This is a genomic window from Marinobacter sp. bablab_jr008 (assembly GCF_016464145.1).
GTDB classification, from domain to species: domain Bacteria; phylum Pseudomonadota; class Gammaproteobacteria; order Pseudomonadales; family Oleiphilaceae; genus Marinobacter; species Marinobacter nauticus.
Window position 1 is genome coordinate 1 of sequence record NZ_JACDWW010000051.1, and the last position, 57,671, is coordinate 57,671.

Consider the following 57,671-nt stretch of genomic DNA (forward strand, 5'->3'; position numbering starts at 1 on the left):
CACCCTTGAGGGCGGCCAGAGCAACTTTGGACTTGAATGATGCGCTGTATTGCTTGCGTTTCTTGCTCATGATTCTCCTCCTCGTGGAGATGATGAATCAGAGCTTAGGCACCTGTCCAAAATTTGGGGTCCACTTCACTCAGACAGTCAGAGCCCTGATACCAGCCTTCCTCCGCTTCAGTGATGAATCCATGTCTCTCTACAGCCCCTTTTCGACCGAACACAATGTCCTTCTGCATCAGTCTATGTGTGGGTAACTTCTCCGCAATCCGGTCATTAATAAACTCCAAATTCTCTTTGCGGAGATCTCCAAAACCGACATTTCGAACATTGATCACCGGATAACCATGATCAGAGTAATCACTCGCTTTAAGCTGAGTACCGAAAGGGCCGGTCTGAATTTCAGCTTCACCAGCGTTGATCAATTCACCTATTTTGACTATCGGGAAATCAATCATTTGCTCTCAACCAATGCCGCTATGTTCTTTCTGATCAAAGAGGCGAGAACCTCTGCGCTGGAATCCAATGACGTCAGCTCATCATTCATGTCTTCAATTCCAGTCAAAAACTCCTCTTCTGTTTTCCCATCCTCTTCAATCACCACCCCCACATACCGCCCCGGATTCAGGGAGTAATCCTGCTCTTTCACTTCCTCGGGTGTCGCCAATTTGCACAGCCCCGTCACATCCTCGTACTCGGCATTCGGAAAGCGCTCCTGCAGCCAGTGAATATGTTGGTAGTAGGCCTCGGCACTGCGAACTTCCTTGTGCAGCTCTTCCAGCGCCTCTTTCAGACGGCGAGCGTTGCGGTCGGAGGTGGCGCGCTTGCCGGCTTGTCTGGCTTCTTCGACTCTGGCCTTTTCGTGCTGGCGCACCACTTTGTCCAGTTGTTTCAGACCGGTGTGCAGTTGCTGGAAGAAGGGATCGAATGTCGCTCTCAATTGCTGCTGTTTGCGGTTGGCCGTTTCGATGGCCTCCGGCGTGGTCAGTTGCAGGTCAGCGGCTTGGATGTAGGCATCGCTGGCCTGCTGCAGGGCTTTCAGGCCCTGCCATTGGCTGACCAGTTCGCCCACGGCCTGTTTGCCCTGGGTGTCGTCCAGTACGTCCAGCAACTGCTGGCTGACCGGCTCCACTTTTTCACGGTTGGCCAGCAACTGCTCCATGCCTTTTCGGAAATAGCTGTCCACCAGCCGGATAAAGTCCGCCCGCTTGCCCTTGTGCAGCTTGCTGATGATGGCGATGTTCTGGACCTGTTCTTCGCTGAATTCCCGATGGGCCCGGTCGATCTGGGTGAAGATGTTGCGGGCATCGATGAACAGGATGCGGTCGTCCTGCTTGTTCTTGTCGAAGAACCAGAGGGTGGCGGGCAGGGTGACGGTGTAGAACATGTTGGACGACAGGGTGAGCATGCCGTAGATCAGGTTGTTCTCGATCAGGGTCTGGCGAATGTCCGCCTCGCTGTGCCGGGCATCGGAGGCGGAATTGGCCATCACCAATGCCGCCCGGCCGCTGTCCGGGGTGTTGTTCTTCAGGGAGGTGGCGAACAGATTGATCCACAGGTAATTGGCGTTGGGGACGGTTTCCTTGCCCTTCTCGCTGGCTTTGGCCTTGGTTTTCTCTCGGGGCAGGCCGTAGGTATTGAAACGTGGATCGTCTTCCACCGAGGCCAGGGGCACGTCGTCCACGTTGAACGGCGGATTGGCCATCACGAAATCGAACTTTCCAAATCCGTCAAAGGGATTTTCGGTGTAGCTGTTGGCCTGGCGAATCTCGCCCCGCAGGCCGTTCACCGCCAGGTTCATCTTCGCCAGCTTGACGGTATCCAGGGTCTTTTCCTGGCCGTAGACGTAGAGCTGGTCTTCGTCGTGGGCTTCGCCCAGTTCGTCCAGTTTCCTGCGGTGGCGCTCCACAAATTGCTGGGACTGGACGAACATCCCGGCCGATCCGCAGGCTGGGTCGTATACCGTGCCATGGTGGGGTTCGATGATTTCCACCATCAGTTTGACCACCGAGGTAGGCGTGAAAAACTCGCCGCCTTTCTGGCCTTCGCTCAGGGCGAATTTGCCCAAGAAGAACTCGTAGATTTTGCCGAAAATGTCGCCATTGGCATCCGCCGGGATGTTGGAGAAGTTCTTAAGCAGTTCCGCCAGCAGGGTATTGCTGGTGCGGGTAAGAGCGAAGTATTCGTCCTTGGGCAGGATGCCATCCAGCTCGGGTTTGTATTTCTCGATGGCTTCCATGGCCTGTTTGATTTTTCTGGCCAGGTCTTCCTGCTGCGGCAGGCCCAGAAGGTAGTGGTAACGGGCATGGTCCGGAAGATAGAAACCGCATTTCTGAATGGCGATGTCGGAGATGGGTTTTTCCCGCCGGGTGCCCCTGAGTTCTGCGAACTCTTTGGTGATGTCCGGCTCGGCACGCTTGTACTTGTTGTCGGCGAATTTCAGGAAGATCAGGCCGAGTACCGGCGTGGCGTATTCGCTGGACTTGAGATCGGAGTTGGCCCGAAGGTTATCGGCGGCAGACCAGAGGTCGTCTTCAAGCTGTTTGAGCTGTTCGGCATTCATGGTGGAAAAACGTCTCCTGAAACTGCCACTACACAAAATGTGGAGAGACTCTAAACAACTCTGCCATCACGGGCCATAGCAATTTGTAAATTCGCTGGTTAGTCTATCCGTTCGAGCACGCTACTATTTTTTGACCCAGCCAGAATTCATGCCTCAACTATCTCCAAACTCACATGCCATCGGCACCCTCATGTGCCAGACCACCCGGGACATTCTCTGGACGCCGGCTGAAGGCTGGGTTCAGCAGGCAAATCCGGGCGCCGGGCTGGCATTGCGGGTCGGCTCGGGCCAGGCCACCTACCACCGTTTTGATCCTCGAAAGAAACAGCACCTGATTACCTACGGAGCCCGGATGATCGCCGCCAAGTATCAACCGGCCACCGCCCAGGGCTGGCTATCAACCCGTGAGATCCGTGGCCGGGGTTATTTCGGGGGCGAGGTAACTGTGCTGAACCTGCTGGCGCATACCTGCTGCCATGAGTTTGCCCATTTGCTGCAGCACAGTGCCGGGCAACGACATTACGGCTCCGTTCACAACCGGCATTTCTATGAAGCCCTGGACGAGCTGCATCATAGCGGTGCAGCAGACGCTACCCGACGGTACCTGTCCGGGCTGGCCAGCGACTGCGGGATAGCGCTAGCCAGTGCACCCTTTGAATTTCCGAGTCCCGCTGCGGAGAACCGGCACTGGCAGGTGGGGGATTCGGTGGTGTTCGGGGATGGCCGGCGCGAGAAGCGGGGCCAGGTGGTGCGCGTTAACCGCAAGACCTGCACGGTGACCGTCAGCCAGCATGCCCGGATCCTTCGCTACCGGGTGCCGCTGTCGCTGCTTAGGCGGGCGGCCGCGGCCTGACTCAGGCGGGTTCCCGAGCCCCGGTACGGGCCAGCAGGTCCTGGATCTCCGGCAGGCAGGAGCCACAGTTGGTGCCACACTTCAGGTGCTTACCCAGTGCTTCGGGGCTGGCCATGCCCTGTTCAATGGCCTGGGAAATCTGGTGCTCCCCCACGCCAAAACAACTGCAGATAATCGGTCCTGACGCTTCGCCTTCCACTGTGCCGGCCGCCAGTAACGACCGGCGTTTTTCCGGCGCCAGTTCACCGCTACCAAAACAACTGTCCAGCCAGTCCAGATCCGGCATGGTCTGGACACAGGGCTCAACCAGCAACACGGCATCCAGTCGATCGCCACTAAGCCAGGCAGCCCGATAACGCTGTCTCGCTCGGTCTTCCATGACCAGTTCCGGTTCGCGCGAAAAACACCGTTGCCCCCAGTCCCGCCAGTTCATCTCGTGGCCACCGGCGAACCACCAGCCGTGACTGTGCGGCAGGCGCTGGCAGCTCCAGTAGGCAAGAGCGGTGTGGTCCAACGAGGCAAGGCGGGGATCACGCAGCAATAGCCTCGCCTGCCAGCGGGTCACCAGAGGCCGGATGGTCGCCACACCATGCTTGCCTTCTGGCTGACCGGAAATGGGGTCCACAACCGGACGGATCAGGCTGGACGCCAAAGCAGAGGAGGCAAACCGGCCATTCCAGTGGATGGGCACAAACACTTCACCTGTGCGCTGGCCGGTGCTGCCCCGGACCCGGCCAACATAGCCTGCATTACCCGGCCCACGCAGCACTGCCAGGGCACCTTCAATCAAACCAAAGCCGGCAATGTCCGCCGGGTGCAACTCGATGAACGGCTCGCTGCGATGGGCAAACAGCCTGGGTGCCAGGGCCGTTCGGGTCATGGTATGCCATTGGTCACGGATTCGGCCGGTATTCACCACCAGCGGGTACCGGTGTCCAGGCAGCTGCCCAGGCGGCAAACTGGACACGGGCACCAATCGTGCCCGGCCATCCGGCGTGGGAAATTGCCCGTTCCCAAACAGCCGACGGGTTTGCAACCAGGCCCCGGGGTTACCCTCCGTGACCGGCCACTGCACCGGCGCCAGCTCGTCGTACTCCTGATTGCTGAGTTGAGACAAGGCGGAGATATTGAACACACGCTCGCCTCCGTTACCATAACCGGACAACACCGCATGTTCGCGAAAGATATCGGCAGGGCATGTGTAATCGAAAGCATGAGCATGGCCCAGCGAACAGGCAACGTCCCGAATAATCTGCCAGTCCGGCCGGACCTGCTCTGGCAGGGGCAGAAACCGGCGTTGGCGTGAAATGCGCCGTTCGGAATTGGTTACCGTTCCATCTTTCTCGCCCCAACCGGCAGCCGGCAAGAGAATATCGGCAAACTGCGTGGTATCGGTCTGGGCCACACAATCCGAGACAATCAGAGTCTGGCAACGGGACAATGCCTGGTGAATACGTTCACTGCCCGGCAGGCTGACTGCGGGGTTGGTGCCCATCACCCAGAGTACCCGGATCTCTCCCCGATGGACTGCCTCGAACAGGTCCACCGCTTTATGGCCGGGACCACCGGCCATCTGCTCGCTGTGCCAGAAATCCGAAACCCTGAGCAAAGCGCCCGGGGTGTCATAATCCATATGGGCTGCCAGAGTATTGGCCAGCCCGCCAACTTCACGGCCACCCATGGCATTGGGTTGTCCCGTCAGCGAAAACGGGCTCGCTCCCGGTCGGCCCACCCGGCCAGTAGCCAGATGGCAGTTAATGATGGCGTTGGCCTTATCCGTACCAGCAACCGACTGATTAATGCCTTGGGAAAACGCGGTCACTGTCCGTCCGGTGTCTGCAAACCATCGATAGAAACACTCCACCTCTTCTACTGCCAGATCGCAGCCCCTGGCTACCGCTTGCACGGAAGGCGCACAGGATCGGGCGATCGCCAGGGTTTCCTCGAAGCCGTTACAATGCTCTGCAAGGTAGTCCTCCGCCAGGGCCCCGTGATCGTGCAGCCAGACCAACAGGCCATTGAACAACAGGGTGTCGGTTCCGGGGCGAAGCTGAAGGTGCAGATCAGCGAGATCCGCTGTCGCTGTCTTTCTGGGATCGATGACCACCACTCTCCGTCCCTGACGGCGCGCTGCACTCATTCGCTGGTACAGTACCGGGTGGGCCCAGGCGGCGTTGCTGCCCGCGAGCACCAGCAGGTCCGCCAGCTCAAGATCCTCGTAGCAACCGGGAACACAGTCCTCGCCAAAAGCACGCTTATGTGCCGCAACAGCCGAGGACATGCACAGTCTGGAATTGGTATCCACATGCGGTGTGCCGATAAACCCCTTTGCCAGCTTGTTGGCAATGTAATAATCCTCCGTGAGTAGCTGCCCGGAGAGATAGAAGGCCACGGACTCCGCGCCATGCTCCCGCACAGAGTCGGAAATGGCCCCCGCTACCCGGTCAATGGCTTCCTCCCATGTCACCTCATAGCCTGCAACCTTTGGCACCAGCAACCGGTTGGCATCCTCCAGCGTTTCGTGTAAGGCAGAACCTTTGACGCAAAGCCGTCCGCCATTGGCCGGGTGCTGATGATCGCCTTCGACATGGCCAGGGGCTGCCAGAACACCGCAGCCAACACCACAGTATGGGCAGGTGGTGGCAATAGAGTCCGCTGGCGTGTCGTGGTGTTTCATGGTGTTCCTCGCTCTTGAACCAAAAAAGCCCACCACCCGGTTTCCGTTTCCAGAGCCGGGGGGAGGGCTTCGTTGCCTGTGTTGTCTGCCATAAAAGAAAGCAATTAGGGGGCCAGCGCACGATTTGATGTCTCCAAGGGCCTTGAATGGCGCATGGTGCGCGTTTTGAAGCGACGTGCACCGTTAAACGACCTCCTTGAAAAGCCTATCGATGGGCGTTCACCTTGGTGCAAAGGGCTTTTTTTTGCACCAAAACCACCCCGCCACACAACGTGATCCCCCAACCGGAACAACACGAGCGCCCGCAACTTACTGAAATATATAAACAGTCCTAAATGGCACGGCTTGTGCTGAGTGGTTAGTGAACCATCACGACATCACAGCTCCCATTTACAGGCATCGGCGCCTGCTCTCCGGCAACGGAGGCAGGCGCTTTTTTTTGCGCGTCTGAAATGAGAGAACCGAGAGGCATCACGATGAAGACAGTGAACCATTATGTTCGACCTTTACTGACCGCCACCCTGATCGGCCTGAGTTCCCTGGCCCAGGCCGATATTGGCCCGGCGGAGAAACCCGATCTCAAGCTTGGCTTTATCAAACTCACGGATATGGCGCCCCTGGCGGTTGCCTGGGAACAGGGCTACTTCATGGACGAAGGGTTATTCGTAGAACTCGAAGCCCAGGCGAACTGGAAGGTGCTGCTGGACCGGGTCATCACCGGTGAACTGGATGGTGCCCACATGCTGGCCGGCCAACCCCTGGGCGCATCCATAGGCTATGGCACCCAGGCCGATATCATCACCGCCTTCAGTATGGATCTCAACGGCAACGGTATTACCGTGTCCAACGACGTCTGGGAAGCGATGAAACCAAACCTGGAAATGGAAGGTGATCATCCGGAACACCCGATTTCAGCCAGCGCGCTGAAGCCAGTGGTTGAGCAGACCCGCGCCAACGGCAAGCGCTTCCGCATGGGCATGGTGTTTCCGGTGTCCACCCACAATTACGAACTGCGTTACTGGCTGGCCGCCGGTGGCCTGAATCCCGGCTTCTACGCGCCCCAGCGCGGCGATACCAGCGGCACCATCCAGGCCGACGTGCACCTCTCCGTGACACCGCCGCCCCAGATGCCCGCCACCATGGAAGCAGGCACCATACAGGGCTACTGCGTGGGCGAGCCCTGGAATCAGCAGGCGGTTTTCAAGGGCATCGGTGTGCCTGTGATTACCGACTACGAAATCTGGCCCAACAACCCGGAAAAAGTGTTCGGGGTGACCGAATCCTGGGCCGAGCAGAACCCCAATACCCATCTCCGGTTACTGCGGGCTCTGATCCGCGCAGCTTACTGGCTGGACGAAAACCAGAACGCCAACCGGGAGGCCGCCGTGGACATCCTTGCCCGCCCCAGCTACGTGGGGGCCGACAGGGAAGTCATTGCCAACTCCATGACCGGTACCTTCGAGTATGAAAAAGGCGATGTCCGGGAAGTGCCGGATTTCAACGTCTTCTTCCGCTATCACGCCACCTATCCGTATCCGTCTGATGCGATCTGGTACCTGAGCCAGATGCGTCGCTGGGGCCAGATTCCCGAAGCACAATCCGACGACTGGTATATGAAGACCGCAGCCCGGGTGTATCGGGGCGATCTTTACGCCGAAGCGGCCCAGTCACTGATCGAGGACGGCCTGATGACCGCCAGTGATTTCCCGGACTTTGCCCAGGAGAATTTTGAACGCCCCATGCAGGGTGAGCTGATTGACGGCGTCCCTTTCACTCCGCGCGAACCCAATGCCTACATCAACCGTTTCAGTATCGGCCTGAAAGGGTCGGAGACACCGTAAGGGAGGGCCTGACATGACGACGTTAAGCGCAAGAATCAGTCAGTCCATGGCCAGTGGCAGCCGCCAGCTACTTTCCGGTCTGCAACCGGGGGAATGGCTCAGCCAGGGCAAGCAGCTGCTGTTACCACTGGTTGGTATTCTGGTCTTCCTGGGCTTCTGGCATCTGGCCGCGCCACAGGTGGAAACCTCCCTGGGGGCCTTTCCCGGCCCGGTGCAGGTGTGGGAACAATCCGGGCAACTGTGGCAGGAGCATATCAGCCAGCGGGAGCGGGCCGATAAGTTCATCGCCATGCAGGAGGAGCGTAATGCCCGCATTCTGGCTGACAACCCGGAGGCAGACGTCCGTATCCGGGCTTACCCCGGCGCACCCACCTTTCTCGACCAGGTGGTCACCAGCCTGCTGACGGTGCTGGCCGGTTTCGCCCTGGCGTCGCTGATTGCAGTACCTCTGGGCATTGTGTTTGGCCTCAACCGGTATTTCCAGGCGGCGGTGAACCCATTGATACAGATCTTCAAACCGGTCTCTCCGCTGGCCTGGCTGCCGCTGGTGACCATGGTGGTATCGGCCACCTATGTCAGTGACGATCCAATGTTCGAGAAGTCGTTCCTGACCTCGATGATTACGGTCACTCTGTGCAGTCTCTGGCCAACACTGATCAACACCAGCGTTGGAGTGGCAGCGGTAAACCCCGACCTGCTGAACGTCTCCCGGGTACTTCGGCTGTCGTTCTGGACCCACGTTCGCAAGGTGGTGTTGCCTTCGTCGGTGCCGATGATCTTTACCGGCTTGAGGGTGTCGTTGGGCATTGCCTGGATGGTGCTGATCGCCGCTGAGATGCTGGCGCAGAGCCCGGGGCTGGGTAAGTTCGTCTGGGATGAGTTCCAGAATGGCAGTAGCCAGTCTTTGAGTCGGATTATGGTGGCGGTGCTGGCCATCGGGTTTATCGGGTTCTTGCTGGATCGGGTCATGCTGTTGATTCAGCGGAAGGTGGCCTGGAATGAGTGATCCCGTTCTGGAGCATGCCGCACCGGGTGGGTTACGCCTCCCGAAACACGCGGCGAGTACATCCATGTACGCTCCGCAAAAACATCCATGTTTTTGAGGGTTTCGGGAGGCGTAACCCACCCGGCGCTCCGCTTGCTTTTGAGGTGAATTCCATGAGTAAACCACATTTAGAACTAACCGGTGTTGAAATGGCGTTTGATACGCCGAAAGGGCCTTTCATTGCCCTGGACAATGTGAACCTGAAGATCCAGAAAGGGGAGTTTGTTTCGCTGATCGGCCATTCCGGCTGCGGAAAATCGACGGTGCTGAACATTGTTGCCGGGTTACTGCAGGCCTCCAGGGGTGGCTGTGTGCTGGATGGGCATGAGGTAAATTCCCCCGGTCCCGAGCGGGCAGTGGTGTTTCAGAATCATGCCCTGATGCCCTGGTTAACGGTGTATGAAAACGTGGAGCTGGCGGTCCGGCAGGTGTTTCGCAAGTCGATGACCCGGCAGGAGCGCAAGGACTGGATCACCCATAACCTGGAACTGGTGAATATGGCCCACGCCGCCAACAAGCGGCCTGGCGAGATTTCCGGGGGGATGGCGCAACGGGTGGGCATCGCCCGGGCATTGGCCATGAAACCCAGTGTGTTGCTGATGGATGAGCCGTTCGGGGCGCTGGATGCCCTGACACGGGCCCATTTGCAGGATTCGCTGATGGAAATACAGCAGGAGCTGAACAATACCGTGATCATGATTACCCACGATGTGGACGAGGCGGTGCTGTTGTCCGACCGCATTATCATGATGACCAACGGCCCTGCCGCCACGGTGGGGGAGGATCTGCACATTGATCTGCCAAGGCCTCGCAATCGTGTGGCCCTGGCGGATGATGTCAAATATGTGCATTACCGGCAGGAGGTGTTGTCGTTCCTGTACGAGAAGCAGCGCAAGCTGGAGTCACTGAACAGTCGCCGCGGCAGCAATGCAAAACCCGAGGCGCCGGCAGCAAAACATTCAGCTTCGGCCTGACTTTATGCCGGGGCGGGGCGCCCCGTCCCGGCCTGGTTCAAGTATCAGCTTAAGACCCCTGCCATGGATACCAGTGCCCGGGCGACTTCGGGCAGTCGCTTGCCCTGATCCATGGCCAGTTTTCGCAGCAGGCGGTGGGCTTCGTCATTGCTGATGTTGCGGTGTTCCATCAACAGCAGGACGGCCTTTTCCTGGGTACGACGATCTTCCAGAGCTTCTTTGGCGCTCTGCAATTCTTCGGACATCTGACGCAGGCGGCGAGTCTGTTCCTGGACCAGGTCAAAGATGGATCGGCCTGATTGCTGCCCGACACCTTCCCCGACCCACGCGTCGGCAGCTCCGGCCTCTACACCGTTATCGCAAACCACCAGCACGGGCGTTGTGGAGGCATGGCGTTGTTCCAGCGAGGCCAGCAGGGTCTCCTGATGAGCCAGGGAGTGGCGCGCTTCGGTATAGCGCTCCACGCAGCGATGGTGGAAAGCGCTCTCAACGGAATCCTCAATCTTCTTCAGATCGTCCATGCGCTCTGTCATCAGATTGAACCAGCGGTCGGCCATGTCTTTATCCAGAGACTTATAGGGCCCGACCGAAACGGCCATCTGTCGCATCCGCTCAATTTCCAGTTCCCGCGGGTGAGCGCGCAGGGCTTGCCAGAGCGACAGGCTCTCCTCACTGGCGAAGCCGACAAACACCTCAAAACACCGCTCCTGCGCTTCAACCAGGTGCATCATGCGCCGTGACAGTGCGTTATCGAAGTGTCCGCTGGAGAACCCCGCGGAACCTGCGGCCCGCTCCTGACCACAATATTCCTTTCCGTTCATGACATGCACCATGGCCACAAGCAGTCCCGCAATCGAAGGTTCTGCCACGGTTTCTGCCGCTTCGAAAACGACCGTAATCAGTTGATGAATAGTGTCGCAGAACCACTCCGTGGCCTCCGAAACACTGGCCTCCTGGTCATTCACCCGCTGCCGCAGCCCGGGCAGTTGGTCGAGGCTGTGCAGGGCGCTGGCGATGTGCCCGAGCAGTGGGCTGCTGACCGGATGGGTGGTGAGATCCTCCTGAATGTCTGCCAACGCCCGCCGGAAGGTAGCGGCCAACTGGTCGTTTTCCTTGACCATGGCGGTACGTTCCCGGGCAAAGCGTTGGCAACCGGACCCCAGATAAAGATTGGTGGCGCCTCGCTCCCGTTGCAGGCCATGGACCAGATTGCCCACGCTCTGCACCAACCGCCCCATCTGCAGAAAGTACTCCAGATTACGGATCTCACACTGGCGGGAGGCCATCAGAAATTCCGCAGCAGTCGCTGTCGCGGTCATACGGGGATGGCGTTTGGTGTTCATGGTGCAGCTCCTGGTGTCGGTACACAGTTGGTTCCTTTCTACCCGGACTGCAGCAATTTACAGGCCAGTCATTCCGGCCCAATCATCGTGCGTTTCGCCCCATCCCGGGGCACCCTTTTGATGCCCACGAGCCGGACTCTTTCAACGGACTCACCTAAGCCATTGAATAATAAAGCCTGAAAAAGTTGGCACGGAGATCGCAAACACTTAGACAAGGACGACTGTCCCGGCCATGGAATCAGGCCGGACCATCAGATCATTGTTGTTGGCATTGGTGCCGGACCATCTGTTCTCTTCGGAGAGCATGATGCTCCGGCTTTTTTCGTTGCTGGAGGCACTCAGTTCCATGGAACACACACAGGATAACCCACTGGTGATCTGCGGCCATGGCATGGTCGCGCAGCGGCTGCTGGAGCAACTGGTAGCCCAGGGGCATCCGTTCAGCCGCATTGTGGTGTTTAACGGTGAGCCCTTCGCTGCCTACAACCGGATCCAGTTGTCGTCATTACTGGCCGATCAGATTCAGGAAACCGATCTGGAACTGAAACCCTGGCAGTGGTTCCACAAGCACCGAATAGAGGTGCACCAGCATGAGCCTGTCACCCATATCATTCCGGACCAGCGCGAGGTAACAACCGCCTGTGGTCGCACCCAGTCCTATCACACGCTGGTGCTGGCCACCGGAGCACAGCCCTCCCGCCTTGGCCTCCCCGGTGAAGACCTTGACGGCGTGATGAACTTCCGGGACCTGGCCGACACCCGCACGCTGATCCGGCAGGCAAAGTCACACCGTCGGGCCGTGGTCATCGGCGGAGGCTTTCTCGGTCTGGAGGCGGCCGAAGGGCTCAGGACCCGGGGCATGGACGTTACGGTGCTGCACCGCAGCGGTCATCTGCTCAACCGACAGCTGAACCCGATCGCTGGCGATATCCTGAAGCAGAAGTTACAGCAGCGGGGGCTGAGTATCCGAACCGGCACCTCGCCGGTCTCCCTGCTCGGTCGGAATCAGGTCCGCGCCGTGGAACTGAGTGACGGCACGGTACTGGCCACGGACCTGGTGGTTATTGCTACCGGTATTGAACCCAACAAGGGATTGGCAGCTGACGCCGGCCTCAACTGTGACCGGGGTATTCGAGTTACTCCGAACCTGATGACGTCCAACCCGCATATCTACGCACTGGGTGAGTGCTGTCAGTTTCAGGAGCACACCTTTGGCTTGGTCGAACCCGGTTACGAGCAGGCCCGAATCCTGGCACAGCTTCTTTGCCAGGTGCCGGGAGCCAGGGCATTTGAGCCTGGAGAAGTGGCCACCCGACTGAAAATCAGCGATCTGCCCATTTTTTCCTGTGGCCGGGTAGTCCCCGGCGAGCATACCGAAATTGTTGAATGGCAGGACCGAACCCACGCGGTCTACGGCCAACTGCTGCTGGATGGCAACCGGCTGGCCGGCGCCATCCTGCTGGGAGATACCGCCAACGGGCCCTGGTACAGCGAACTGATTCGCTCCGGAGCCGATGTCTCCCGCTACAGGGACACCATCGCTTTCGGCAAAACCTATTGCGACGCAGCAGCCTGATAGGCTGCCAAGAGAGAGGACAGCATGATGAGTAAACAGACCCTGATCGTGATCGGCAACGGTATGGTTGGCCATCACTTCCTGGAACAGTTTAGCCAGTCCCCGGAGGCCGAGACCTACCGGGTGATCGTGTTCGGTGAAGAGAAGCAGCTGGCCTACGACCGGGTGCATCTGTCGGAGTACTTCACCGGTTCCACTCACGCGGACCTCGCCATGGGTACAGCAGACTGGTACGCGGAACAGGGCATCGATCTTCGCCTGAATGAGCCGGTCACCGCCATCGACCGGAACACCCGCGTGCTGACGACACCGAAAGGCAAGTACACCTACGATCAACTGGTGCTGGCCACCGGCTCCTACCCGTTCGTACCGCCCATTAAGGGCAACGATCAGGATGGCTGCTTTGTGTACCGAACCCTGGACGATCTGGATGCCATTCAGGCCAGTGCCCAGTCGGCGAAAACCGGTGTCGTGGTGGGCGGCGGTCTGCTGGGGCTGGAAGCGGCAAACGCCCTGAAAAGCCTGGGCCTGCAGGCCCATGTAGTGGAATTCGCCCCGCGCCTGATGCCTGTGCAGCTGGACGATCAGGGCGGCGCCCTGTTGCGCCAGAAAATTGAAGATCTGGGCGTACAGGTACACACCGAGAAAGCCACCACGGCCATTGTGCCGGGCAGCGACGCCCGGCTGAGGATGAACTTCGCCGACGACAGCCATCTGGAAACCGATCTGATTGTGTTCTCCGCCGGCATCCGTCCTCAGGATACCCTGGCCCGGGCCTGCGGCCTGGAGGTGGGCGAACGCGGCGGGATTGTGGTCAACAATCAATGCACCACCTCAGACCCGAACATTCACGCCATCGGTGAATGCGCGCTCTGGAACAATCGCATCTTCGGACTGGTGGCTCCGGGTTACACCATGGCGCGCACCCTGGCGGCCGCTTTGAACAAAGACACCGGTGCGGCCTTTACCGGTGCCGATATGAGCACCAAGCTCAAGCTGCTGGGGGTGGATGTGGGCTCCATCGGCGATGCCCACGGCCAGACCCCGGGTGCACGCAATATCCGTTTTCACGATGAGCAGGCCGGCCACTACCGGCGCATGGTGGTGAGCCAGGACGGTAAGACTCTGCTGGGCGCCATTCTGGTAGGCGACAACGGCCCTTACGATACCCTGCTGCAGTACGCCCTCAATGGCATTGAGCTGCCAGCCAACCCGGAGGCGCTGATTCTGCCGGAAAGCGAAGGAGGCGCGCCTGCCCTGGGGGCCGACGCCCTGCCGGACAGCGCCTCCATCTGTTCCTGCCACAACGTCACCAAGGGCGATATATGTGGCGCCATTGACGCCGGCTGCACCGATCTGGGCGGCGTCAAGGCTGAAACCAGGGCCAGTACCGGTTGCGGCGGCTGTGCGGCTTTACTGAAGAAGGTGGTGGACAGCGAGCTGGAAAAGCGCGGCGTGGAGGTGTGTACCGACCTTTGCGAACACTTCCCCTACACCCGACAGGAACTGTTCCATCTGGTGAAGGTGAACGGTATCCGCACCTTCCGGGGTCTGCTCAAACAATACGGCAAGGGCCAGGGCTGTGACATCTGCAAGCCAACGGTGGGCTCCATTCTGGCCACCTGCTGGAACGAGCATATTCTGGCCACCGACCACGTGCCGCTACAGGACACCAACGACACTTTCATGGCCAACATGCAGAAGAACGGCACTTACTCCATCGTGCCACGCATTCCGGGCGGCGAGATTACCCCTGAAAAGCTGATTGTGCTGGGCGAAGTGGCCAGGGAGTACGATCTGTACACCAAGATCACCGGCGGGCAACGGGTGGATCTGTTCGGCGCCACCCTGAGCGAACTGCCGGAGATCTGGGAGAAGCTGATCGCCGCCGGTTTTGAAACCGGCCACGCCTATGGCAAGTCCCTGCGTACGGTGAAGTCCTGCGTGGGCAGCACCTGGTGCCGCTATGGCGTGCAGGACAGCGTGGGCATGGCCATTACCCTGGAAAATCGCTACAAGGGCCTGCGGGCGCCGCACAAGGTGAAGATGGCGGTGTCCGGCTGCACCCGTGAATGCGCGGAGGCCCAGAGCAAGGATTTCGGGGTAATTGCCACGGAGAAGGGCTGGAACCTGTATGTGTGTGGCAATGGCGGGATGCGGCCGCGGCATGCGGATCTGTTTGCCACCGATCTGTCGGATGAGGAGCTGATCCGCACCATCGACCGGGTGGTGATGTTCTATGTGCGCACGGCGGACCGGCTGCAGCGGACGTCGGTCTGGATGGAGAATCTGGAAGGTGGGCTGGAGTATCTGAAGCAGGTGGTGCTGGAGGACAGCCTCGGCATTGGCGAGGAGCTGGAGCAGCATATGGCGGATCTGGTGGAGACCTATCAGTGCGAGTGGAAGACCGCCGTGGAGGATCCTCAGAAGCGTAAGCGGTTCCGGGAGTTTGTGAATGCGCCGGAACAGAAGGATCCGGTGCAGCGTTGGACTTCGGAGCGGGGGCAGCGTAGGCCGGAACTGGAGGCGGTTTCTTCGTAGCCTTCTGGTTTTGGGGCGGAGCACGGGGGCCGGGGTAATTTTCTTCTGGAAAAAATAACTCGCTTTGCTCAGACATCTTTTTTCCTGCCAGAAAATTACCCCGGCCCCCGCGCTCACAGACTTGAGTGAGATAGGCAAGTTAAAGACATTGGGATTGAGGAGAACGTTTTATGAAAGCTCGGACTTGTTGGGAAGCGGTTTGTACGGTAGACGATCTGGTGGCTGACTCCGGCATTGCGGTTTGGACGGAGGACGGGCCGGTGGCGGTGTTTTATCTGCCGCACCGCCTGCCGGCGTTGTTTGCCATCAGCCATACCGATCCGTTCAGTGGCTCGAACGTGCTGGCCCGAGGCATTACCGGGGATATCAACGGCGAGCCGGTGGTGGCGTCGCCGTTGTACAAGCAGCATTTCAGCCTGCGCAGCGGGCAATGTCTGGAAGACGAGAACATGCAGGTGAAGGTCTATCCGGTGTTGCTGGACGGCAACCGGATCCGGCTGGAAGTGCCGGTGGCTCAGGCGGCGTCGGTGGCCGCCTGAGATCTGAGAGACGCTTACGTCAGCTGATGAATTCGACGTTTTCTTCCAGCGGCGCCCTTGGGCTGGTGAGCTGGTTCACCGGGCTGTCGGGGTTGGCGTAGCCGATGGCCATGCCGGCGAAGACTTTTCGGTGTTCGGGCAAGCCCAGGAATTCGCTGATGGTTTTCGGGTACACCGACCAGGATTCCTGGGCGCAGCTGTCCAGGCCTTCGGCGCGCAGCAACAGCATGATGGTTTGCAGGATCATGCCCAGATCGGACCACTGGGGCGGGCCCATGTTGTCGTCGACGGTGCAGAACAGGCCGACCGGAGCGCCGAAGAATTCGAAGTTGCGTTTGAACCATTCGAAGCGGGCGGCTTTGTCTTCCCTGGGGATGTCGAGCCGGCGGTACATGAGTTCGCCGATTTCGAACCGGCGGTCGCGGTAGGGCGATTGCAGTTTTGGTGGGTAGATTTCGTATTCCGGCACTTCGTTGAAACCTTTGCTGACCTTCTCCTGCATCAAGGCTTTGAGTCGGGCCAGAGCATCGCCGGTGACGACGTGCAGATGCCAGGGTTGCAGGTTGCCTCCGGATGGCGACCGGGTCGCCGTTTCGATTACCGTTCGAAGCGTGGCTTCAGGCACCGGGGTATCCAGAAAGTCCCGCACCGAGCGGCGTGACACAACAGCCTGCTGAACATCCATAGGCAAGACTCCACATCATCCAGAACATTGGGTTGGGAACACAATCCTGCATCCAGTATGCGCACAACAGCCGCGCTTGACCACCTCCCGGGCGCCGTATAGTCTGCGGCGAACCCCATAGGGAGAGCCTCAGGTTATGGAAGATCACAGTCAGTTTCGCCTGCTATCCGAGCGACGGTTCCTGCCATTCTTTGTCACCCAGTTTGCCGGTGCCTTCAACGACAACCTGTTCAAGAATGCCTTGTTGCTGCTGGTGACCTACAGCGCCGGGGGCCTGTTTGGCCTGTCGTCGGATGTGGTGGTCAATCTCGCCGCGATGCTGTTTATCCTGCCGTTTTTCCTGTTCTCCGCCATCGCCGGCCAGGTGGCGGACCGGTACGAGAAATCCACGGTTATCCGCTGGATCAAATTCGCCGAGGTGGTGATCATGGGCATTGCCGCGGTCGGTCTCTGGTTTGGCTGGTACGAGGTGTTGTTCCTTCTGCTGTTTCTCACCGGCGTACAATCCGCGTTTTTCGGGCCGGTGAAGTACGCGATCCTGCCCCAGGCCCTGAAAGAATCCGAGCTGGTGGGTGGTAACGCGCTGGTAGAGATGGGCACGTTTGTGGCCATCCTGGTGGGTACCCTGATGGCCGGCGTGATGATGAAAGCTGCGGCTCCCGGCCCCGTGATTGCCATCGCCGTTGCGGTGCTCGCGGTGATTGGCCTGGTGGCTGCCTGGCGGATTCCCAGGGCCGAGGCGGCAGCGCCGGATCTGCGTATTGGTTTCCGGCCGCTGCAGGAAACCTGGAAACTGATGGCCATTGCCCGGGACAATCACAATGTATTCCTGAGCATCATGGCGATATCCTGGTTCTGGTTTCTGGGTGCCGCCTATCTGACCCAGTTTCCGAACTTCGCCAAGACTCACCTGATGGGTGACGAAACGGTCGTCACCTTACTGCTGGCGATTTTCACCATCGGCATCGCCGCCGGCTCCATTGCCTGCGAGCGGCTGTCCGGCCACAAGATTGAACTGGGGATCGTACCCATCGGCTCCATTGGCCTGAGTTTCTTCGGCATCGATCTGTTCTTCAATATGCCGAAGCAGCCAATTCCCTCAGACTGGTGGCTGATCATAACCGATCCCCATTATCGCCAGGTGGCCATTGACCTGTTGGCCATTGGTATCTTTGGCGGCCTGTTTATCGTGCCGCTGTATGCTTATGTCCAGCAGGAAACACAACCGGCCACCCGGGCCCGCGTGATCGCCGCCCTGAATATTTTCAACGCCCTGTTTATGGTGGTCAGCGCGCTGCTGGGCATGCTCATGCTCGGCCTGTTCGGACTCACCATTCCCGAGTTCTTCCTGGTGCTGTCGATCATGAACCTGATGGTGGCGGCCTACGTGTACCAGCAGGTACCGGACTTTGCCCTGCGCTTTGTCATCTGGGTCCTGTCCCACACGATTTATCGGGTCACGCACCACAACCTGGACCGTATACCCGAGCAGGGCCCCGTGCTGCTGGTGTGCAACCACGTCTCCTACATGGATGCCCTGGTGATCGCCGGCGCGGTGCGGCGACCCGTCCGATTCGTGATGGATCACAACATTTTCGCGACACCGGTCATGGGCGGTTTCTTCCGCCTGGCCAAGGCTATCCCCATTGGTCCGAAATCGAAGGTGCCGGAGATTTACGAAGCCGCTTTCGACCGCATTGATGAAGAACTCGCAGCCGGCCATGTGGTGTGTATTTTCCCGGAAGGCAAACTCACCAAAGACGGCGAAGTCGATACCTTCAAGCCCGGTGTCGACATGATTCTGGCCCGGCGACCGGTACCGGTGGTGCCAATGGCACTGCGCGGCCTCTGGGGCAGCTTTTTCAGCCATTGTGGCGGGCCGGCCTTCAGCCATTGGCCACGGCGGTTCTGGTCCCGGATTCACCTGCTGGCTGGTCTCCCGGTCTCGCCCCACGAGGCCAGTGCCGAGCGTCTGGAACAAAAGGTCAAAGCGCTGCGTGGAGACGCGCAATAGCCTTTTCGCCGGGCTTTTTGGTGGTGCTGTTACCAAAGCCAATTTTTACCCGCTCGGAGTGGGGTAGTATCGGGGCATAAACCAAGAACAAGGATTGCCCCGTGACGCCCCTGAATCCCACTGACCAGCTCTTTCTCTGGCTGGAAAAACGCCAGCAGCCCATGCATGTGGGCGGCCTCCAGCTGTTTTCCTTCCCCGAAGGCGCGCCGGACGACTATGTCGCGCAGCTGGCAGACCAGCTTCGGCAGAAGACGGAGGTGACCGCCCCCTTTAACCAGCGCCTGAGCTATCGCCTGGGCCAGCCGGTATGGGTGGAGGATGAGCACCTGGACCTTGAGCATCATTTCCGCTTCGAGGCGCTGCCCACACCCGGGCGTATTCGGGAGCTGCTGTCGTTCGTATCGGCGGAGCATTCGCACCTGATGGACCGGGAGCGCCCCATGTGGGAGGTGCACCTGATCGAGGGCCTGAAAGACCGGCAGTTTGCGCTCTACACCAAGGTTCACCATTCCCTGGTGGACGGTGTCTCGGCCATGCGCATGGCCACCCGGATGCTGAGTGAAAACCCGGACGAACACGGCATGCCGCCAATCTGGGATCTGCCTTGCCTGTCACGGGATAGGGGTGAGTCGGACGGACACTCCCTCTGGCGCAGTGTCACCCATTTGCTGGGGCTTTCGGGCCGCCAGCTCGGCACCATTCCCACTGTGGCAAAGGAGCTACTGAAAACCATCAATCAGGCCCGGAAGGATCCGGCCTACGACTCCATTTTCCATGCCCCGCGCTGCATGCTGAACCAGAAAATCACCGGTTCCCGTCGTTTCGCCGCTCAGTCCTGGTGCCTGAAACGGATTCGCGCCGTATGCGAGGCCTACGGCACCACGGTCAACGATGTCGTAACTGCCATGTGCGCAGCGGCTCTGCGTACCTATCTGATGAATCAGGATGCCTTGCCGGAGAAACCACTGGTGGCCTTTGTGCCGGTGTCACTACGCCGGGACGACAGCTCCGGGGGCAACCAGGTAGGCGTCATCCTGGCGAGCCTTCACACCGATGTGCAGGAGGCCGGCGAACGACTGTTAAAAATCCACCATGGCATGGAAGAGGCCAAGCAGCGCTACCGGCATATGAGCCCGGAGGAAATCGTCAACTACACGGCCCTGACCCTGGCGCCGGCCGCCTTCCACCTGCTGACCGGGCTGGCGCCCAAGTGGCAGACCTTCAATGTGGTGATTTCCAATGTCCCCGGGCCATCCAGGCCCCTGTACTGGAACGGGGCGAAACTGGAAGGCATGTATCCGGTGTCTATCGATATGGACAGACTGGCCCTGAACATGACACTGACCAGCTATAACGACCAGGTAGAGTTCGGCCTGATTGGCTGTCGCCGGACCCTGCCCAGCCTGCAACGGATGCTGGACTACCTGGAACAGGGTCTGGCAGAGCTGGAGCGCAACGCCGGTCTGTAATCAGGCCAGCTGATCGGCCCGGTTACGCTCGGAAATCTGGCTGTTCAGGGTCCAGAAATCGTACAGCACACCGATGAAAAACAGGCCGCCGGTGAGCAGGTACAGGATGCCGGTGAGCCATTTGCCCATGTACATCCGGTGCACCCCGAAAACCCCCAGGAAGGTCAGCAGTATCCAGCCGATGTTGTAGCTGATCTGGCCATCCTGGAACCGGTAATCAGCTTCCTTGTCCATAGCCGGAATCAGGAACAAATCAATAATCCAGCCGATAAACAGCAGCCCCAGAGTAAAGAACCAGATGGTGCCGGTCACCGGCTTGCCGTAATAGAAACGGTGCGAACCCAGGAATCCGAATATCCAGAGCAGGTAGCCGATCAGCTTGCTGTGGGTGTCGGGTCTTTCGATCATTGCGGCGTTCTTCCTGTTCACAGTTGGATTTGGTGTGTCACCACAGGCGGGACACTAGATTATTATGGGGGCGAACGCCGGAATCACAAACGGCACTCAAGGCCCCAGATCCGGTGCCGGGTCCGGCCCGTCCTCGCGAAACTCACTGGCGGATTTACCCGTCCACTTGCGGAAAGCACGGCTGAAATTGGACAGATCGGCATAGCCCAGTTCATAGGCAATCTCGCTGACTGACTGATTGGTGTAGCGCAGCAACTGGATGGCCCGATCTTTCAGCACGGCCTCGACAATCTCCCGATAACTGGTGTCCCGGTCCGCCAACCGCCGCTTCAGGGTGCGGGAAGACACGCAGAAGCGCTCGGCCATGGCCTCCAGGGAGGGCAAGGGGCCTGGGGTCATCCGCAGCATATTGCGAATCGCCAGCACGATGTCGCCCTGCTCCTTGAGCGCCTTCTGCAACTCGAATTCACACTGGTCCCGGGCCATCCGGGAGGCTTCAGCATCCGCCAGGCGCATGCGCACGTCCAGCAGCTTGCGGGGGAAAATCAGCATTTCCTCGGGCTGGCCAAACTCGAAACGGACCGGCAACTGAGCCGCAAACCGCTGGTAATAGGCTGGCTCCGGGCCCCGGAGATGTACTGACACGCCCGGTAATTTACCCTCTTCCAGGGCAAAACCCCGGGCCTCGGCATCACTCCGGTCGAGCAATTGTTCGGTGAGCAGAATCAGCGTGGCGCTGACCGTCTCGGCCAGGAACTCGGAGATAGGGGGCAACGCAAACTCGGCGCACAGCTGCACCAGGACTTTGTCGCCGGCGATGGACTGCTTCATGCTCAGAAAGGGCGCCCGCAGCTGGAGGTAACGACGGACAGAGTCCAACGCACCCTCAAAGGTCGGGCTGGTAAGCGCGGCGAAGCCCAGGGTGCCATGGATGGTCAGCCGCAACTCTCTCGCCAGTATAAAACTCAGGCCATCTTTGCCCGCCACCTCGAGCGCGCGCTGCGCCATCAGAGTGGCGTCAGTGACGAAAACCCGACTGTCGTTGGCTTTCAGGTCTTCATGTGTGAAATCCAGGCCCTGATAAAGCTGACGGTCGTTGTAACCCAGTTGACGCACGGTTTCAGCCAGTACCCGCAGGTACACCCCGGGCACCAGGAACAACCCCAACATTTGCCGCTCGTTGTCTGCACCGGTACCTGCCATAGTGTGTCCCTGATTGATATTTATCGTGTTTCTGACTCTATCAGAACCGGATTGCCGCCACAGTGGGGCCCGCTGCCCCGACTCCGCTGTCGCCCGGGCCAATCCCCTGTCCCATTGTGGACGATGCCCGTCCCCTTTGCGCATTCAGTATCCGGATTGACTCCGCCACACTGGCTTCATGACATCAGCCAAAGCGTTCCGTCGCAAAGGAGTAGAACCATGCTGACCACCACACAAACGAACAAACCGGGCAAGGCCTCCCATACCCCGGACAATGTCTCCATCAAACCCCAGCGCATGGGTTTCGAGTTTGGCGAACAGGTCCCCAGATACTGGGTGGATAACAACTATCTGATCAGTCATACCATGAACGCCCTGTCTGTTTTGTTTCCCGAGGGTGAGCAGTTTTTTGTGGACTCGGTCCGGGCGTTTCGAGACCAGATCCAGGACAAGAAGCTGAAAGAGGACGTGCGCGGTTTCATCGGCCAGGAAGCCATGCACTCGCTCGAGCACATCGCCATGAACCAGCATGTCCGCGACCAGGGCATGCCGGTAGAAGAGATGGAGCGGGATCTGAAAGTGATTCTGGACGTGGCACGGAAGCTGCCCAAACGCCACCAGCTGGCCATTACCTGCGCCCTGGAGCACATCACAGCCATGATGGCCGACATGCTGCTGGAGCGTGACGATATACGCGAAGACATGCACGAATCCATGCGCCCGCTGTGGGTGTGGCACGCCATTGAGGAAACCGAGCATAAGGCCGTTGCTTATGACGTTTTCCTCCAGGCTGGCGGTACCTACACCGAGCGGGCGTTTTACCAGGTCTTCAGTACCGTAGCCCTGGGTATTGTCGGCACCTGGTATACCGGCCGCATGGCCCTGAAGGACCGCAGCCATTTCTCCGTTAAGGACGCCGCCAAAGGTATGTGGCGCATGTGGGGCAAAAACGGCGCCTTCTCCAGTCTGATCCCGACCTGGCTGGAGTACTTCAAGCCCGGCTTCCATCCCTGGGACAAGGACAACAGTGAGCTGATCGGTCGTTTCAAGGAACAGATCCAGGACTACATCGCGCCCCAGTACAAGAACGGCAATCGGCGCACGCTGCAGTAATCGTGCACCCGCTCTATGACATCAGGCCGAGTTCCCGGGCGCGAGCAACCGCTTGCATCCGGTTCTCGGCCTGAAGCTTGCCGTAAATATTGCTCAAATGTGACTTTACCGTCGCCACTGAGATGCCGAGCTGTTTGCTGATGGCCTTGTTACTGAGTCCCTCTGCCAGCAGATCCAACACCCCCTGTTCCCGATCACTTAACGGTTCATCAGGACCAGCGACTTCCGGGGTGCGGGCGCAGGTTTCGGCTTCCGGCTCCATCCGGGCCTGCCGGAGAGCCAGTATCCGGCTGGCTTCCACTTCCGACCAGCCGCGGGTAATACAGGCGTCGAGCAGACTATCCAGCCGGGGATCCGCATCCACAAAGGGGCGCACCAGACCACGGGGCACCCAGAGCGCCAACAGTGCATCGAGCTTTTTCACCGCTCCCTCAGGATCCTGATCCCCGAAGGCCTGAACCATCAGACTGACCAGATCAAGACGACACACCAGCTGAAGCAACCCCGCCTCTTCCGCCTCAGTTCGCAGGGCTGCCAGTTCCCGGGCCACCGGCGACGCCGCCAGCAACTGACCGATCAGTTTCAACAAGGTTTCGTTCAGGGTACAAAAGCGATTACCTACAACCGGTTCCGGATCGCTCTGGGCCCATAGAATCAAAGGGAAGGCGTTACCCTCCGTCAATCGCGCCAACGCCTCCAGTACCTCCGGGCGCGGAATGTTATGGTGCCAGCGCAACTGGCCCATAACCTGGTGCAACTGCTCAATCCGGCTGAGTTCCTGCTGCCAGAGTTCGGAGTCTCGCAAAACCATGCCCAGGCGAAACCGCTCAAACGCCAGGTAAAGCTGATCCAGCGGCGTCAGATGCTGGTCGGCAATCAGACCGGCCTCGCCCAGCCGTTTTGCGGCGTATGCAAGATCATGATGCTCCAGCGCCAACAAGCCCTCCAGATAGGCCAGAAGGCAAACCTGCTCCTTACTCACGGGCCCGTTGACAAGCTTCAACCGGGTCTGTTCATAGCAGCGGCGGGCATCGCCAATGCGACCGCCCTGCACCAGAACCGGAACCAGCATGACCAGACAGCGCAGGGCACAGGGGTTATCGCCACTCTTCAGGGCCCCTGCCAGCGCATCGGTCAACAAGGTGCGCGCCGGCCCCAATCGTGCCTCCATAAAGGCTTCAGTACCGAGGGTATACAGCCCCCAGTGTTGCAGGCCGGCTGGAGCGCTGGCCAACCGGGCCTGTATCTGAGTCAGGGACTGCTCGGCCTCTGCACGGTGGCCGGCAAACCGTGCCGAGGGCCAGCCCAACAACATGGAGACAAACTGCAGAGCCTCGGTGTCCGGTGACGGGTCTGTCGACTGCAGAAGCCGGTCGGCCGCGGCCAGATGCTCAAGCACTGCTCCGTACTGACCATCCATGAAGGCAAACAGCGCCTGCAGCAGAAGCAGCGCGGGAGAACACATCCGGACACTGTCCGGGAAGCGCGAAGGCAGTGACCGGTAGCCGCTCAGGTCCTCCGCCTGCAACAGCAACGGTACCAGGGCTTCCGCCTGGTCATAGCAGCCCTCGGCCAGAAAAAGCTCAAGGGCCTCCACAATCAGGCCCCGCTGGCGGAATGCCTCGGCCGCCCTGATTCGTATGGAGCTTTCCCCTTCAGGCTCCCGATCCTGCGCCTGAAGCCAGTCGATCAGCAGATCATGCAGGCGATACCAGTAGTGACCCTCTCCGTAACTCTGGAACAGCAGATTGCGTTCGCGCATGACTGCGATCCAGTCCGCTGCATCGCTACCATTCCGGGCTTCATCAGCAACCTCATGTGAGAAAAGAGGGAGCAGGCTCATATCCTGGAGAAATTGCTGTAGCCCGGGCTCAAGACCAGCGAACACTTCCTCCAGCAGATAGTCACTCAGGGCTCTCTGACCAGGCCCGGGTACATGGCTTAACGGGTTTTCCGACAACGCCGAGAGCTGCAACGCCGCTGGCCAGCCGCCGGTGCGCTGATGCAACTGCAACATCTGTTCTTCGGAGAGATCAGTCCGGCGGGCCTGGACGAATTTTCGAGTCAACGCCAGATCAAAACGGAGCACCTCCGGCCCCAGCCGGACCATCTGTTGCCGGGCCAGCAACTGCGCGGTGCGAATGGGTGGGTCGAGCCTCGAGATACAGACAATGCGCAAAAACCCCGGAGCAAAGTCGATAAAGCGCCGGATCTGCTCCAGTAGTACTTGCTGGTCAAGCAGGTGAAAATCATCCAGCACCAGAACCAGGCGGCTGGGTGCCTGCCAGGTTCGGGAATAATCCGCCAGGCGGTTGATCAGCATGGTCACCGGGTCAACAGCGGCACCCGGTTCCAGCGCGGCCAACAAGGTACTCTCGCGAATGGCAAAGCGTGGGTTCACCCGCGCCAGTGCGCTGGCCACGGCATTCCAGAACAGGGCCGGCGCGTTGTCCCTTTGGTCCAGCGTCAACCAGGCATGCACCGGTTTTTCCTGTTCCAGCCACTGACTGACCAATGTGGTTTTACCAAAACCGGCCGGTGCCGACACCAGCACAAACGGCACCTGTTCAATACAATCAAGCGCCTGCAACCGTGAGGGCTCAAGCAACAAGCCTGAAGGCAGCCCGGGGCGGGTTAATTTGGTTTCGGCAACCATGGAGCTCACTACCGTTGGCAAATGAGCTTCAGCATAGTCAGTGCCGGTGTCATCAACCAGCCCCGGCACTCCAAACTGGGAGGCCTGTTCAGAAATCCGGGTCATGGCAGTGCGAGCAGACCCGTGCCCTTCATCAGCGTGGCAACCAGTCGGGTACTGCCCAGTTCCCGGGCACAGACAAACCAGGGAGTTTCCCGGCCACGGTAGCGTGATTTGTGGTACGCCAGAGGTTGGAAGGCGTAAAGGCGATTCCCATAGCGATACAGGATATTCTGAAGGCGGCGCAGGCCCGGCCGGTCACCCGGGCAGTGGCGGACGCCGTGCAGGGGCGCAATGCCCAGCGACAGCTCAGGCACGCCTTCCTCACGAAACTGACTGGCCGCCTGCAGAATAATGTGGTCGAGTACGCCGAGCCGGTTCATTTCCGGCGACGCCCGCAGAATATTGGCGCAATAGCCCGCCAGTTCATGGTGACGGTACCAAGGATCAAAGAACACGTATCCGGCCAGCTCGCCCTCCACATAGGCGTAGAACTTGCGCACTCCCCATTCATCTGCAAACACCGGTGGCCGCGTGAGCAAACCCAATTCCCGTTCCTTGACCGCCTTGCCCAGGCGCCAGCGCTCCGAGATACCCGCCACCTTGTGCCAGTTCACCTCATCTCCACATTGCTCCCGCACCTCGATTCGACACCGCCTGTCCAGATTGCGGGCATGGCGCAGCTGCTTCATCGCCTTGCCACGAAGCGAGAACCTCGTCAGATCAACCGAGAACTCCGTACCCATCACCGTGGCATCGTAACCAAGCTCGCCCAACGGCCCCAGGAGCGACTGATCGACGCCGACATACAGTGAGGGGCCGGGCACACTCTGCTCGAACGCCTGCAGTAGCCGGCCCATACTCTGTGCTCCCGCCAGGGGGCTTGTGGGCACCACGTTTACCCGCTGCCCCAACACCTTTACCGGAACATACGGTACCAGCCCGAGACCGGGACTGAGAAAGTGCCGGCAATCCGGCTGCAAGGCAAAATAGCTGCTGGACTGGCTCCCGTGCAGACGGATCAGGTGCTCGGCGGTGCGTTCATGGCAACGCCCGGGATCCGGCACACTCGAGTTGATATTCCGGTCATCGGCAGCCGGGGCCACCGCCGCAGACAGATGAGAGGCAGGCATGGGTCATTCCCTTTGTTGTTCTGATACCGCTTTCCTGTGTTCAGAACAAAATGCTAAAGGCCGTGCCTCGGCCGGCCATCGGTCAAAGGGTTGAGTGCCTGGCGCCCCACCGGAACTGGGTCACAATTCCGAGCCCTGCATCACCACAACGCCCCGTCGCCACAAACGCCATTCACCCGGCTTGTAAATATCCCAGGTTTCGTCGCTGGTGAGGGGTTCGGTCACGATGACGCTGACAATGTCGTTGGGTGTGGTTTCCGATTCAAAATCCACGGTAACGTCGGCATCTTTCAGGCGGGCGGGGCCAAACGGCGCCCGTCGGGTAATACTGGCCATCTTGGTGGTGCAAAAGGTAAACAGCCAGTCGCCGTTGCTTAGCAGCAGGTTGAATACCCCTTGGCGGGCGTAGTTCCGGGACAGCTGAACCAGCCGTTCCACCACCTGCTCGGTGGCAGTGTCTCGATCGCAATGACTGCGCAGGTGGTTCAGGATATCGCAGAACAGGGCTTCGCTGTCGGTGCTGCCAACGGCCTCGTAGAAGCCGGGCGCCGCGGAAAACTCCGAAAGCTGACCATTATGGGCGAAGACCCAGTAGCGGCCCCAGAGCTCGCGGATAAACGGGTGGGTGTTGGCCAGGCAGATATCACCCACATTGGCCTGACGAATGTGGCAGATGGCCACTTCACTCTTGATGGGGTGGGTTTGCACCACTTCGGCAATGCGCGAGGAGGCACTGGCGTCGGCATCGTGAAAACAGCGTACCCCTTTACCTTCGTAGAAAGCGACGCCCCAGCCATCCTTGTGTGGGCCAGTGTCACCGCCACGACGGGTCAGACCGGTAAAGCTGAAACAGAGATCGGTCGGGGTGTTGGCGCTCATGGCCAGCAGTTCACACATGGTTGGCGGTATCCTCGGCCTTGCTTCCGGGTGTATTCGCTAGGATACCCGAATCAACCGAGACCTCCAGCCATCGAACCGACGGATTTCGGAGGCTGTCCGGCACCGGCGGGCGCCACACGGTTCCGGCCTGCCCGCTTGCCGCTGTAGAGACAGCGATCTGCCACACAGAACAGCGTTTCCGCCTCCCTGCCATGCTCCGGCCACTGGGCAATACCAAAGGAGGCGGTCACGCGGATACCCGCTTCGCCGTATTTCAGCTCCCGCCGGGCAATGCGCTCCCGCAACTCGTCCATCAGTTCAAAGGCATCCCCAGGCTTTGCATCCCTCAGAATCAGGCCAAATTCCTCGCCGCCCAGCCGGCCAACAAAGTCGGTCGTGCGCAGACGCTCGGTCAGGCACTGCCCGATGCTCCTCAATACGTAGTCACCGGCATCGTGGCCGAGGGTATCGTTGACCAGTTTGAAGTGGTCGATGTCCATAATCACCAGAGCAAAATCGGTTCCGCTGCGCTCACACTCGGCAATAGTGCGGGCCAGTGTTGACTGGAAATTGGAGCGATTGGCCAGGCCGGTCAGGGCATCGGTCTGTGCCATGTCGAACAACCGTTGCTCAGCCTCTTCCCGACGCACCTCGTACATGTGCATGAACACCTGCATCAGGGCACCGCACAGAACCATGTTGAGCAGATCGATCATCCGGTGGGCAGAACCCACATCACCGAGGAAGAAGTAGTAAACCACCCCGCCCACCAGCATAAAGGGCACACTCAGGATCATGCCCTCGTGCTTGCCGAGCAGAAGGTAGGCCAGAACCGGCATCATCAGCACCCAGACAAAAGCCGCAATGGAGGCCTCTGGCAACAGCAAGATGACGATGAAAAACGAAAACAGCGACACCAGATAGGCGTAGATCCACTGTTGCAGGTGAGCCGTGGTTTTCAGACAAAAAACGCCGTAGAAAAGCAGCCCACTGGCCAACAGCTCGACCAGCGCCACCCATGGATAACCGTTGAAAAATTGCAGACAGGAAAAAACGACCAGCGCAGAGCCAGTCACCAGAAACAACAGCCTGGTAAGCGAGCGACGGTGGTTATCCCGGAGTCCTGAGCGGCTTTGTTCCAATGCCGTCCCCAGATCCGGATGCTTTGACGTATTCATGCTGACTCTTCCCTGGATCAACCAGAGAGTATAGTCGGTCTCCGCTGGCTGTAAAACAACCAGCCAACGGAGATCAGGTTACCGCGAGCCCTCAGATATACAGGTTCTTGCGGGAGAACCGCTCCACCAACGGTTGATAGGCCGAGCCCAGCAACCGATTGATGGCGTCAATGCCCCAGGCATCCGGCCCCACCAGAATACGGGATTCGTTTTTGAGGATGCCTTTAACAATAATTTCAGCCGCCTTGTCCGGTGTGGTCATGGCCAGTTTGTCGAAGCCCTTGCGCTGGGCCTCGGCGTTTTCGGATTTGCCCATGCGCGCGGCATTGGCAATGTTGGTGCGGATGCCACCAGGGTGCACACAGCTGACCTGAACCGGCTGATTCTCCAGTTTCATTTCCTGGCGCAGGGACTCGGTAAACCCACGCACCGCAAACTTGGCAGCATTGTAGGCGCTTTGCTTGGGCACTCCGATCAGGCCAAACACACTGGAGATGTTCACCACATGACCATCGCCGGATTCAATCAGGTACGGCAGAAACGCCCGGGTACCGTGGGCAACGCCCCAGAAATCAATGTCCATCACCCACTTGAAATCGGCGTCGGTCATTTCCCGCACCGTGGCAGAGAGGGCCACACCGGCGTTGTTGATAATCAGGTTAACCTGACCAAATTCCTTGCGGACCTGCGCGGCGTGGGCGTAGATAGCGTCCCGGTCGGAGACATCCAGGCGGTAGGTTTTTACCTCGGCGCCGCCCAGGCTGGCTGCGGTTTCCGCCAGCCCCGCCTCGTTAACATCGGAAAGAGCCAGCCGACAGCCCCGGGCCGCGAGGGATTTGGCCAGGGATCGGCCGATACCAGAGCCAGCACCGGTGACGACAGCCACCTTGTTGTTCAGATCTTTCATGGCGGGAACCTCTTGTTGTGGTCTTTCAGTAAAGCAGCGCTTTCGTTATTCGCCACTTTAGAGAGCCACCAGAGGCAAACCTATGGCACTGGACCCCTGGCGAGCCCGGCACCAGAGCCAGTCCTCCAATCAACCCAGAAGGTTATCCAGGGGCTGGTCATACCCGGGTGCAAACACCTCCAGGAAGTACTGCACTTCCGGCAGGCCGTCCGCTTCCAGGCGTGCCCGGATCTGCTGCTCCGCGGGGCCGAACTCCGGATTGCCGGCACGCAGTTCGGCACGACATTTCAGCCAGGCCGAGAGACGGTCCGCCGCCTTGATCAGTTCCTTTTCTTCCGGCCCCAGTCGGGATTCCCGCACATAGGGCGAAAAATCCTCCCGCAGGTCTTCCGGCAACAGCGCCAGCAATTCAGCTTCGGCCTTGTGTTCGATGTCGCCGAACGCCTCCCGCATCACCCGGGAATGGTATTTCACCGGGGTGGGCATATCCCCGGTGATCACTTCGGTGGCATCATGATAGAGAGCCGCTGCAGCGACACGGTCTGCATTCACCGTTCCGGCAAAATGCCGGTTGCGAATAAGCGCCAGGGCGTGGGCAACGGTAGCCACCTCCCAGGAATGGGTGGCCACGTTTTCATCAATAGCATTGCGCATCAGGCCCCAGCGTTTGATCCAGCGCAGGCGCGACACATAGGCAAAGAAATGGCTGGCCTTTCGGCCCGGGCTGTCGGTCATGGCTGCGGAACTCCGTGTATTCCGATTCAACGAACGTCCAGGGTAAACCGGACCATCACGTTGCCCTGTTCATCTACCGGCGCATCGCGAGCCGGATCCAGCAGGAACAACTGGCTGTCCGACACCTCATGCGTCGCCGTCAGCACCTGACGAACCGTTACCCCTCGCTCCGAGGCCAGACTTCCAAGCGCTTCCGGCGGCAGGCTGCGCTCACCATCGCGCCAGGCCTGCTGCGCCTGCTCCCAGGCTTCGCCGGTAACGGCCTCACCGCGGGCCTGCATCTGCGCCTTCAGCAATGCCAGGGCATCGGCCTCAGGGGCAACAGCACCACGGATGTTGAGCAGAAGCTCCGGGCGCTCCCTTAGCGCCTGGGCCAGCGCGGACAGTTTCTCGGCCTCGTTATCCGCCAGTTGTACACTACCGGGAACAAAGCTGACCTGGCCCAGCTCTTCGCTGCTGAAGCCTGCCATTTCCGCCAGCGAGCCCAGCATACTGAACGGTGAGGCGGCCGCTTTCACCAACAGGTTCACGAACGCCCGCATGACAATCTGGCCAACGCTGAATTCGGGGTCTGACATGTCGCCCTGAATGGGCAAATTCACCTCGATAACACCGTCACGATCTGTGAGCAGAGCCAGACCCAGCTTGACCGGGGCGTTAATGGCCTGTTCGCTGGCCACCGCAGAGCCCAGTTGCATCCGGTCCAGGATCACTTCGTTGGACGCCTCAAGCCGGGTACCGGTTATCTGGTAATCCAGCGCCAGTTCCAGTTTGCCGCTGTCCACCGAATACCCCAGATAGCGACCGAAATAGGGCGACAGTACCGGCAACGCCATGTCTTTCATGGTGAGTTTCAGGTTGCTGGGCTCTTCGGTGCCCAGAGCGCCCAGGGTTCCGTCAAAACGAACCGGTGCCACCCCGGCCAGCTGGCCGCTGATCGCCACCCGCCCCTGTTGCGGAGGGACATTGCTGATGCCGGTCACCGATCCCGTAAGTTCCTGGAACCCGGTACTGAAGGGCGGCTCCAGCGTGCGGTCGGTGTAGGCCATGGAACCTTGCTCCACGACCAGTTCGCCAATGCGGAAAATAAAGCCTGGCTCCGAAGCTTCCGACGACGCCGTTGGGCTGGTTTCTGCCTCGGAGGCCCCGCCATCCTGAATAATCTGCTGCAGATTGTGCAGTCCGTCGGCGGCCCGGATGACGTTAACCGCCGGGCTGTTCAGGGTCACGGTGCCGATTTCCAGCCGGGCGGGATTAAGGTTGAACTCCACCGGGGCCAGGCGCAGCAACTCCCAGGACACCAGCTCCCCGCCATTGCCCGGTAGCCGCGTGGCCAACCCGGCAATTTCAGCCGTGCCACTGAAGGTGCCGGTCAGGGGTTCATCCTGGCCATCCAGGTCCAGATTGCCATCGAAACCCAGGCGGCCATCCACCAGCTCCAGGTTTGCGGCATCAGCAACATAGGGCTGGATAACGGGCAACAGGATGTCGCTGCCGGACAAGGCGCCCTCAAAGGTAAACGGCGCTGGAGTCAGCTGGCCCATGGCGGTCACCCGGCCACCGGAGCCGAGTTCTGCGGAAATATCGTAGGAAACCGGTTCATCCAGGCGGTGGGAGAGACCACCCATGGTCATGGCCAGATTATTGACGGCAATCTCGGCGTCTGTTTCCGGCACCTGATCCCGCCAGCGAACCTGACCGCCGGACAACTCGACACCCTGGACCGACCAGCGGAATGGCTCGCCCGAATCAGACGCCGGCTCCGAGGTTTCGGATTGATCGGTTCCGGCAGTTGCCAGAGACGACTGCCAATCCACCTCCCCCTTGGCATTGCGGGTGGCGGCCAGCGACGGTTGCTGGATCGACACCATGCCAACGGTTGCCTCCCGGGCCGTCAGGTCGAAGCCAATGCCCTGAATGGCAACGGCTTCCGTAGCCAGGGCTGGCTGCTCATCGGAGGGCGAAAGCGCCAGTGCCAGTTGCTTGATAGTGAGGTTGCCATCGGAGGTGATCAGTTCAAAGCGATCGCCACCGGCCAGTTCATAACGGGATTCCAGGGTCACGGTACCATCGCGCAGCTGCCACGGCAGATAGGGCGCCAGGAAGTGGGCGAGGGTATCGTGACGAAGCCCTGAAAGCCGGAGCCGGCCTGCGGAGTACAGCGGGGTAACGCTCAGATCCCCCTCCCATTCAATCACCTGCTCACCCAGAGCAGCCATCACGGAATACTGACTGTCGCTGCCATCCCGGGGCCAGGTGGCCAGATCGTTCAGGGTAAGATCCAGCGGCGCAACCCGAAACTCGGCAGGGTCGCCACCCTGGGAGAAGTCACGGAACAGCAGCTCACCACCATCGATGGTCACCTGCTGGAAATACAACCTGGGCGGATTACTCGACTGAGCGGTTTCAGGCCGGGTCGTGTCCTCTTTCTCGGGATTGGCACTGCGCCAGTCCCGGGCAAAATTGATGTCATGGTCCTGCAGCAAATCCAGGCGAACGTCCGGCTCCACCAGACGGATTTCCTCAAACCCGATGATACCGCGGAGCAAGCTGAGGAAACTGAGATTCACCCGCAGGTGATCAAACGACGTCACCGGCTCCCCAGTCGTATCCTTTGCAGAAAAGGCGTCTGCTTCCAGGCTGAAGGCAAACGGATTGAACCGCACGTTCTCCACCTCAGCCTGCCAGCCCATGCGCTGGTCCATCTGTTCCGGCAACGACCGCTCCAGCCACCAGGGCAGAACCAGGAAGCCGGCCAGGGCATACAGACCCAACAACACGCCCAATGCGATCAGCAGGTTCCTGACCAGATGGCTCTTCCGGCGACTCACTACCCGCTGGCTTGCTACCTGGCTGTTCTCTGCCTCTTTCTCTGCCACAAGACTCTCCCTTTATCTACCCACGGCGCCGCGGCCGGCCATGATGCAAGCATAGCGCCCGTGTGCGGTGTTTGTCAGCGAATTCACCCGACCAGACACGAAACCTGACAGCGACCACCGAACCCGATATGCTCCGCTGACGTATGACTCCCTGTGTTGATCAACGGAGACGAGCAGTATGGATATCGGCGATATGCGTCGGGATTTCGAAAGCGAAGGGCTGGATCGGGAACACCTGAACGAGGATCCGGTACAGCAGTTCCAGACCTGGTTCGAGGATGCCAGAACGGCGGGCATTCTGGAGCCCAATGCCATGTCACTGGCCACCACCGGTGCCGACGGCATGCCCGATCTCAGAACCGTGCTACTGAAGTATTTCGACAGCCAGGGTTTTGTGTTCTACACCAACTACGGCAGCCGCAAGGCTCAGGAGCTGCAGGAGAATCCCCGGGCGGCACTGCTGTTCCCGTGGATCGGCCTGAACCGGCAGGTGCGTATTCAGGGTGCGGTCGAAAAGGTCAGCAAGGCGGAATCCCTGCGCTACTTTTCGTCCCGGCCCCGGGGCAGCCAGATTGGCGCCTGGGTTTCGGAGCAGAGCCAGGTCATTACGTCCCGAGGCCTACTGGAGCAAAAAGTCGCGGAGATGAAGCGCAAATTCAGTTCCGGAGAAATTCCGCTCCCCAGTTTCTGGGGTGGGTACCGGGTGGTTCCGGAGCGAATCGAATTCTGGCAGGGAAGGCCGAGCCGGCTTCACGATCGATTTGAGTACGTGAGAGAAGGCGATGGCTGGACAATCCAACGACTGCAACCCTGACCGGCCGGCGATCTGGCTGTGCCACCAGATCAACCGGAACCTGTCCCAGGCCCCAGCCTGGATGACCGCCGATGAAGGCAAAGCCCTCGCGCGTCTGGAAGGGCCCAGACGCCAGGAGTATCTGACCAGTCGATGGCTGATTCGTCAGGCCCTGGCCCGCGCCAGTGGGGAGGCTCCAACAAGCTGTCACCCGATACCGGGACGCCCCGTTGCCTCGGCCAGCCCGCAGGGCTGGCACCTGTCGCTGAGCCACAGCCAGGGGCTGGCAGCGTGCGCCACGAGTCGTACGGCTCTGGGGATTGATCTTGAACCGAGCCAGCGCCGGCCAGACTGGGCCAGAGTGACGACACGCTGGTTCACTCCCGTTGAGCAGGAATGGCTGCTGAAGGCGAACAATGCGTTCAGCTTCCTCAAGGTCTGGACCCTGAAAGAAGCCTGGCTTAAAGCGACCGGGCGGGGCATCGCCGGCAATCTGCAAACCCTGGAAGTACGAAAGAATTTCGAGCTGTACGGGGACCAGCCCGACCGACACTGGCAAGCCAGTTGCCTGTATGCCGAGGGCTTTCTGGTTACCCTGGTTTACCCCTGCGATGGCAGCCCGGATAAGACCAGCACCTGGCCGGAGATTACCTTGCTGGAACCACCGCCGGATGACTACAATCTGGGGCCGGCTTCCAGCCTCGACGTTTCCTGGGAGCCTCTGTTTCACCGGCTGATCAGAGCCCGACCCTAGCGAGGCCACCATGCCCCAGACGACCGGCCGCTGCCCCTGGTGCGGCACCGACCCACTGTACGTGCACTACCACGACACCGTCTGGGGGCGCCCGGAATATGACGATCAGGCGCTGTTCGAAAAGCTCTGCCTGGACGGACAGCAAGCCGGTTTGAGCTGGATTACCATCCTTCGCAAGCAGGAAAGCTACCGGCAGGCCTACGCCGGCTTTGACCCGGAGCAGATTGTCCGCTTTGATGAGGACGATATCGCCCGCCTGCTGGCAGACCCGGGCATTATCCGGAATCGCCTGAAAGTTCATTCCATCATCCGCAATGCCCGGGGGTTCCTCGCTCTGCGGGATCAGGGCATCTCGTTCTCGGAGTTTCTCTGGCAATTCGTCAACGGCCGGCCCATCCAGAACCGGTGGCAGACACTGGCCGAGGTCCCCGTCACCACGCCGGAATCTGAAGCCATGTCCAAGGCCCTGAAGAAAGCAGGCTTTAATTTTGTGGGCCCCACCATCGTCTACGCCTTCATGCAGGCCACCGGCATGGTCAATGATCATCTGGTGTCCTGCCATGCCCACACGGAGTGCCGGCAACTGGCACAATGATCTTACCGGGCCGGTTGATCGTAAGTTCCCCTGACACATCATTTCGGGAGCTTCACGGTGCGCATTACCCTCGACGAACTCAAAAACCTGGAACAACCGGTGATCGACCTTCTGGAGATCCTCTCCCTGGAGGGCCAACAGTACATGGCTCGCCTGCATGGTCCTGAAGGCATGAAGGTACTGTCGGACCATAAAGGGCAGACCCGGCTATTCCGCAGCGCCTGGCAGATTCAGGACACCCTCTCCAGCTACACCATTCGCGAAACCCAGGTAGTGCATCCCTCGGCGTACCATGAAATGGTCGGGATGGCGCCGGCAGACATTGAGCCCATGCGGATACAGGTACAGAGGCAGAAGTCGTGATTTCAGTTGCTCGCCTCGCGGTTCTGGTCGGCATTGCCGGCCTGATTCCATTCATTCTAGGCACCGCTGGCCTGTTCCTGATGCCAGCCAACAGTGTTGCCATTCTGGCGTGGTTCTATATTTACAGTGCCGGTATTCTCGCTTTTATGGGCGGAATCTACTGGACCATTGCCATGCAGCTGGAAAACCGCTCCTACCCGCAATCGCCCCTGGTGACCATGCTGCTGAGCCAGTTGTTCTTCGTTGCCGCCGGTATCGGACTGTTGCTACAGACGCCGCAGAAAATCCCGCTCTACATCGTCGCGTTCCTGTTGCTGTATCTGGTAGACGCCCGCTGGATGCGAAGCTACTGGCCGGCCTGGTATCTGAAGATGCGATTGGTGCTGACCACCGTGGTACTGGCTTGCCAACTAACCGTGGCCGGCTGGTTCTTCCTGCTGCACGGTGCCTGATTCAGGCACCGTCAGGATCGGTTCCAAACAGGGTCTGCAGCTTTCTCAAAGCGCCTTTCTCGATCTGTCGCACACGCTCCCGGCTGAGACCCAGCTGTTCCGAAATCGTTTGCAGGGTCTCCGGTTCAATCAAGCCAAGCCCGTAACGCCGGGTCAGGATATCCCGCTCCCGGTCCGACAATGCCCCCATCATGCGCTCCAGCCGAATCATCCGGTCCCGCGCCCGAAACGGCTGGTCCGGGCGGGTATCGGCACCCGCATCAAGACTGTCAGCCAGGGTCACCGATCCATCTTCGACCAGTGGTACATCCGTTGAAACTTCCCGGGCCGCCAGGGCTCTCAGTTCGCCAATCCTGGAAGGTGTGGCCTCCATTTCCCGAGCCAGCTCGGACTGGGTGGGCTCCCGGCCGAGGGATTGATGCAAACGCATGGATACCTTCTGCAACTGGCGGATCTCCTCCACCACGTTTTCCGGCGTATGCACCACACGCACACCCCGCTGCAGGCAGCGGCGCACTTCCTCGCTGATCCACCAGTAAGCGTAGGTGGAAAACCGGAAGCCCTTGCCGGGGTCATAGCGCTCTACGGCCTTGATAAGCCCCACGTTGGCGTCCTGGATCAGGTCCGACATGGCAATGCCATGATGGCCGTAGCGGCGGGCGATATGTACCGCCAGCCTCAGATTGCTCTGAATCAGGCGGTGACGGCAGGCCAGGGCAAGGTGGTAAGCCCGGCGACAGCGGGCCGAAAAGGCACAGGCATCCCCGAGGCTACCCACCACATCCCGCAAGGTTTGTGGGGTGTCCTCGGGTAATGCCAGCTCGGTGTGAATCACCCGTAGCGACCGGATCAGCTTTCTGGCCAGACGCCGTTCATCGGTTTCGCTGAGGAGGTCATGCCGGGACGCATCCCTGAAATACAACCCGACCAGGGAATCCCTTTCACCATCGTTGGGCAGCGTCGGAAGCGGTCCCGGCCGGCTCTGTATCTGCATGGCTCGGTACCCGTTTGATATTTATTGAGAATACGCAGATCAGGCAGGCATGGATTCCCCAGCAACGAGGGGAAAACCGAAATACAGGAATACAGGAATGAGGATGAGCGGGGGAGGGATCGGTCACGCCCGGCCATGAAACCTCACAGGTTGTGAGACGGCCGACCGGGCGCCCGATCTGGAGGCAAGACTCCTCCATTACCCACAGACGAAGCGACCGGTTCCGCCTGTGGGTAATTCCTAGCCGGCGGTGGTTGATGCCGCCACGATGGCATATTCGTGGTTATGGGGTTCAATCAGCGCCCCGTGCAGGGCCACAATCGCCTGGTCGTATTTGTCTTCATCAACCACGAACTGGATATCCACCTGGCGCATGCACTGGTGGATCGCCAGCACGCTGATGTCATTATCAGCCAGTGATTTTACCGAACGGGCAAGAATGCCCGGCACCTTCATATCACTGCCAATGGCAGACACCAGGGCCACTTTGCGGGTACTGATTTCGGCATTGGGGAACTCTTCCTCCAGTGCCTTGACCACCCGCTTCACGTGCTTGAGCGTGGTATCCACGTAGTGGGTAATGGTATTGGCATTGGTGTCCTTGGACATGAACCGCACTTTAAAACGGCTCAGTACATCCAGGATACGGCGGTCGGAACCCGGCTCGCCCTGCATGTCCTGGTCGAACACCTCAATGGCAAATACGCCTTTGGCACCTGCCACGATCTCCACCTGGGGTTTTTCACTGACGTAGTCGCCAGTGATCAGCGTACCAGTGTGCTCCGGCTCGAAGGTGTTCATCACCCGCAGCGGAATCTCGTTCTGGCGCAGACCTTTACCCGCACGGGGGTGAATCGCTTCCATCCCCAGGTTGGCCAACTGGTCGGCGACGTCGTAGTTGGTACGCCCTAACGGAACCACCTTGTCTTCGCCAACAATGTTCGGATCGGCAGAGCTCAGATGGTATTCCTTATGGATGATCGCTTCCCGGGCGTTGGTGATCACCGCCGTGCGGCTGAACGTCATCTCACTGTAGCCCCGGTCGAAGGTACGCATCAGACCTTCCTTGCACTGGGCATAACCGGTCACGATTGGCAGTTCCCGGCTCAGGTCGATGGCATCGAAGGCCTGCTTGAGCTTTTCATCCAGCGGCAGCAATTCACTGTCGCGCCAGCCGGTGAGATCGACAAAGCGGGCGTTAATACCTTCCTGCTGCAGCTTCAGGGCGGTATTGAAAGCACTGTGGGCCTCGCCAATCCCCGCCAGCATCTCCCGCACGGTAAGCAGATGCTCTTCAAGCTGGAACTGGCCATAGGAACACAGGCGCTGCAGGTCGATCAGGCAACCCCGGACACCTTCAATGCGATCAGTAATGAACTGGTCCGCCTGCTGCTTGAGCATCGGATCGGCAAACAGCTCACCGTTGATGTCCGTCAGCAGTTGAATCAGCTTGGTAAGGTCGTCGCCCCAGGCCCAGTCGGATTCGGCATCGGCAAACAGGGCATAGACCCCCGGCTCGCCGGTTTTCTTGTGCTCCAGCAGTTCATTGGTCACGCCGCCGTAGGCAGAGACCACAAAAATCCGCTGGTAGAGGTCGCTCTTCTTGCGCTTGCCAATAATGATATTGTCGCGCACGGCCTCATAGTTACTCATGGAAGTACCGCCGATTTTCTCGACGGTATGTTGTGCCGTTGTCATGTCGTTGCCTTTGCTATCCTGCGGAATGTAAGTGTGGGATGGAGGGCGTCTTACGACGCCTCGCTAACACCTTCCTGCATGATCTCATCGACACTCTCGGCCAGGATTTTCACACCCAGGCGCAGATCGTCTTCGCTGGTGGTCAGCGGCATCAGGCACTTGATCACCTCATCGTTCGGACCACTGGTCTCGATGATCAGGCCGTGCTCAAAGGCACGCTTGGTGATCGGGCCGGTCAGATCTGCATGCTTGGCCTCGATGCCGCGCATCAGGCCCCGGCCTTTCATCTTGAACTCACCCGGGTACTTGTCGCAGATGGCCTGCAGGGCATCACCCAGCACCTTGGTCTTGGCCTTCACTTCGTTGGCAAAGGTGTCGTCCTTCCAGTAGGTTTCAATGGCCGCACGGGCAGTGACAAACGCCATGTTGTTACCACGGAAGGTACCGTTGTGCTCACCGGATTCCCACACGTCCAGTTCCGGCTTGAACAGCACCAGTGCCATCGGCAGACCATAGCCGCTCAGGGACTTGGACACGGTCACAATGTCCGGCTTGATGCCGGCGAACTCAAAGCTGAAGAACTCGCCGGTACGGCCGTTGCCCGCCTGGATATCATCCACAATCAGCAGAATATCGTGCTTCTGGCACAGCTCGGACAGACCTTTGAGCCACTCGGCACGGGCGGCGTTCAGACCACCCTCGCCCTGTACGGCTTCAACAATGACGGCAGCCGGCAGTTCAACGCCGGAAGAGCTGTCTGACAGCACCTTGTCCATGATGGCCAGGGTATCAACGTCTTCGCCCAGGTAGCCGTCGTAGAACATGAAGTCGACATGCCCCAGGGGAATACCTACGCCACCACGGTGATGCTCGTTACCAGTGGCTGCTACCGCACCGGTAGTGACACCGTGAAAACCGTTGGTGAAGGAAATGATGTTGGTACGGCCTTTCACCTTACGGGCCAGCTTCATGGCCGCTTCCACACAGTTGGTACCGGTGGGACCGGTGAACTGCATCTTGTAGTCCAGACCACGGGGATCGAGGATGTGCTTTTTGTACGATTCCATGAAGTCGTGCTTGGCGGTGGTGAACAGGTCCAGGCCCTGGCTCACACCGTCCGCTTCAATGTACTCAAGCAGCGCTTTCTTCAGGATGTCGTTATTGTGGCCGTAGTTCAGGGAACCGGCACCGGCCAGAAAGTCCAGGTATTCCTTGCCATCTTCGGTGTACAGATGGGCGTTCTTGGCGCGGTTGAAAATCACCGGAAAAGCACGGGAATAAACGCGAACTTCAGATTCAGTAGACTTGAAAATTTCCATTGTCTTGCCTCTTAGCATGTCAGGTTCGAGGTAAATGCGCGGGAGCCTGTCGGTAAAACGTGTCGGTCGCAACAGACCCGCCGAGCGTTGCTTTAAGCCGAATGGCAGGCCCACCCCGGGCGGCCTGCCGGCTACTACAATCTCGTCAGTGGTTCACGCCTGAAGGCGAGAACACAGGCTCTCAGACAGGGTTCGTGAAAGGCCCGATGCGCAGCAGAAATTCAGAATCGTGCTTGCCGCCAAAATGGGTCTCTTTCTCGAAATGCTCGTGGTAGGTGAGCTCGGCTCCCAGATCACGGGCGAAAGAGCGGAACAGCGCCCACGAGGCCTCGTTGTCTTCGGTAATCGTGGTTTCCAGGTGCGTGACATTGCTGCACGCGTCCCGGCCAACGATTTCCTTCAGCATCCGCTTGGCGAGGCCCTGTCCACGACCTTTCTCGTGAACCGCCACCTGCCAGACAAACACGGTCTCGGGCTGTTGGGGAGGGATGTATCCGGAGATAAAGCCGACCAGATCGCCTTCCTTCTCCGCGGCCACGCCGGTCTCGGCAAAGTGGCTGCACTGCAACAGGTTGCAGTAAATCGAGTTGGGGTCCAGCGGGGGGCATTCCGCAACCAGCTGGTGAAGCCTGTAGCCATCATCCTTTGTCGGTTTACGCAGGGTGATGGCGGTGGTATTCGATCCTTCTGATGTCATAACGTGATCAATTCGCTGCCAAAGGTTAGTGTTGAATTATATAGACCACAAAATATATTTCAAGTCGACCCCGGCCAGCCACTCAACACGGCTCGGGCCCGATCGTTTCAGAATAGACCGGATTGAAGCATTTGCCAGTGACAAATTGGTTACCGGAAAGACGGAAAAATGATGCCCTCCGGCACAAGATGGGTGCCGTCAATCAGGCGTCTTCGATAGGACACAGCGGCAGGCGACCCTTCGGGCCAAAGCCTGTCAAACTGAGCCAGCCAGGCATCGATATCGTAAGCCACCGGCATCAGGGAAACATGCAGACCGGGCCGCGCAATTGCCGCCAACGGCTCCATAAAAGGGCTTGTAAAGCCAATGCGGGTAACGAGCCCCCGGGAGTCGGCACGCAGATTACCCATGCCGGCCGCACCGTTATTGGCCACGATCCGTTGTTTTTCATCCACTTTACCGGACCAGATCACCGGCAGACAGGTATGGGTGCAAGCAATCAGGTTGGCACCGGTGGCGCGAAACCAGTACGCCAGCTTTTCCTCGCCGCCCGAGGCAATGGATTCGTGAGCCAGCCCCCACCCGGCCAGAGACTCCGGATCACCATGCAAGACCAAAACCTTTAGGCCTCCAAATATCAGGCAGCGGTATCGTGGCAATAATGAGAGTTTCTTTTGAATATCGGGGTGTCGGTCCGCCACCACCTGCAGCCGCCCCATCATCTGATTGGACCGCTCCACCACTCCCTGATCCACATACTCCGGGTACGCGCAGCCACAGCCGGCGCCAGCGTTGGGAATCGAGAGCTCATAATCCACGTTGCCGAGAATCGCTGTGTGGTCCAGGATCCGGCTGTTGATCTCCCGGAACAGAGTGTCGTCAGCGTTAAACCAGTTGAAATCGCCATTGAAGACCAGCTTCACCCGGTGGCCATGGCGCTCCTCTGCGCGCACCATGGCCTCGATTTCATCAAGGGCGAAGGCATTGCCGTAAAGACCACCGACGATGTACAGCACATCCTCAGAAACATGCGCCGGCTCTCTGCAAAGAGACTCTGGCTTGTAGCGGTATGCCAGCGGGCAGCTGCGCCCTTCCTTATCAGCCATGATCTGGCCCCTCCGTTCTGGTCAGGCACCTTCGGCGGCCACCGGCTTTCCAGCCAAACGCTTTAACAGCAAGGGCAGGAAGAAACACACCGTACAGATCAGGAAACCGTAAGCATTCACGCCCAGCAACATCGCATAGGCACCGTCACCAATCGCCCAGCTTGATGGGATGAGGCCCACCGCCAACAGAACACCAAGACCAAGCCCGGTCCAGAAGCTGAGATGGAAGCTCCAGGGCGACCACTGGGTAAAACCATAGAACAGGAAAACCGGCGCCAGCCCCATGACCATAGTGCCCGAGATGGTCGTCGCCTTGAGGATGTCAGTACCGGCGAACATGGGCAGGTTACCCAGGAAGGCAAAAATCACCATCACCACGGCCCCCACTCTCATGCTCGGCAGCTTGTCCGACGCACGCCGCGCCAGGCGAGGCAGATCCACCGCAAGGGACTTGGCCAGTGAGGTAAAGGTGGAATCGAGAGTGGAACCGGCCGAGGTCATCATCACCACGCTCATGAAGAACAACGCCGCCAGCCCCAGGGACTGGCCCACTGCTGCGGGAGCGTTCCCCATGGCCTCAATGCCGTTAACCCGGGCGTGAACGCCCACCAGACTGAAAATAAACACCGCCACAAAGCCCAACAATCCGGCGACCACAAAGCTCTTGAGCATGGTCTTTTCCTTGTTCACAAAGCCCCGGTCAGTCAGCACCGGATCGTGGAATGGATAACTGAACAGTTGCAACAGAGCCACCAACAGCAAGTCGAAACCAGCATTGAGCCGGAACTCACCATTAGTCAACAGGGCGCTGGTGTCGTTGGCAGGGATGATCAGGAACAATACCGCCCCCACAAAGAACACAAACACGAAGGCCTGAATCACATCGGTGAAGATCGAGGACCGGAGACCGCCCTTCAGACTGTAAGCCAGGGTAAACACCGTAAACAGCATCGCCGCCGCGTAATACTCCCACTCACCGGGCAACCCGAAGTAACCGCCCACCACCGCGGTGTTACTCCAGACCTCGTTATAGAGCCGGATAAGAACCGCCGCGGCAAACGCCAGACTGGCCAGCCTCCCGAAACGCGAGGTCAGAAAATCCTGCAGACTCCGGGCCCCGGTCTGGGTCCGGATCAGGTAAATCACATAGCCTGCCACCGGGATGGACAGCCAGTAACTGGCATAAGCCAGACCGCCCACCACACCATAAGCCGCCCCCAGATTCGCCGCATTAGTCACCGACTTGGCAAAGATCCAGCTGATAAAAATACTCGCCGTCAGCGACCACTGACCCACCGGGTTGCCCTGATCATCGGCGCCCTTATAAAAAGAGTTTGCGTTCTTGCTCTTGGGCGACAGCGCATACATAACCACGCCGTAGACCAGCAGGAATCCCCAGAACAGGGATGCTTCGGTAAAATTCATTGTCTTGTTCCTGGTTTACGGTTTAACGGATCTACGCAGGCGCCGAACAACTCGCCCCAAAGCGGTAGCACGAGAAACACCGGTGATGCCGCAGCATGATCCGCTCATCCATACTCTCCGCCAGCGTGCCGCCAAGGTCATACTGCGGATCATCGTCCACCAGCGTGCAGGCATACACCCGCACCTGTTCGCCCTTCTTCACCAGCATCCGCGTATAGGTGCACATAAAGTGCGACCGGGATTCCTTCGTCGGATACTTCTCCATGCAGGTCTCGGTAATCTCCGGGCTGCCATCTTCCGAACCAGGCGTGCCCAGGTCCGGAAACGCGGTGAACGCCAGGCCCTCCGGAATGCCCCATTCCCGGAAGATTCCACGGAACGCGGCTTCGATATCAGCCGGAATTTCCTTCGGATCGGTCTGGCGGGCAATGGATACCTTGAAACCCTGTTCGATCAGCCAGCGGATGCCCTGCAAGGCCTCATCAAAGCTGCCCTCGCCGCGGTCCTTGTCATGCCGGGCGCGGTCGGGAAAATCCAGGCTCACCCGGAAGTGGATCGGATAGGGGTTATCCAATAAGGGCAGCACCTGGTGCTGGCGCCTGTGCAGCGGCTCAGTGGCGTTGGTGAGCACAAAGCAGGGGCGGTACTGGCTCGCGTAGTCCAGGATATTGACGAAATCCCGGATCACGAAGGGCTCACCACCGGTGAAGGAAAACTGCTCCACGCCCATGTCAATGGCTTCGTGGATAAACGGTTTCACGTCAATGAGCTTCATGCCCGGGATGCGGCCATCACCGGGATGGGAACCCTCCAGGCAAAACGGGCAGGCCAGGTTGCAGGCGGTACCGGTGTGTATCCACAGCTCTTTTAGCCTGTCGGCATCGATGTATCCCCGGGGATCACCGTTGCGGGTGCGGGTCCAGCTATCACGGGCCCGGGGTTCCAGAACTTCCACGGCCGGAATGCGTTTAGCGCGGGCCGGTCGGGTTTTGGTCAGGGGCATAGTGGCTCCTTGGTGTATTCGTCTTTTTCCCACGGCGCCAGCCATGGAGCTTCTCCAGCAGCTTCAGAATGCCTTCAGGGGCATGAGAGCGCTTCCATTCACCGGCCGCGTACTTGGCAGACTCGTTCCAGGTCGGGTAGGGGTGAATGGTGCCCAGGATCTTGTTCAGGCCCAGACCGTGTTTCATGGCCAGGGTGAACTCGGCCAGGATTTCCCCGGCGTGCGTGCCCACCACCACAGCGCCAAGAATCTTGTCTTTGCCCGGCGCTGTCAGCACCTTGATAAAGCCATTGTCCTCGCTTTCGGCAATGGCCCGGTCCAGGTCATCCAGGCCGTAACGAGTGACCTCGTAGGCCACACCCTTTTCCTTAGCCTCATTCTCACTCAACCCAACCCTGGCCACTTCCGGCGAGGTAAAGGTGACCCAGGGCATTACCCGATAATCCACCTTGAAGCGCCTGAACTGCCCGAACAGTCCGTTAACGGCCGCGTACCAGGCCTGGTGGGCCGCAGCGTGAGTGAACTGGTACGGGCCGGCCACATCGCCACAGGCAAACACATTCGGGTACCTCAGGCTCATGTCCTCTTCCACCGGTACCGTTCCGTTTGGCAGGGTTTCCACACCAATACGCTCCAGATTCAGGCCGGAGGTGTTGGCTGCGCGGCCGACCGCCACGAGAACATGATCGAAAGGAATGCGTACCCGCTCACCTTCATGCTTACAGTAGGCAACCTTCTCTCCTTCCTCTATACGAAACTCGGCGGCAGAATGTTTCAACCGAACGTCCACGCCGTCTGCCCGAAACTGCTTCAGCACCAGTTCAGAGACATCGGCATCCTCTTTCGCCAGCAGGCGCTCACCCATTTCCACCTGCGTCACCTGACTACCCAACCGCGCAAACGCATGAGCCAGTTCCGAGCCAATCGGGCCACCACCGAGCACCAGCAGCCGCTCGGGTAGCTCCTCCAGCTGCCACAGGTTGTCCGAGGTCAGCGGCTCCATGTCTGCCAGACCAGGAATTGGAGGTACCGCCGGCTTGCCACCGGTGGCAACGACGATGCTGCGGGCGGTGAGGCGCTCGGTGCGGCCATCGTTGTGCCTTACTTCCAGTTCCCAGGGCGACACAAAGCTGGCTTCACCAGCAATGCAGTCCACACCCAGTTTTCGGTAACGCTCGGGAGAATCGTGGGGCTTAACTTTCGCAATCACCTCCCTGACGCGGTTCATGATGTTGTTGAATGAGCCTTTGACCGGCACCGATTCCAGCCCGTACCGATTGGCATGGCGCAGCGTATCCGCGGCCCTGGCGCTGCGAATCAGTGCTTTGGAGGGCACGCAGCCGGTATTGAGGCAATCGCCGCCCATCTTGTTTTTTTCAATCAGCGCCACTTTAGCTTTCACTGCAGCGGCAATGTAAGCGGAGACGAGACCAGCAGAGCCTCCGCCAATGACCAGCAGGTTGTAGTCGAAATGCGCGGGTTTCTGCCAGCCGGCATACACTTTGCGGCGGCGGATAAAGCCCACCACAAACTTGGCAATCAAGGGAAAGAGACCCAACAATGCAAAGGAAAGCAGCAGGTCAACCGAGACAATGTCACAGGTGGACTGAATCTGACCCAATTGAGTGCCTGCGTTTACGTACACAAACGTGCCAGGCAACATGGCAACCCAGCTCACCACGGCATAGGTGCGCAGCTTCATGGCGGTCAGGCCCATGGCCAGGTTGATCAGGAAAAAAGGGAACACCGGTACAAGCCTCAGGGTGGCCAAGTAGAAGGCACCATCTTTTTCGATGCCACGGTCCATTTTCGCCACTGTGTCTCCGTAACGTTTACGCAACGAATCCCGCACCAGGAAACGAGCAGCCAGGAACGCCAAAGAGGCTCCAACGGTCGAGGCTAAAGACACCGCAGCAAATCCGTACAGGTTTCCGAAGAAAGCCCCTCCTGCCAGAGTCATGACCGTTGCCCCCGGCAAAGACAATGCGGTAACCAGTACATAAACCACCACAAAAGCGGAAAGCGCAATCAGTAGATTCGAATCAATCCAGTCGCCAAGACTCTGCTGATGTCTCTTCAGGTTTTCCAGTGTCAGAAGTTCATTTCCGCCAGCTGCGATAAAGCCGATCACAACAATCGCAATGGCGAAAACAAGAATCCACTTTTTCAATGTCATGAAAGAAACCCTTTAAACACTTGTCGTTTACCTTTGAGACACATCAACTCTACACCTGTTACACCTCGCCCACGTTTTAAACATGCCTATTGGGTTTTACGTCATCGTGCCCTGCCAGATGCCATCAAATACACACGATTGTTTAACAATTCCGTCACAAGTTGTTAGTGCATACAGTCAGGGAAACTTCTCGACACATCGGGCGCCTTGCCGCTATTCTTGAACAACCGCTCACGAAAGAGAATAACCATGACTCACACAGCCCGTCCAGAGGAGCAGGCGCTGATCGGCGGGCTGCGCGACGGAGACGATGTCGCCTATCGAGAGGCCGTCCGTGCCTTCACGCCCGGTATGCTCGCGGTCGCCAGATTTTACCTTGATGAGGCGGCCGCCGAAGACGTCGTGCAAGACTGCTGGGTCGCCGTCATCGATGCCATTCAGAACTTTGAAGGCCGTTCGGGGCTGAAAACCTGGTTGCACCGCATTGTCGCCAACCGTTGCAAGAATCGGCTGCGGGCAAGCAAACGGGAAGTCCCTCTCGACGACTCAGACGGCCTTGAGCCTGATCTGGCGGAACGCTTCAACGCCAGAGGCCACTGGCAATTACCCCCCAGGCTGAAGTTTCATGAATCTGCCGATACGCTGATGGAAAATGGCGCCCTTAACCAGTGCCTGGACAAACATCTCTCTGCGTTGCCGGAAACCCAACGCTCCGCCCTGATTCTCTACGAGGCGCACCAGCACAAATCAGACGACCTCTGTAACATTCTCGGTGTCAGCGCGTCCAATCTTCGGGTGTTGTTACATCGTGCCAGGCAGAAGATCTTTCTGATGGTAGAAACCTTTCAGGAGACCGGCGAATGCTGAAATGCAGCGAGCTGGCCAGGATCGCCAGTGACTACATCGACGGCGAACTGGGTACCCGGCGGAATCTGTCGGTGAAAACACATTTGATGATGTGCAAACACTGCCGAACCTTTATCGGTAACCTGCGCGCCAGCAATGAGTTGCTGGGTGCCCACGCCTCGGCACGAACCGAGGAGGCGTTTCTGCGCAAGATTGATGAACGGGTAGCCGAAGCCTTGAACGCCCGAAGAGGCAAAGATGTAGATGGCGACTGACAGCCCACCCTGCAATTCAATCGCAGCTATTTTTGAGTGAACACTCACGTTATGATTGCCTGAATATTCATTGAAAGACCCAGCGGGGAAACAGATGCCCAGACCTCCAAGCTATGATCGGGAAACTGCCCTTGCCAGCGCGGTCGGCCTGTTCTGGCACAAGGGCTACCATGGCAGCTCCATGAAGCAGATTGAGCGGGCTCTGGACATGCGCCCGGGCAGCATCTACGCAACATTCGGCAGTAAAGACGGGCTGTTTTCGGAAGCGCTGGCAAGGTATGCGCACCAGGCAGGCGAAGATCTTGCCTGCCACATGGCCGGCTACCACAATGTGCTGGATGGCCTGCAGGCTTTTCTGGTCAAGATCGCCAGGAGCTGTTCAGAGCCAGACAGCAGCACCCCGGCGCGGGCCTGCCTGATTGTGAAAACGCTGCTTGAATCCAGCAACACCAACACCGCGCTCCATCAAGAGGCAAAGGCCTTACTGACCGCCATTGAAAATGCCTTTACCGAGTTACTGGAAGCCGCCAGAAAGCAGGGCGAGCTGGCGCCCGACACAGATTGCCAGCGCCTGGCCAGACTGTATCAGAGTCAGATCATGGGGCTTCGTTCCATCGCCGAACGGGAGTTATCTCGGACCGACCTCGAACAGTTAGGTCAGGATATGGCGGCTATCCTGGAGCCCTATCGGGTCCGCAACTAAATCACCGGGCGGGACCGTTGATTTGCTCCAGAAACGCCGCCGGTAACGCATCAATCACGGGCCGGGCGTCGCCGGCCAGCTCCGGGTTCGGCGTCTCCGGTTCCTGACTCAGGGTCACAGGCGATTCGGACCAGTGCAGCAGTTCCAGCCGACCGTTTTCACGCTCCACTAGCGCGGTGCAGTGTTCCACCCAGTCGCCATCATTGCAATAGAGCCCCTCTTCGCTGCGCAGGAAGCCCGCCGAGTGGATATGGCCGCAGATAAAACCGTGATAGTGGCCTTTTTCCGCCGCGGTCAGCGCCGCCAACTCGAAACGGCGGATAAAAGTTCTCGCCTTGCCAATCCGGCTTTTAATCCAGGCCGCCAGCGACCAGTAGGGCTTGCCCTGTAATCGCCGCAAGGCGTTGAACCATCGGTTCAGACGCAGCAACAACCCATGGGCGCGGTCTCCGACCAGCAGCATCAAAGGACTGCAGCGCACCACCTGGTCAAACTGGTCGCCATGGCAGACCAGAAACTGACGGTCGTCGGCGGTGGTATGCACGGCCTTGTACTGCAATTCGATGCCGGAAAACGTCTGGCCACAGAAACGCCGGAAAAATTCATCGTGATTGCCCGGGATGTACACCACCCGGGTTCCCGTTGCGGCCAGCTCCAGCAGCTTGTGGATAACCTGCCGGTGGCTGTCGGGAAAATGAGCCCGTCGCTGCATGGCAATCAGGTCGACGATGTCGCCCACCAGGTAAAGGGTCTGGCACTGAATGTTATTCAGGAAATCCAGCAGATAGTCCGCCTGGCAATCGGCGGTACCCAGATGGACGTCGGATATGAATACGCTTCGATACTGTCGCATGGAGCCTCCGGTGAGAACAGGCCTGCTTTCAGGATCCTGACATCACCTTGGCAACACCCGGTGACACCGGGGTGACAGCACCAAGACAATTTGATGAAAGCGGAGCCGATGTGGCCGGCTCCGCTGGCTTCAACTACTGGCGAAGGGCGGGATTAAGCGTGTAGGTGCCGGTTACCCGGGCACTGGCCAGCACATGTCCGGCCATGGCCTGACGCACGTCGTTGCCGTCAAATTCACCCTCCAGGCCCAGGGTGTCTACATCCAGAGCATGCACTTCAAAGTGGTAGTGATGGATGATTTCATCATTCCAGGGCGGGCAGGGGCCGTCATAACCGGCATAGGTACCGGCCATGTCCGGATTGCCGGCCAGAAACTGGGTGTAATTGTTCACACCACGGACACCAATCGGGCCAGGTCCATAATCCTTGCCCTTGGGACTGACACCATCGCTGTCTTCACCTTCCGGGATCCGCTTTGTGCCAGCGGGAATATCCACCAGCAGCCAATGGAAGAAATCGACACGTGGCAGGTCGGCCGGTACGGTCTTGCCTTCCTGATTGACGTCGTCGGCGACGCTGGGCACATCCGGGTCAAACATCATCACCACAAAGCTTTTGGTGCCCTCCGGTGCACCGTCCCAGACCAGCTCTGGATTCCGGTTGGGACCAAAACTCATGTGGTCCTGCTCACTGAACACACCGAAGGCAAACTTTTCCGGTACCGGCTGGCCTTCCTCAACACCTCGAACCTGCAGTTTCACGTCGCTTTCTCCTGTCTGTTCTTCAAGTGGATGAGAAGTTTGTAGCAGCGCCAACGGCTCTGTGTCCAGCCCGACAATACTAACGATGGAGCCAATAGGTACTTGGGCTCAATTGTCTCGCTCCAACATCGGCGGTAGTATACGCCCCTGTATTAGCTCCCTAATCATAGACACTCAGGCCAGTGACGACAGCCAAGCGCTTTCATCCGAGAGCGTTTGGCTCTCATCACTTAAAGGTCTGAAACGTTATGGAAAACCTTCATCACATAGTCGTGGTCGGCGGCGGAGCCGGCGGTCTGGAACTGGTCACCAGTCTGGGCAACAAGCTTGGCAAAAAAGGCAAAGCCCGTATTTCCCTCGTCGACGCCGGTCTTACCCATGTGTGGAAACCCCTGCTGCATGAAGTGGCCTCCGGCTCGCTAGATGCCAGCGCCAACGAAATCAATTACCGCGCCCACGCCCGCAAGCACCATTACGAATTTCAGCTCGGCCGCATGAGCGGTCTGGACCGGGCCAATAAAGCGATCGTGATTGCCCCGTTCCGGGATGAAGAAGGCCAAGAAGTCGTGCCGGAACGCCGCCTTCATTACGACACCCTGGTGATTGCCGTTGGCAGCACCGCGAACGACTTCGGCACCCCCGGCGCACAGGATCACTGCCTGTTCCTGGACAGTCTGAAGCAGGCTCGCCGCTTTCATAACCTGATGCTCAATGCCTTCCTGCGCAAAAACCACGAAGCCCTTCAGGGCCAGCCCCATGCCCTGAACATCAGCATCATTGGTGCCGGAGCCACGGGCGTGGAACTGGCCGCCGAACTGAGACTGGCATCCCGCGAATTGCCCATCTACGGCATGAACCACCTCAAATCTTCCGATGTTTCCATCAGCGTGATCGAGGCGGCCGACCGCATATTGCCTGCGCTGCCCGGGCGCCTTTCCGCCGCAGCCACCCGGGAACTGGAACGCCAGAAGGTCAAGGTATTGACCGGACAACCTGTAAGCGAGGTGCGCGAGAACAGTCTGATCATGAAGGACGGCACTGAACTGCCCTCGGAAATGACCATCTGGGCCGCTGGCATCAAAGCACCGCCGTTCCTGGCGGAACTGGATGGCCTGGAGACCAATCGCGGCAATCAGCTGCTGGTGGAACAGACCCTGAAAACCACCAAAGATGCGGATATCTTCGCGTTTGGTGACTGCGCCGCCTGCCCGCAGCCGGAATCCGACCGGCCGGTGCCACCACGTGCCCAGGCCGCACACCAGCAGGCCGATGCCCTGTTCAAAACCCTCTGCAACCGGCTGGAAGGCAAAGAAGCCGTTCCCTTCGTGTACAACGACCATGGCTCACTGATCAACTTCAGCAAATACACCACCGTCGGCAACCTGATGGGTAACCTGTCCGGACGCAGTATGTATATCGAAGGGAAAGTGGCCAGGCTGTTCTACGTGTCGCTGTACCGAATGCACCAGGTGGCCTTGCACGGTTTCCTGCGAACCGGCGTGATCTGGCTGATGGACAAGATCAGTCGGGCCATGCAGCCAAGGTTGAAGCTGCACTGATTCAGCCCCAGTAAAACATCCCCGACTGTTTCCCGAGGATGGTTGCGGCAATGTGCCGGTCGCTGGCTTTGTTGGCGAGGCCATAGCACACGTGCAAGGGCAGGAGGTGCTCTTCCCGGGGGTGACAGAACCGGGCATGGGGCGCTTGCTCCCAATCTGCCAGGCGCTTCGCCCGCTCCGGCTCCGACAGGGAGCTGTCGCTGCAGGTCTGTTCCAGCCAGTCCTCAAAGGCCAGGTTACGGGCCTGGATTTCCGGTGTCTGTGCAGCAAAGAAGGCCCGCATGTTGTGGAACGAGAAGCCTGAGCCAAGCACCAGCAGGTGATCGTAATCCAGTGCCTGCAATGCCCGGCCAATCGCAAGGTGCGTACTGGCGTCCAGAGTGTTGACCAGTGAGAGCTGAATGCAGGGAATCTTTGCCTCCGGATACATCAGTTTAAGCGGCACGAACGCGCCGTGATCCAGGCCCCGCTGGTCATCCAGGCGGGCCTGGATACCAGCCTGATCCAACGCCTGGGCGACCTGCTGCGCCAGCACTGGCTCACCCGGGCAGGGGTATTCGATCTTGTAGGCTTCCGAAGGAAAACCGTAATAATCGTAAATCAGCGACGGCGTAGTACCTGAGGTAATGGTCGGGATCGCCTCCTCCCAGTGGGCGCTGATCACCAGTATCGCAGAGGGTTTGCGCAGGTCAGCCGCTAGCTCTGTTAACCGGTCCACCATGTCCTGGTGCCCGGGATCTCCCAGCAGCGGCATGGGGCCGCCACCGTGGGAAACAAACAGTACATCGGTCGCTTTGCTCATGGCGTTCTCCCCGGTTCAGCTTTCTTTCTGCAACAGGTTATCGACAGCGAACCGGCCTGCGCCCTGAATCGCCAGAGCGACGGTGGCGGCAAACAGCGTGAGTGCATACTCGTAACCATTATTGGCCATAAATAAGCCATTACCGATATGCACCGCGAAAATGGCCACCAACATGGTGAAAGCCGCAACCACCGCCGCCGGACGTGTCAGTAGCCCGAGCACCAGTGCCAGACCGCCAAAGAATTCGGCACCACCTGCCAGCAAGGCCATCAGGTAGCCAGGCTCCAGGCCAATACTGGCCAGCCATTGTCCGGTACCTTCCAGCCCATATCCGCCAAACCAGCCGAACAGTTTCTGGGCACCATGAGCGGCCAGGATCAGCCCCACCGGAACCCTCAGTACCAGTGCGGCAAAGCCACCATTGGATTGGAGTAATGCCTTGGTGAATTGAGCGTTCATATTCGTCACCTTAAGTCTTTCTCTGATTGGTTTATCCCGAAGCCCTGGCTTCAGGCTATGGGCTCACTTTACTATCACCAATCTCAAAGACTAAGATGACTCTTGTTGCTATATTATCGTCATTTTATTGATAATCATCAGCACAACTCAGATCAGGACACCGCCATGGATCGTATTGAAGCCATGCGCACCTTCGCGACAGTGGTCAACGAAGGCAGCTTCACCCGAGCCGCTGACCGCCTGGACACCTCGCCACAACTGGTCAGCAAATACGTGTCTCAGCTGGAGACGCACCTGGGCGTTCGGTTGCTGAACCGCACCACGCGCAGGCTCCACCTGACCGAAGCAGGCAGGCAATATTACCCGCGGGCCCAGCAGGTGCTCAGCGATATTGATGATCTGGAAAATCAGCTCGGCGACCTGCAAACCGAGGCCCAGGGCCTGCTGCGCATCAGTGCCCCGGTTTCTTTCGCCATTCGCCACATGCCGGCCCTGCTGACCGAGTTCCAGCGAATGCACCCCGCCGTGGGTATTGACCTGCAACTCAATGACCGGAAAGTCGACATAGTCGAGGAAGGCTTCGATATCGCGCTGCGCATCGGCCGCCTGCAAAGCTCTTCCCTGATCGCCAAGCGGGTGGCGCCGGTGCGGCTGGTGCTGTGTGCCTCTCCAGCTTATCTGGCACGATACGGCAGCCCCGGCAAACCGGAAGACCTCCGGGACCATCAGTACCTGCGCTACAGCTACATGGACCCGGATTCCAACCATCCCCCGCAGAAGTGGCTCCAGGACAACCGCAGTGACAACCTGCAGGGAATGGTCAGCAACAACGGCGACGTGCTTGTCGAGGCAGCCATTGCCGGGGCCGGGATTGCCCTGCAACCGACCTTTATCGCGGGCCCCGCCATTCAGGAAGGCAAGTTAACGATCGTCCTGCCGGAACATGAACCGGAGCCGCTGGGGCTATACGCCGTCTACGCTCACCGCCAGTTACTGGCAAGCAAGGTCCGCAGCTTCATCGACTTCATCGACGGCTATTTTGGTGATCCGCCCTATTGGGACAGGTTTGAGTAGCTGCAATGCACCGTCAATCAAAAGACGCGCGGATATACACCGAGCACAACGTCATTGGACATTTTCAAGTTGTTGGAAAGCGGATATTTAAGGAGATTCTGAGATATTTGCGGGGATCAACCTGGAGCGGGCGATGGGAATCGAACCCACGTCGTAGGCTTGGGAAGCCTCTGCTCTACCATTGAGCTACGCCCGCCTGCATAATGATTGCCACAGCAATATAAGCCCGGGCCCTGCGTTCGGGCAAGCCCCTTTGGTCTGGAGTCTGATGGATCCCACACTTACCCTGATTGGCGCCTTGATGCTGGTGATCAGCATCGTTCTCAGCCCGCTTTCCAGCCGCGTTGGCATGCCCGTGCTGCTGATCTTCCTGGTCGTGGGCATGATGATGGGGGAGGACGGCCCGGGTGGTATCGAATTCGACAACTTCGAGCTGGCCTTCCTGATCGCCAATCTGGCGCTGGGTGTGATTCTGCTGGATGGCGGCATGCGTACCCGGGTGGAAACGTTCCGGGTAGGTCTGCGGCCGGCACTGGTACTGGCCACCCTTGGCGTTGGCCTGACCGCCGGTGGCGCCGCACTGGTTGCCTGGTGGGTGTTCGACCTGCACTGGCTGATGGCTTTGTTGGTCGGCGCCATTATTTCCTCCACCGATGCCGCCGCCGTCTTCTCACTACTCCAGGGCCGGGGCCTGCATCTGAACGAGCGGGTCAGCGCCACGCTGGAAATCGAATCCGGCAGTAACGACCCCATGGCCATTTTCCTGACTCTGCTGCTGGTTACCCTGATTGGCAGTTACGAAGAGGGGGCATTGGCCAAAGGCCTGATGATGCTGGTACAGCAGTTCGGCATCGGCACGGTGGCCGGCCTCCTTGGTGGCTTTGCCGTGGTTCAGCTGGTCAACCGAATACGACTGACCCCGTCGCTTTACCCGCTGCTGGTAGCCGCTGCCGGCATCGCCGTGTTCTCCTCAACCAACGCCATCGGCGGCAGTGGCTTTCTGGCGATTTACCTCACCGGGGTGGTGATTGGTAACCGGCATGTTCGGATGATGCCGATGATTCTTCAGGTGCATGATGGCCTGGCCTGGCTGGCACAGCTTTGCCTGTTCCTGATGCTGGGCCTGCTGGTTAATCCATCGGATCTGGTGCCGCTGGCCGGTGGCGGTCTGATTCTGGCACTGGCGCTGATTTTCGTGATCCGGCCGGCCACCGTGCTACTCACGCTTTGGCCTTTCGCGTTCAATCGGCGGGAGTTGGGGTTTATCAGTTGGGTGGGCCTGCGTGGCGCAGTGCCGATCGTGCTCGCCCTGTTTCCGATTATTGCAGACCTTCCGGATGCCCAACTGGTGTTCCATGCCGCCTTCTTTATTGTGCTGGTATCGCTGCTGGTACAGGGCACCACCATGGCACCATTGGCGCGCAAACTGAAACTGGAGGTGCCTGCAGGGGAAGATCCGTACCGCAGGCTACCTCTGGATGTGCCTGCCGCAGGTGATCACGAACTGATGCTGTTTCCGCTGCGCGGCAAGAATTGGGAAAGCCCCCGGGCCCTCGGCCAGCTCAGGCTACCCGACAATACCGCCGTTGCCGGTATCTTCCGGGATCGCAAATGCCTGCAACCGACCCGGGAACTGGAAGTTGCCTCAGGCGATGTGGTGGCCATGTTTGCCACGCCAGCCTTGCTGCCGGATCTTGGCAAGGCCCTTAGCGGCAGGCAGGCGCCGAAGCATCTGGCAGAACGGGCATTCTTTGGGGATTTTGTGCTCAATGGCGATGCCCTGCTGGGGGATGTTGAACAGGTGTACGGCATCGAATTTGACGAGCTGCCGCCCGAACTCTCCCTGGCTGAGTGTTTTGCCAGGCGTACCAAGGGCCACCCGGTGGTTGGTGACAAGGTTGTGCTGGGGCCCGTTACCCTGGTCGCCAGGGCCACCGACGCTGACCGGGTGACCAAAGTAGGCATGAAAATGGATTCCTGAATGGGATCCCGGTCAAGAAAAGCCAAACTCTGTAACAGAACCCCTTATCACCCCGTTACCAGGCTATGGTATAAACAGCATGAACAAAGTTTAACCATTTACCGATTTGTGCGAGTTTCATGATTGTTCGAGTTCTACTGACCATCGCCCTGATTGCCTCCCCTCTGATGGCGTCAACCTCTGAGCTTCTGGCCCGGGCCGACACCCGCATGATGCCGAGCCCACCGGAACCGGCGTTAATGGAAGGCCTGCTGGAGATTACCCAGGTACTGGTCAACAAAGGAGAACGTCGCCTTTACCTGCTCAGCGGTGATGAAACCGTACGCCAGTACCGGATCTCCCTCGGCGACAATCCCGTCGGCCACAAGCTGTACGAGGGGGATGAACGCACACCCGAGGGTGACTATGTACTGGACTGGCGCAATGCCAGCAGCGACTTCTATAAATCCATCCACATTTCCTACCCCAGCCCCCGCGACCGGGAACTGGCTGAAGCCTGGGGTCTTGATCCCGGCGGCAGCATCATGATCCATGGCCTGCCCAACAATGCCGGCGACATGGCCTTTGCCTACACCGGGCTGGACTGGACCAATGGCTGCATTGCAGTGAGCAACGAAGCCATGGATGAAATCTGGCAACTGGTCCAGAATGGAACCCCCATCCGCATCGTTCCGTGATTCGTTCTGCTTGGTGACAACGCCATGAAAGCCGGATTAAGTTGTTGTCATAAGCTAAGAAAATTTACGTATCCTTAGTTAACATTTTGTCTCTGAGTGTTTTACACTGTTTAACGACTCCGGTAGTCACTGCCTATCGGGCCTAGCAGAAGGGAGCTGTCTGACCGGCTTCCGGATCACAGGAAATAAAACGACCAATAAGGGGATTTACAATGCGTAAACTGACGATCGCCGGGTTTGCACTGGCTACTGCTCTGACTGCAGGTTGTGCCACTACTGAACAAGCTGCTATCGACGAAGCAAATGCAACTGCCAGCTCCGCTGAGCAGACTGCCAACAACGCCCTGAACACAGCTAACAGCGCCGCCAGCAGTGCACGCACTGCCCAGCAGACTGCTGAAGAAGCTCTGGCTGCAGCCCGTGCTGCCCAGAAAGCTGCTGACGAAGCAAACGAGCGCGCCAAGCGTATGCTCGAGCGTGCCAGCCAGAAGTAAGGCTGTCAGCTAGCAAAAAAGGCCGGTTAATCCGGCCTTTTTTGTGGCTGTCTGCCCCCCCGGCTTTACTGGTCTGGTTTGTCCGGCCCTTTGTTAGCCGACTGGTTGTCCAGGAAGTTCTTGATCATATCCATCGGCAGTGGGAAAACAATGGTCGATGAGTTGGTGTTGCTCATATCCGCCAAGGTCTGCAGATAACGCAACTGCATAGCCCCCGAGTTCGCCGACATGACTTCTGCTGCCTCCACCAGTTTCTTCGACGCCTGAAGCTCGCCTTCAGCGTGGATAACCTTGGCCCGGCGCTCCCGCTCGGCTTCCGCCTGACGGGCGATGGCGCGGATCATGGATTCGTTCAGATCCACATGCTTGATTTCCACATTCGCCACCTTGATACCCCATTCTTCGGTCTGGGCATCAATGATCTCCTGAATGTCGGCGTTCAGCTTGTCCCGTTCGGATAACATCTCGTCCAGGTCGTGCTTGCCCAGTACAGATCGCAGTGTTGTCTGGGCCAACTGGCTGGTAGCGGCACCATAATCTTCAACCCGGATAATGGCTTTTTC

At 59.0% G+C, this 57,671-nt stretch carries 50 protein-coding genes and 1 tRNA gene (1 of these 51 running past the window's edge); 23 read left to right on the forward strand and 28 right to left on the reverse strand.

Annotated features, from left to right (window positions below; all coding sequences use genetic code 11):
• Positions 1-104: 104 nt before the first annotated feature.
• Positions 105-458, reverse strand: a complete 354-nt coding sequence (locus JIF53_RS05460; RefSeq protein WP_199452015.1) for a hypothetical protein — start codon at positions 456-458, stop codon at positions 105-107.
• A complete protein-coding gene (locus JIF53_RS05465; RefSeq protein WP_199452016.1) occupies positions 455-2,563 on the reverse strand; it encodes an N-6 DNA methylase in 2,109 nt (702 codons plus the stop codon). The genes JIF53_RS05460 and JIF53_RS05465 overlap by 4 nt, the downstream gene beginning before the upstream one ends.
• Before the next feature lie 190 nt (positions 2,564-2,753).
• On the opposite strand from JIF53_RS05465, the gene JIF53_RS05470 reads away from it, so the two are divergent.
• Positions 2,754-3,416: a hypothetical protein gene (locus tag JIF53_RS05470; protein WP_199452017.1), complete on the forward strand. Its 663-nt coding sequence runs from the start codon at positions 2,754-2,756 to the stop codon at positions 3,414-3,416.
• A gap of 1 nt (position 3,417) precedes the next feature.
• Here JIF53_RS05470 and JIF53_RS05475 read toward each other — a convergent pair whose 3' ends face one another.
• On the reverse strand, positions 3,418-6,093 hold the full coding sequence (locus JIF53_RS05475; RefSeq protein WP_199452018.1) for a nitrate reductase: 2,676 nt from the start codon (positions 6,091-6,093) through the stop codon (positions 3,418-3,420).
• Between the two features lie 476 nt (positions 6,094-6,569).
• On the opposite strand from JIF53_RS05475, the gene JIF53_RS05480 reads away from it, so the two are divergent.
• The 3 genes from JIF53_RS05480 (at position 6,570) to JIF53_RS05490 (ending at position 9,953) form a co-directional block, all read left to right on the forward strand.
• Positions 6,570-7,934, forward strand: coding sequence for a CmpA/NrtA family ABC transporter substrate-binding protein (locus JIF53_RS05480; RefSeq protein WP_228285478.1), 1,365 nt, complete (start codon positions 6,570-6,572; stop codon positions 7,932-7,934).
• A gap of 13 nt (positions 7,935-7,947) precedes the next feature.
• Positions 7,948-8,940, forward strand: coding sequence for an ABC transporter permease (locus JIF53_RS05485; RefSeq protein ID WP_036149976.1), 993 nt, complete (start codon positions 7,948-7,950; stop codon positions 8,938-8,940).
• Positions 8,941-9,092: 152 nt separating this feature from the next.
• Complete coding sequence (locus JIF53_RS05490) at positions 9,093-9,953, forward strand: ABC transporter ATP-binding protein (RefSeq protein WP_199452020.1); 861 nt, start codon at positions 9,093-9,095, stop codon at positions 9,951-9,953.
• 44 nt (positions 9,954-9,997) lie between these two features.
• Here the strand turns inward: JIF53_RS05490 and JIF53_RS05495 are convergent, their stop codons facing one another.
• The gene (locus tag JIF53_RS05495) at positions 9,998-11,296 is read right to left on the reverse strand and encodes a nitrate regulatory protein (RefSeq protein WP_199452021.1); all 1,299 of its coding nucleotides are present in this window, start codon (positions 11,294-11,296) and stop codon (positions 9,998-10,000) included.
• A gap of 232 nt (positions 11,297-11,528) precedes the next feature.
• On the opposite strand from JIF53_RS05495, the gene JIF53_RS05500 reads away from it, so the two are divergent.
• The 3 genes from JIF53_RS05500 to nirD all read left to right on the forward strand — a co-directional run bounded on the left by JIF53_RS05500 (position 11,529) and on the right by nirD (position 15,952).
• Positions 11,529-12,872, forward strand: a complete 1,344-nt coding sequence (locus tag JIF53_RS05500) for an NAD(P)/FAD-dependent oxidoreductase (protein WP_228285479.1) — start codon at positions 11,529-11,531, stop codon at positions 12,870-12,872.
• A gap of 27 nt (positions 12,873-12,899) precedes the next feature.
• Entirely contained in the window at positions 12,900-15,413 is a 2,514-nt protein-coding gene (nirB, locus tag JIF53_RS05505; RefSeq protein WP_199452086.1) for a nitrite reductase large subunit NirB, read from the forward strand.
• Between the two features lie 170 nt (positions 15,414-15,583).
• On the forward strand, positions 15,584-15,952 hold the full coding sequence (gene nirD / locus JIF53_RS05510) for a nitrite reductase small subunit NirD (protein WP_199452022.1): 369 nt from the start codon (positions 15,584-15,586) through the stop codon (positions 15,950-15,952).
• Positions 15,953-15,971: 19 nt separating this feature from the next.
• Here nirD and JIF53_RS05515 read toward each other — a convergent pair whose 3' ends face one another.
• Complete coding sequence (locus tag JIF53_RS05515) at positions 15,972-16,637, reverse strand: nitroreductase (RefSeq protein WP_199452023.1); 666 nt, start codon at positions 16,635-16,637, stop codon at positions 15,972-15,974.
• A gap of 136 nt (positions 16,638-16,773) precedes the next feature.
• Between JIF53_RS05515 and JIF53_RS05520 the strand changes: the two genes are divergently transcribed.
• A complete protein-coding gene (locus tag JIF53_RS05520; RefSeq protein WP_199452024.1) occupies positions 16,774-18,651 on the forward strand; it encodes an MFS transporter in 1,878 nt (625 codons plus the stop codon).
• 101 nt (positions 18,652-18,752) lie between these two features.
• Positions 18,753-20,120: a WS/DGAT/MGAT family O-acyltransferase gene (locus tag JIF53_RS05525; RefSeq protein ID WP_022993442.1), complete on the forward strand. Its 1,368-nt coding sequence runs from the start codon at positions 18,753-18,755 to the stop codon at positions 20,118-20,120.
• On the opposite strand, the gene JIF53_RS05530 is transcribed toward JIF53_RS05525, so the two are convergent.
• Positions 20,121-20,528, reverse strand: coding sequence for an NINE protein (locus JIF53_RS05530; RefSeq protein ID WP_022993443.1), 408 nt, complete (start codon positions 20,526-20,528; stop codon positions 20,121-20,123).
• A gap of 96 nt (positions 20,529-20,624) precedes the next feature.
• Complete coding sequence (locus JIF53_RS05535; protein WP_114434370.1) at positions 20,625-21,731, reverse strand: helix-turn-helix transcriptional regulator; 1,107 nt, start codon at positions 21,729-21,731, stop codon at positions 20,625-20,627.
• 219 nt (positions 21,732-21,950) lie between these two features.
• On the opposite strand from JIF53_RS05535, the gene JIF53_RS05540 reads away from it, so the two are divergent.
• Entirely contained in the window at positions 21,951-22,844 is an 894-nt protein-coding gene (locus JIF53_RS05540; protein WP_011783744.1) for a metal-dependent hydrolase, read from the forward strand.
• Between the two features lie 13 nt (positions 22,845-22,857).
• On the opposite strand, the gene JIF53_RS05545 is transcribed toward JIF53_RS05540, so the two are convergent.
• The 7 genes from JIF53_RS05545 to JIF53_RS05575 all read right to left on the reverse strand — a co-directional run bounded on the left by JIF53_RS05545 (position 22,858) and on the right by JIF53_RS05575 (position 33,250).
• A complete protein-coding gene (locus JIF53_RS05545) occupies positions 22,858-25,605 on the reverse strand; it encodes a LuxR C-terminal-related transcriptional regulator (RefSeq protein WP_199452025.1) in 2,748 nt (915 codons plus the stop codon).
• Positions 25,602-26,672, reverse strand: coding sequence for a DUF2156 domain-containing protein (locus JIF53_RS05550; protein WP_199452026.1), 1,071 nt, complete (start codon positions 26,670-26,672; stop codon positions 25,602-25,604). Before JIF53_RS05550 ends, JIF53_RS05545 begins: the two co-directional genes overlap by 4 nt.
• Before the next feature lie 120 nt (positions 26,673-26,792).
• On the reverse strand, positions 26,793-27,569 hold the full coding sequence (locus JIF53_RS05555; protein WP_011783740.1) for a class II glutamine amidotransferase: 777 nt from the start codon (positions 27,567-27,569) through the stop codon (positions 26,793-26,795).
• A 53-nt stretch (positions 27,570-27,622) separates the two neighbouring features.
• On the reverse strand, positions 27,623-28,729 hold the full coding sequence (locus JIF53_RS05560; RefSeq protein WP_023011989.1) for a GGDEF domain-containing protein: 1,107 nt from the start codon (positions 28,727-28,729) through the stop codon (positions 27,623-27,625).
• A 91-nt stretch (positions 28,730-28,820) separates the two neighbouring features.
• Positions 28,821-29,636 (reverse strand): SDR family NAD(P)-dependent oxidoreductase, encoded by an 816-nt coding sequence (locus JIF53_RS05565; protein ID WP_014420137.1) that lies wholly within the window; start codon positions 29,634-29,636, stop codon positions 28,821-28,823.
• A gap of 129 nt (positions 29,637-29,765) precedes the next feature.
• Positions 29,766-30,371, reverse strand: a complete 606-nt coding sequence (gene yfbR / locus JIF53_RS05570; RefSeq protein WP_011783737.1) for a 5'-deoxynucleotidase — start codon at positions 30,369-30,371, stop codon at positions 29,766-29,768.
• Positions 30,372-30,397: 26 nt separating this feature from the next.
• The gene (locus tag JIF53_RS05575) at positions 30,398-33,250 is read right to left on the reverse strand and encodes a DUF748 domain-containing protein (protein WP_199452027.1); all 2,853 of its coding nucleotides are present in this window, start codon (positions 33,248-33,250) and stop codon (positions 30,398-30,400) included.
• A gap of 178 nt (positions 33,251-33,428) precedes the next feature.
• On the opposite strand from JIF53_RS05575, the gene pdxH reads away from it, so the two are divergent.
• Genes pdxH through JIF53_RS05600 form a run of 5 tightly spaced genes read left to right on the forward strand, consistent with a single transcriptional unit; the run spans position 33,429 to position 36,207 of the window.
• A complete protein-coding gene (gene pdxH / locus JIF53_RS05580; RefSeq protein WP_011783735.1) occupies positions 33,429-34,064 on the forward strand; it encodes a pyridoxamine 5'-phosphate oxidase in 636 nt (211 codons plus the stop codon).
• Complete coding sequence (locus JIF53_RS05585) at positions 34,033-34,797, forward strand: 4'-phosphopantetheinyl transferase family protein (RefSeq protein ID WP_023007835.1); 765 nt, start codon at positions 34,033-34,035, stop codon at positions 34,795-34,797. The genes pdxH and JIF53_RS05585 overlap by 32 nt, the downstream gene beginning before the upstream one ends.
• Positions 34,798-34,807: 10 nt before the next feature.
• On the forward strand, positions 34,808-35,392 hold the full coding sequence (locus JIF53_RS05590; RefSeq protein ID WP_011783733.1) for a DNA-3-methyladenine glycosylase I: 585 nt from the start codon (positions 34,808-34,810) through the stop codon (positions 35,390-35,392).
• Between the two features lie 57 nt (positions 35,393-35,449).
• Positions 35,450-35,755: a DUF6482 family protein gene (locus tag JIF53_RS05595; protein WP_121208092.1), complete on the forward strand. Its 306-nt coding sequence runs from the start codon at positions 35,450-35,452 to the stop codon at positions 35,753-35,755.
• Complete coding sequence (locus JIF53_RS05600) at positions 35,752-36,207, forward strand: DUF3429 domain-containing protein (RefSeq protein WP_011783731.1); 456 nt, start codon at positions 35,752-35,754, stop codon at positions 36,205-36,207. The genes JIF53_RS05595 and JIF53_RS05600 overlap by 4 nt, the downstream gene beginning before the upstream one ends.
• A gap of 1 nt (position 36,208) precedes the next feature.
• Here JIF53_RS05600 and JIF53_RS05605 read toward each other — a convergent pair whose 3' ends face one another.
• From JIF53_RS05605 to JIF53_RS05640, 8 genes are all read right to left on the reverse strand, one after another.
• Entirely contained in the window at positions 36,209-37,201 is a 993-nt protein-coding gene (locus JIF53_RS05605) for a sigma-70 family RNA polymerase sigma factor (protein WP_011783730.1), read from the reverse strand.
• 240 nt (positions 37,202-37,441) lie between these two features.
• Positions 37,442-38,899, reverse strand: a complete 1,458-nt coding sequence (locus JIF53_RS05610; RefSeq protein ID WP_011783729.1) for an aspartate kinase — start codon at positions 38,897-38,899, stop codon at positions 37,442-37,444.
• A gap of 50 nt (positions 38,900-38,949) precedes the next feature.
• Positions 38,950-40,218: a diaminobutyrate--2-oxoglutarate transaminase gene (gene ectB / locus JIF53_RS05615; protein ID WP_014420132.1), complete on the reverse strand. Its 1,269-nt coding sequence runs from the start codon at positions 40,216-40,218 to the stop codon at positions 38,950-38,952.
• A gap of 181 nt (positions 40,219-40,399) precedes the next feature.
• A complete protein-coding gene (gene ectA, locus JIF53_RS05620; RefSeq protein WP_011783727.1) occupies positions 40,400-40,915 on the reverse strand; it encodes a diaminobutyrate acetyltransferase in 516 nt (171 codons plus the stop codon).
• 149 nt (positions 40,916-41,064) lie between these two features.
• On the reverse strand, positions 41,065-42,021 hold the full coding sequence (locus JIF53_RS05625; protein ID WP_199452028.1) for a metallophosphoesterase family protein: 957 nt from the start codon (positions 42,019-42,021) through the stop codon (positions 41,065-41,067).
• A gap of 21 nt (positions 42,022-42,042) precedes the next feature.
• Positions 42,043-43,446, reverse strand: a complete 1,404-nt coding sequence (locus tag JIF53_RS05630) for a sodium:solute symporter family transporter (protein ID WP_199452029.1) — start codon at positions 43,444-43,446, stop codon at positions 42,043-42,045.
• Between the two features lie 31 nt (positions 43,447-43,477).
• On the reverse strand, positions 43,478-44,449 hold the full coding sequence (locus tag JIF53_RS05635) for a radical SAM protein (protein WP_199452030.1): 972 nt from the start codon (positions 44,447-44,449) through the stop codon (positions 43,478-43,480).
• The gene (locus JIF53_RS05640; protein WP_199452031.1) at positions 44,415-46,625 is read right to left on the reverse strand and encodes an FAD-dependent oxidoreductase; all 2,211 of its coding nucleotides are present in this window, start codon (positions 46,623-46,625) and stop codon (positions 44,415-44,417) included. The genes JIF53_RS05635 and JIF53_RS05640 overlap by 35 nt, the downstream gene beginning before the upstream one ends.
• 249 nt (positions 46,626-46,874) lie before the next feature.
• Here JIF53_RS05640 and JIF53_RS05645 point away from each other — a divergent pair, with 249 nt between their 5' ends.
• From JIF53_RS05645 to JIF53_RS05655, 3 genes are all read left to right on the forward strand, one after another.
• Positions 46,875-47,492, forward strand: a complete 618-nt coding sequence (locus JIF53_RS05645) for an RNA polymerase sigma factor (protein ID WP_199452032.1) — start codon at positions 46,875-46,877, stop codon at positions 47,490-47,492.
• Positions 47,486-47,746, forward strand: coding sequence for a zf-HC2 domain-containing protein (locus JIF53_RS05650; protein ID WP_199452033.1), 261 nt, complete (start codon positions 47,486-47,488; stop codon positions 47,744-47,746). Before JIF53_RS05645 ends, JIF53_RS05650 begins: the two co-directional genes overlap by 7 nt.
• A 94-nt stretch (positions 47,747-47,840) precedes the next feature.
• Positions 47,841-48,449 carry a TetR/AcrR family transcriptional regulator gene (locus JIF53_RS05655; protein WP_199452034.1) on the forward strand — a complete coding sequence of 203 codons (609 nt, stop codon included), beginning with the start codon at positions 47,841-47,843 and terminating at the stop codon, positions 48,447-48,449.
• Between the two features lies 1 nt (position 48,450).
• On the opposite strand, the gene JIF53_RS05660 is transcribed toward JIF53_RS05655, so the two are convergent.
• Positions 48,451-49,302, reverse strand: coding sequence for a UDP-2,3-diacylglucosamine diphosphatase (locus JIF53_RS05660; protein ID WP_011783722.1), 852 nt, complete (start codon positions 49,300-49,302; stop codon positions 48,451-48,453).
• Positions 49,303-49,435: 133 nt separating this feature from the next.
• Positions 49,436-50,062 carry a YbhB/YbcL family Raf kinase inhibitor-like protein gene (locus JIF53_RS05665; RefSeq protein ID WP_121208084.1) on the reverse strand — a complete coding sequence of 209 codons (627 nt, stop codon included), beginning with the start codon at positions 50,060-50,062 and terminating at the stop codon, positions 49,436-49,438.
• 248 nt (positions 50,063-50,310) lie between these two features.
• On the opposite strand from JIF53_RS05665, the gene JIF53_RS05670 reads away from it, so the two are divergent.
• Entirely contained in the window at positions 50,311-51,621 is a 1,311-nt protein-coding gene (locus tag JIF53_RS05670; RefSeq protein ID WP_114434381.1) for an NAD(P)/FAD-dependent oxidoreductase, read from the forward strand.
• Between the two features lies 1 nt (position 51,622).
• On the opposite strand, the gene JIF53_RS05675 is transcribed toward JIF53_RS05670, so the two are convergent.
• Positions 51,623-52,423 carry a DODA-type extradiol aromatic ring-opening family dioxygenase gene (locus JIF53_RS05675; RefSeq protein ID WP_153739740.1) on the reverse strand — a complete coding sequence of 267 codons (801 nt, stop codon included), beginning with the start codon at positions 52,421-52,423 and terminating at the stop codon, positions 51,623-51,625.
• Between the two features lie 15 nt (positions 52,424-52,438).
• On the reverse strand, positions 52,439-52,882 hold the full coding sequence (locus JIF53_RS05680) for a DoxX family protein (RefSeq protein WP_114434383.1): 444 nt from the start codon (positions 52,880-52,882) through the stop codon (positions 52,439-52,441).
• 165 nt (positions 52,883-53,047) lie between these two features.
• Here JIF53_RS05680 and JIF53_RS05685 point away from each other — a divergent pair, with 165 nt between their 5' ends.
• Entirely contained in the window at positions 53,048-53,956 is a 909-nt protein-coding gene (locus JIF53_RS05685) for a LysR family transcriptional regulator (RefSeq protein ID WP_199452035.1), read from the forward strand.
• A gap of 122 nt (positions 53,957-54,078) precedes the next feature.
• Here JIF53_RS05685 and JIF53_RS05690 read toward each other — a convergent pair.
• A tRNA-Gly gene (locus JIF53_RS05690) sits at positions 54,079-54,152 on the reverse strand.
• A 72-nt stretch (positions 54,153-54,224) separates the two neighbouring features.
• On the opposite strand from JIF53_RS05690, the gene JIF53_RS05695 reads away from it, so the two are divergent.
• From JIF53_RS05695 to JIF53_RS05705, 3 genes are all read left to right on the forward strand, one after another.
• Complete coding sequence (locus JIF53_RS05695) at positions 54,225-55,937, forward strand: potassium/proton antiporter (RefSeq protein WP_153739737.1); 1,713 nt, start codon at positions 54,225-54,227, stop codon at positions 55,935-55,937.
• A gap of 119 nt (positions 55,938-56,056) precedes the next feature.
• The gene (locus JIF53_RS05700; protein WP_153739736.1) at positions 56,057-56,614 is read left to right on the forward strand and encodes a L,D-transpeptidase family protein; all 558 of its coding nucleotides are present in this window, start codon (positions 56,057-56,059) and stop codon (positions 56,612-56,614) included.
• A gap of 212 nt (positions 56,615-56,826) precedes the next feature.
• Positions 56,827-57,108, forward strand: a complete 282-nt coding sequence (locus tag JIF53_RS05705) for an Lpp/OprI family alanine-zipper lipoprotein (RefSeq protein WP_011783700.1) — start codon at positions 56,827-56,829, stop codon at positions 57,106-57,108.
• Between the two features lie 65 nt (positions 57,109-57,173).
• Here JIF53_RS05705 and JIF53_RS05710 read toward each other — a convergent pair whose 3' ends face one another.
• Positions 57,174-57,671: the 3' portion of a slipin family protein gene (locus JIF53_RS05710; RefSeq protein WP_153739735.1), read on the reverse strand. It continues 291 nt past the right edge of the window; only the last 498 of its 789 coding nucleotides appear in the window; its start codon lies off the right edge, out of view; the stop codon is at positions 57,174-57,176.

Coding starts and splice junctions, on each gene's coding strand:
- JIF53_RS05460 (WP_199452015.1), bottom strand. CDS start 458: ATGATTGATTTCCCGATAGTCAAAATAGGTGAATTGATCAACGCTGGT.
- JIF53_RS05465 (WP_199452016.1), bottom strand. CDS start 2,563: ATGAATGCCGAACAGCTCAAACAGCTTGAAGACGACCTCTGGTCTGCC.
- JIF53_RS05470 (WP_199452017.1), top strand. CDS start 2,754: ATGTGCCAGACCACCCGGGACATTCTCTGGACGCCGGCTGAAGGCTGG.
- JIF53_RS05475 (WP_199452018.1), bottom strand. CDS start 6,093: ATGAAACACCACGACACGCCAGCGGACTCTATTGCCACCACCTGCCCA.
- JIF53_RS05480 (WP_228285478.1), top strand. CDS start 6,570: ATGAAGACAGTGAACCATTATGTTCGACCTTTACTGACCGCCACCCTG.
- JIF53_RS05485 (WP_036149976.1), top strand. CDS start 7,948: ATGACGACGTTAAGCGCAAGAATCAGTCAGTCCATGGCCAGTGGCAGC.
- JIF53_RS05490 (WP_199452020.1), top strand. CDS start 9,093: ATGAGTAAACCACATTTAGAACTAACCGGTGTTGAAATGGCGTTTGAT.
- JIF53_RS05495 (WP_199452021.1), bottom strand. CDS start 11,296: ATGAACACCAAACGCCATCCCCGTATGACCGCGACAGCGACTGCTGCG.
- JIF53_RS05500 (WP_228285479.1), top strand. CDS start 11,529: ATGGAATCAGGCCGGACCATCAGATCATTGTTGTTGGCATTGGTGCCG.
- nirB (WP_199452086.1), top strand. CDS start 12,900: ATGAGTAAACAGACCCTGATCGTGATCGGCAACGGTATGGTTGGCCAT.
- nirD (WP_199452022.1), top strand. CDS start 15,584: ATGAAAGCTCGGACTTGTTGGGAAGCGGTTTGTACGGTAGACGATCTG.
- JIF53_RS05515 (WP_199452023.1), bottom strand. CDS start 16,637: ATGGATGTTCAGCAGGCTGTTGTGTCACGCCGCTCGGTGCGGGACTTT.
- JIF53_RS05520 (WP_199452024.1), top strand. CDS start 16,774: ATGGAAGATCACAGTCAGTTTCGCCTGCTATCCGAGCGACGGTTCCTG.
- JIF53_RS05530 (WP_022993443.1), bottom strand. CDS start 20,528: ATGATCGAAAGACCCGACACCCACAGCAAGCTGATCGGCTACCTGCTC.
- JIF53_RS05535 (WP_114434370.1), bottom strand. CDS start 21,731: ATGGCAGGTACCGGTGCAGACAACGAGCGGCAAATGTTGGGGTTGTTC.
- JIF53_RS05540 (WP_011783744.1), top strand. CDS start 21,951: ATGCTGACCACCACACAAACGAACAAACCGGGCAAGGCCTCCCATACC.
- JIF53_RS05545 (WP_199452025.1), bottom strand. CDS start 25,605: ATGACCCGGATTTCTGAACAGGCCTCCCAGTTTGGAGTGCCGGGGCTG.
- JIF53_RS05550 (WP_199452026.1), bottom strand. CDS start 26,672: ATGCCTGCCTCTCATCTGTCTGCGGCGGTGGCCCCGGCTGCCGATGAC.
- JIF53_RS05555 (WP_011783740.1), bottom strand. CDS start 27,569: ATGTGTGAACTGCTGGCCATGAGCGCCAACACCCCGACCGATCTCTGT.
- JIF53_RS05560 (WP_023011989.1), bottom strand. CDS start 28,729: ATGAATACGTCAAAGCATCCGGATCTGGGGACGGCATTGGAACAAAGC.
- JIF53_RS05565 (WP_014420137.1), bottom strand. CDS start 29,636: ATGAAAGATCTGAACAACAAGGTGGCTGTCGTCACCGGTGCTGGCTCT.
- yfbR (WP_011783737.1), bottom strand. CDS start 30,371: ATGACCGACAGCCCGGGCCGAAAGGCCAGCCATTTCTTTGCCTATGTG.
- pdxH (WP_011783735.1), top strand. CDS start 33,429: ATGGATATCGGCGATATGCGTCGGGATTTCGAAAGCGAAGGGCTGGAT.
- JIF53_RS05585 (WP_023007835.1), top strand. CDS start 34,033: ATGGCTGGACAATCCAACGACTGCAACCCTGACCGGCCGGCGATCTGG.
- JIF53_RS05590 (WP_011783733.1), top strand. CDS start 34,808: ATGCCCCAGACGACCGGCCGCTGCCCCTGGTGCGGCACCGACCCACTG.
- JIF53_RS05605 (WP_011783730.1), bottom strand. CDS start 37,201: ATGCAGATACAGAGCCGGCCGGGACCGCTTCCGACGCTGCCCAACGAT.
- JIF53_RS05610 (WP_011783729.1), bottom strand. CDS start 38,899: ATGACAACGGCACAACATACCGTCGAGAAAATCGGCGGTACTTCCATG.
- ectB (WP_014420132.1), bottom strand. CDS start 40,218: ATGGAAATTTTCAAGTCTACTGAATCTGAAGTTCGCGTTTATTCCCGT.
- ectA (WP_011783727.1), bottom strand. CDS start 40,915: ATGACATCAGAAGGATCGAATACCACCGCCATCACCCTGCGTAAACCG.
- JIF53_RS05625 (WP_199452028.1), bottom strand. CDS start 42,021: ATGGCTGATAAGGAAGGGCGCAGCTGCCCGCTGGCATACCGCTACAAG.
- JIF53_RS05630 (WP_199452029.1), bottom strand. CDS start 43,446: ATGAATTTTACCGAAGCATCCCTGTTCTGGGGATTCCTGCTGGTCTAC.
- JIF53_RS05635 (WP_199452030.1), bottom strand. CDS start 44,449: ATGCCCCTGACCAAAACCCGACCGGCCCGCGCTAAACGCATTCCGGCC.
- JIF53_RS05640 (WP_199452031.1), bottom strand. CDS start 46,625: ATGACATTGAAAAAGTGGATTCTTGTTTTCGCCATTGCGATTGTTGTG.
- JIF53_RS05645 (WP_199452032.1), top strand. CDS start 46,875: ATGACTCACACAGCCCGTCCAGAGGAGCAGGCGCTGATCGGCGGGCTG.
- JIF53_RS05650 (WP_199452033.1), top strand. CDS start 47,486: ATGCTGAAATGCAGCGAGCTGGCCAGGATCGCCAGTGACTACATCGAC.
- JIF53_RS05655 (WP_199452034.1), top strand. CDS start 47,841: ATGCCCAGACCTCCAAGCTATGATCGGGAAACTGCCCTTGCCAGCGCG.
- JIF53_RS05660 (WP_011783722.1), bottom strand. CDS start 49,302: ATGCGACAGTATCGAAGCGTATTCATATCCGACGTCCATCTGGGTACC.
- JIF53_RS05670 (WP_114434381.1), top strand. CDS start 50,311: ATGGAAAACCTTCATCACATAGTCGTGGTCGGCGGCGGAGCCGGCGGT.
- JIF53_RS05675 (WP_153739740.1), bottom strand. CDS start 52,423: ATGAGCAAAGCGACCGATGTACTGTTTGTTTCCCACGGTGGCGGCCCC.
- JIF53_RS05680 (WP_114434383.1), bottom strand. CDS start 52,882: ATGAACGCTCAATTCACCAAGGCATTACTCCAATCCAATGGTGGCTTT.
- JIF53_RS05685 (WP_199452035.1), top strand. CDS start 53,048: ATGGATCGTATTGAAGCCATGCGCACCTTCGCGACAGTGGTCAACGAA.
- JIF53_RS05695 (WP_153739737.1), top strand. CDS start 54,225: ATGGATCCCACACTTACCCTGATTGGCGCCTTGATGCTGGTGATCAGC.
- JIF53_RS05700 (WP_153739736.1), top strand. CDS start 56,057: ATGATTGTTCGAGTTCTACTGACCATCGCCCTGATTGCCTCCCCTCTG.
- JIF53_RS05705 (WP_011783700.1), top strand. CDS start 56,827: ATGCGTAAACTGACGATCGCCGGGTTTGCACTGGCTACTGCTCTGACT.